The sequence below is a fragment of the Clostridium sp. UBA7339 genome (genome assembly GCF_002470865.1).
Taxonomy (GTDB): domain Bacteria; phylum Bacillota; class Clostridia; order Clostridiales; family Clostridiaceae; genus Clostridium_J; species Clostridium_J sulfidigenes.
The window spans coordinates 263,979-321,649 of sequence record NZ_DKPI01000006.1; the positions used below are offsets into that span (position 1 = coordinate 263,979).

Sequence of the window (57,671 nt, forward strand, 5' to 3'; positions counted from 1 at the left end):
AGAGGGGGTCTGACCCCGTTACAAAAAAAGGAATGGAGTTTTACTCCCTTTTAAGTATTTATTTTAATTAATCTATTCCCATTTAATATTAAAATCACCTTCATGATTTTTTCCTTCTATGACAATAGTATATTTTTCATCTTTGTTAATCTCCACATCTTTTTTAAAATCATCTGGTTTTTCTACTGAAAAAACTTCATTTTTTTCTTTGTCTATCAATTTAATATTTATGTCACCATTTAAAGTTTCTGAATCAATATGAAATTTCACTTCTTCCGTTTCAAATTTTACACTATATTCATAATATCCGTTGTATTCTTTATAAGAACCTTTTATCCCATTATTATCTTTACTTATGTCTCCACTATTAATCTTATAACTTGAATTCTCTGTACTATAGTTATTACAAGCTACCAATGACATAAATGTTAATGCAATGATAAAAAAACATAATACTAACTTTTTCAAAATATACCTCCTAAAAATAAAACAAATATTCTTAAAATTTTAACTATACCTCCTGTCTGATAATTATATTGTAATACGTCACTCGTATTATAATATAATTATTATATCATTGTTTTTGTACACCTTCAATACCAACCTTACTTTTTCTGTATATTTTACTTGTTATTTCATTTAATTATTTATCTATTTATCTATTTATCTATTTACTGATTAGGTTTCTACTTTTGGACTTTTTTCTTATAATATAAACTTTTATATCCCCAAAAAACTGTGAATATAAATAAAACAATTGCAATAATTATCTTTAATTCTAAAGTATTATAGTTTCCTTTCCATAGAAGATCATATAAAACTAAAAGTAAAAATAATGATGGAATTAATGTAAAATATCTAAATAAGGAAACCATATTAGAGTAATATTGATTAATATCCTCTACATCTGTATATATTTCAAATTTATCTTCATCCTTTTCCTTTGGTTTTTCCAAAATTAATAATTCTCTATTTATATTTTTAGAAGTTGCAACTCTAGATTTACTTTCTTTAATAAATGGTCTAAGTTTAAACTTTCCAAAAGAATACTGTCCAAGGTTACTTCCCTTTATAAAACATTTAATTCCAAAATCATTTAGTTCTTTTATATAATTGTCAATATACTCATTACTGTGATTGGAAACTAATTCCACTGTGTAAATATAGTGGTTATCTTTTTCCTTTGAAAATGTATATAAACATCCCCTTTGAGATACACTTTTTAGTTTGTATCCTTGTTTTGCAATATTGTTTAACCACCTTTCCTGACCTTCAATTGGGTCTAAAAAAAGCCTAAATTTTTTAATCACTTTTTTACCTCCCTTTAAATTTATAACTTCTTATCAATAAATCTTTCTCCAAAGGTATAGATTTCTTTTATTCTTTCATATTCATTCTTAAGTACTTCTTTTCCCTCATCTGTTAACTCGTAAGAGTTTCTTTTGTCATTCTCATCATCTTCTATAGGCGTTAAATAATTCTTTTCATTCAGTTTATTTATAATTCCATATAGAGTACCAGGTCCTAAACTAATTCTACCATGAGTTTTATCTTCTAAAAACATTTTTATAGCATATCCATGTTTTTCATAAAGAAATGCTATCATTACATAATAGGTTGATTCTGTTAATGGTTTATACTTATCTTCCATCTTTAATTTTTATTATTAACCTCCAATTCCAAATATTAATTACTCCGTTATTGCCTTTAAACTTATTGTTATGTATTATTGTAGTAAAACTACAACCAGTATTACTGATCTATTGTTGTCTTTAGATCCTTTTATAGTAAACTTTTCTATAATAAAAAGATGTACTACACATTACTTAATATGTTCTACGTAGTACATCATTTTAATACTCTATTGAATTAAATGCAAGTGAAAAATTTATATTACCATAAACAGATTTCTTAGTATCCTATTGTGATACATGCTAATATACATCTTAGTATCAGTATTATTGATACCTACTAACAGAGTTCTTAATATCAGTATTTTTGATACTCACTAACAGAATTTTCAGTATCAATATTTCCATACTAATAGGTTGTTGTCCCTTAGTGAAATACTTAACCACGGACGTAGCAACTCTTTATTCTCATTTTAAAAAATATGGGAGTATTAGACTTGTAGTCATGGTTTAATATCTAAAAATCTCAAAAATATTACTTATTAACAGAAAAAACATAATCTGCGATTTCTCTTATCTTATCATCGTGTGTAACTATAATTACTATCTTATTATCTTTAACTTCATATAAAATCTTTTTTAACGCATTCATTCCATCTTCATCTAAATATGTTGATGGTTCATCTAATATGAGACAATGCGAATCTTTTAAAAGTGCTCTAATTAATGAAACTTTTTGTTTTTCTCCACCAGATATGGTGTCATTCTTTTTATTTACTTTTTTTTCGCTCAAATTTGATCTAGACTCTCCATTATATAATTTGAACGCTTCTACATAATAATTTAAAAGCTCAAGGTCACAATTATCTATTGAATATTTCAAGTTTGCCTCCAAATTACTTTCAAATAAAGCAGGATTTTGTTCTGCAACTGAAAATAAATCTCTTCTAGCACAAAGCATATCTATATTTTTTATACTTTTATTATTTATAAATACTTCGCCCTGATAATTATTATATATATTTAATATGACATTAATTAAAGTACTTTTTCCACTTCCATTTTCTCCAACAATACAGTATATACTTCCTTTTTCAAATAAATAACTGATGGGCTTAAAAATATTTCCATTACCATTATAGCTAAAAGAAACATTTTTTAGCTCTATTTCATCAATGTGTCCTATTAGTTCACTGCCATTGATTTCCTTTTCTAAAGTGCTAACTTCTCCTATTCTATTAAGACATATTAAAGCACTTTGATAGGTTTTTCCTAATTCTAAAAAGTAATTTACTGCTCCAATAAAAATAGCAAAATAACTGCTCATTATTGTAAATTCTCCAATAGTTAAATTACTACTTATAATTCTTACTCCACCTATAAATATAAGTGCTATTTTGGCTAAATTATTTATTGTAGAACCTAACGATGAAAAAATATAAGCTAGTTTAGTAAATTTCATAATGATATTATATAACTTTTCATATTTTTCACGTACTTCAGTTAATATATTTTGATATAAAGAATTTAACTTAATAAAATAAATATTACTTATTTTATAACTTACATCTGAAAAAAATATATTTTCTTCTTCTTTTACTGAATATCCTTTCTCATATAAAGGCTTTTTAAATGCTAAATAAGAAATAATATATATAGGAACAAATATCATTAATACTAAACTCATTAACCAATCTATTTTAAAAAGCATAAATCCTACAATTATAATACTTAATACCTGTATTACTATACCTATTGAATTAGTTATAAAAAAACTTGATATCTCTTCTGTATCTGAAAAGATTCTTTGACTTAAATAAGCTGCATCTTTTTTCTTTAATTCAATTTGACTTGTTTTCGTCAACTGTAATAATAACTTTTCTTTTAAATCATAAGATATATTAGTAACAATTTTTACTTTTTTCATGTTTGATAGATATGAGCTTATTATTGCAAAAATCGTAAGTACAATAGATATTAATGTAAAACGATATATATTTTCCATTGCTTTTACATTTATTAAATTATCAATATAATCTCCAATAATATAAGGCATTATTATATTAATACTCCATGATAAAATACTTAAAATCAAAAATGTAAAAAACTCAGATTTTCTTTTTGATAGACTAAATTGAATTAAACGAAATATTTTCATTAAACTCACTAACCCTTATTTATAATTTCTGAAAAGTAACTCTTAACTTGTTCTTCTACTATCCCCTTTATTTTAAAGCAACCTGAATCTTCATACTTCTCACTTTTTCCATAGCTAACTGATCCACATCCACCTCCACATGCTGGAAGATATACACAATCTCTACACTCCTCTACATTTAGTGGATTTCTAGTCATCCATTCAAAGTATTTATATGTTATATCTTTTATATTTCCATCTGCATCTAACTTACCAATTCTATGTTCTTCTTCACCAGTATGTTCCCAGCACTTATACATTTCTCCACTTGGCTCAATGGTAAAATTATTATCACAATTAAGTCCACAGTATGTCCATTTTCTCATTGGTCTTCTCTTAACATCAAAGCCTACTTTACCTGCCTTTGTCCACAAATTGCTTAATAAATCACCTAATTCTTCCTCTACATAACAGTTATCTTCATAGGATGAACATGCATCTGTTCCACCTCTTACTATTCCAAAATCTATACTTAATTCATCAAGCCCTTTGCTATGAAAGAAATCCATAAGTTCATTCATATCTTTTATATTAGTTTTATCTACATTTACTCTAATTACTGTATGCAGCTTGTCCTTGTATTTTTTTAGCAACTCTAAGCTTTCTATTATTTTATCAAAGGTTCCTTCTCCATTTTTTCCTATTCTTCTTGTATTATGAATTTCTCTCGTTCCATCTATTGTTATTTGTACATACTTACAATTATATTTAACTAATGATTCTACTATTCTTTCGTCTAACAATGTACCATTGGTTATAATTGATGTTACAAGTGTCATATTGTTTTCTTTACAAAATTGGCTAAGTTCTTCTAGTATGTGTTCTCCTGCTTTATAATTTACTAGAGGTTCTCCTCCAAAAAGTATAATGTTTACACTTTTTGTTCCTCTTTGAAGAGATTCACTTTTTATATGTTTTATTATAGAATTAGCTGTTTCTATTGTCATTGAATTACTCTTTGCCTCTCCTGCACCTTCATAACAATATACGCATCTCAAATTACATGCCCATGTCAATAAAATTGTATAAGATAAATTATTATTTCCATACTTAGCTTTATTATGATAAAAATCAAAATATCTATTTTCATCTATCTCATCTGGTACTATTAATTTTTTCTCAATCATTTCTTTTTTTAGCTCTTCGTCTATTTCACTCATATCATTTTCTTTCATTTTTCCCATAGTCTTATCATCAACTAAAAAACTATTTCCTGATAATGTATTAAATAAAATATTTTCTTCTTTGTTGTATGGTATTAAAAGATTAAATTTTGAATACTTCATTAATTAATATCCCTCCAATATGTAGAGCATTAGATTACAGTAAAATCTTGCTCTCTAATGCTCTTAATTTTTTTTACCAGAACTTAAGTCCGCAAACCTTAGCTCCACAACCGTCAATCCAACAAGCTGTTTCTATAGTTCCCTTGTAATGATCTCCCTCTGAATATAAATTTCCAATAAACATATAAACACCTCCTAATTTTCACCAGTAGTTGAAAAAATATCGATCCAACATCCGTCTACAGGACAAACATCTACTGCACATGCTTCAATTCCACATGCATTTCCACCACATGCGTTTCCGCCACATAATTTACCTGCACATCCATCAGCTCCACAAGCCTTAGCTGGACATCCATCTACTGCGCACATTGGGCTAATTCCACCTGAGCCATAGGCATTTCCAATATACTTCATAAAATCTCCTCCCCTCCAAATAAAATATAGGTATATGTAGTACGTGTTACGTATTACATATACCTATATTACCATTTGAATTATTTATTTTCAATATTTTTACTGTATTTTTTTAAAACATTTTACTTTTTATTACAACAAATTTCATCGATATTTTTCAATTTATCCGATGACTACCCGCTCTAATACTCCCATCTTTTTCAAAGTGGGAGTAAAGAGCGGCTACGACCCTGGATAACGATTTCCCCTAAAGGACAACGAATTCTAAGTATCGAAAATACTGATACTAAGAATTCTGTTAGTAACCTTCAGAGGGAGTAAAAACTCCCTCTGAAGCAAAGAACTCTGTTTATTCTCGCAGCCTACAAACATATTTCTAGTTTTTCAGGCATAAAATAAGGACCCAAAAGTTATTTACCGTTGGTATTACTAACTTTTAAGTCCTTATATTACTTTGGCGGGAATATGTGAGAATCGAACTCACCCGTCGTGGTCTTAGCACGGCAACTCGGTTTTGAAGACCGGCAGGCACACCAGCACCTATCTACTCCCATATTACTTCCTACACTTGGTATTATAAGATGTAATAGATAAAAAATCAAGTATTAAAATCATCAATACTTGATTTTTTTCACTATTAATACATTACTCTATCATTTTCTACACGTTTAGTGAATTTTATACTATCTAGATGTTCCATGATAGCAATGGTATATTTTCTGTTACTTTCAAAAATTTCTTTAGCTGTAGCTGCTGATATAGAGCCATTTTCAAGGATATAATTTCTTACCTTATTCTTAGCTTCTTCATAATCTTCCTTAAGAAGAGTGCAGTCTTCATTTAATTTAATTAAAATTTCCTTATCTATTAGGAGTTCATATACCATCTTAAATCCAGCTCTATCTTTTTCCCCTTGGCCTAAGTCTACATATTTAGGAGGGGTAAACTTTAACCTTTTATATTCATTTATTATAAAGTTTTTCATTCTTTCTTGTTCTTTATTCAAGGTTACATTAAAATCATATAAAGCTATAAACTTTTCACTTACTTTTAATGTTTTCTTTTCTACTAACATGTTTAATATCTCATCATAATTCTTTTGTTTTAATTTTTTAGTAAATATTTTATTTTTAGCTTCTTCCTTAGACATTCCAAATTTTAATGGATTCTTTTTATGGAAATCTTCTATGAGTGCCTTTAATTCTTTTGTTTTATCCTTTAAGAAATCTTTATGGATGAATATGCTATTATCCTGTCCTCCTAGTCTTATTATGGTTTCTTGATCTTCTAAAGCTTTTAATTCCTCTTCTATGTTATCCATGTTTTTACCAAGACTCTTTAATATAGCTAAAGAATCTGGATAGGTATCGCTTAAATTTTTCACTGTATTTTCTAAAATATTAGTAGATTTACCACTTTCTTTTAATTTTAATTCTTCTAAATACTCAGCAGTAACCTTCTTAGATTTTTTAGCATTAGGCTCTATTATTATACCTCCTGCTATGGTATTCATAGGAGAATAGCTTCTTATGATGTAGCGGTCATTTCTTTGAACTGTAATAGGCTTTTCTAATCTCAGTTGAACGTAAGCCCACTGTCCAGGTTTAATTTCTTCTTTATCTAAAGGTATAATTCTACAGATTATTTCTTCTGTACCATGATATAGCCTTACCCTTTGTCTATTTACTATAGACTTTTCAGCGGTTTTTATATGGTACAACTTACAATCTATGATTAAAGAGGGCTCCATAATATCTTCCTTAGCTACCACATTACCTCTTTGTACCTCTGACACCTTAATATTGGCAAGATTTATGGCACAACGCTGTCCTGCTTCTCCAAGTTCTGAAGGCACATCATGGACTCTTATTCCTCTAACCTTGGCCTTAACCTTACCTGGATATATCTCCACGGTATCACCTAGGGATACCTTTCCACTTATTATAGTTCCAGTTACCACTGTACCAAAACCACTTATACTAAAGGATCTATCTACTGGTAATCTAAAATGACCTTCTGTATCCTTTGCTTCTACTTCTTCTGTTAATTTATCTATATCTACAATTAATTCTTCAAAACCCATTTTAGTCTTAGAGGATACTGCGTGAATAGGTGCATCCTCTAAAAAAGTATCCTTAAATTCTTCCTTTATGTCTTCCTTTATCATATCTAACCAATCAGCTTCCACTAAATCTGACTTGGTTAATACTACTATGCCTTTTTTTATATTTAAAAGTTTTAATATTTCAAAGTGTTCCCTGGTTTGCGGCATTATTCCTTCATCGGCAGCTATTACAAGTAACACCACATCTATACTACTTATTCCTGCCAACATATTTTTAATGAATTTTTCATGACCTGGTACGTCAATTATTCCTGCTCTTCTTCCTGAAGGTAAGTCAAAATAGGTAAATCCTAAATTTATAGATATTCCTCTATTTTTTTCTTCTTGTAGAGTATCTGTTTCCCTTCCTGTAAGAGCTTTAATTAAGGTAGTTTTACCATGGTCAATATGTCCAGCAGTACCTATAATTATATGCTTCATCTATTTTACTTCATCCTTTCAAAGCATCTGTTTTATAATAGAGCAGGTAGGTAGTAACCCACCTGATTGATCTAATCTACTCTATAACCTTAAAACATTGTACTATTTCATCAAAATCTTCTTTAAATAAGGTTCTTCCATCTAAAACTAGCTCATCATTGTAAACCCTAGCTATTAGTGGAGTTTCCCCTAATCTAAGTTTTCTCTCCATATCCTCTGGAGAAAATTTTTCACTAGTTACTTTAACTACATAGGTTTCAATTTTTTCTGTAGGCATAGACCCTCCACCTACCATGGATTCACCTTTGTCTATATAAAATTTAAAGTCCTTAGTCTTACTTTGTAGCTTTCTCTTTAGAAGTATACATTTTTTCTTAACTTCTTCCTTAGGCATCAAAATCATATTTAAAGATGGAATGTTATCTATAGCTTCTTTTTCATCTATATAATATTTTAAGGTACCTTCTAAGGCTGCTAAAGTCATTTTGTCAACTCTTAGGGCCCTAGTTAATTGATTCTTTTTCATTCTATCGATATATTTCTTTTTCCCAACAATGATTCCCGCCTGTGGACCACCTAGCATTTTATCTCCACTAAAAGTTACTACATCAATACCTTTTTTTATGCTATCTTGCACGGTAGGTTCATAGGTAAAACCATATTTACCAAAGTCTATAAGAACTCCACTACCTATATCTTCTACCACCGGAATTTCATGCTTTTCTCCCAGTTCTACAAGCTGCTCTAAGGACACTCCTTCTGTAAAGCCTAAAACTTTAAAGTTAGAGGTATGAACCTTTAAAAGTACTCCTGTATTTTCTCTTATATTATTTTCATAATCATATAGATGAGTTCTATTTGTAGTTCCTATTTCCACTAGCTTAGCTCCACTAAACTTCATAACTTCTGGTATTCTAAAGGAGCCACCTATTTCTACTAGTTCTCCTCTAGAAACTATGACTTCCTTTTCCTTTGCTAAGGTATCTAGGACTAACATTATAGCTGCTGCATTATTATTTACTACCATGGCAGCTTCTGCTCCAGTAACCTTTTTAATAATTTCTTCTATGTGAGAATATCTAGAACCTCTTTTCCCGCTTTCTATGTCATATTCTAAATTATTATAGCTACCTGCCACTGTTATCACATTTTCTATAGCTTTTTTTCCTAAAAGTGAACGACCTAAATTAGTATGTATAACAGTTCCTGTGGCATTTATCACCCTTTCTAGGTGCATTTTGTTTTTGCTTTCTAGAGTATGAACTGCAAAATCTAGTACTTGCTCTGTATTTAAACTATCTATATTGCCTTTTAATATACCATTTCTATAAAATTCTATGGCTTCCCTTAAGGATTCTAAAACTATGGTTCTAGAATTTTCTTCTATTAACTTATTTACTGATTGAAGTTTTAAAAGTTCATCTATCTTAGGTAATTTTCTTAATAATTCCTTATTCATTTTACTTCTCCCATGCATTTTAATAAGATACAACTTATGTATGGCTATCTATTCAACCACTAGGGGTACTTCACCCTTTTCAATTACTTCACCAATAATAGCAGGTTTTATATCTAACTTCATTAATCTTTCCATCATAGACTGAACTTGATCTTGAGGAGTAGATATTAATAAACCTCCTGAGGTTTGTGGATCAAATAAAGCATCCTCTAACCATTCTGGAATATCCTCTAATTTATACTTGCCATCTAAATATCCTTTATTGTTATAGGTTCCTGCAGGCACTAAACCCATCTCTGCATATTCTCTAGCACCTTTAATCACTGGAATTTTATCTTTAAATAACTTTATAGTGATATCAGAAGCTGATGCCATCTCATATCCGTGACCCATTATTCCAAAGCCAGTAACATCTGTGCATGCATTTATGTTGTAATCTACTATAATTTCACCTGCATATTTATTTAAGGTACTCATAACCTTTACAGCTTCATCATATACTTCCTTGGATGCTATTTCTGCCTTTATAGCTGTATTAACAATTCCTGTACCTATAGGCTTTGTTAATATAAGTACGTCTCCCACCTTACAACCATGGTTTTTAAGGACCTTTTCAGGATGTACTATTCCCATAACAGATAACCCATACTTAGGTTCGTCATCTTCAACAGTATGTCCACCAATCACTACGGCACCTGCTTCTATGACTTTATCAGCGCCACCTTTTAAAATTTCTCCTAATATATCTATATTAAGGCAATTAGGAAAGCAAACTATATTCATGGCTACTGTAGGCTTTCCTCCCATGGCATAAACATCACTTAGGGAATTTGCAGCTGCTATGGCTCCAAAGGTATAAGGATCATCTACCACTGGTGTAAAGAAATCTAAGGTTTGAATAGCTGCTATATCCTCTGTTAGCTTGTAAACTGCTGCATCATCAGAAGTTTCTATTCCTACTAATAGGTTTTCATTTGACATTTTAGGTAATTTGTCTAGTATTTTTGAAAGGGTCTCCGGCCCTATTTTCGCTGCTCATCCAGAGGTCTTTGAAAGTTCTGTTAATCTTTTTGACATGGTTTTACCTCCTTATTTTATAATAAAAACAAACACTATTTTTTATTAAATTTAACTTTATTTAGTATTAAAAATTATACTAATTCTTTAATAATTCTATACTAATACTCATTTTATGTCTACCTTATCTCTCAATTTCTCTAAGGTTTTTACTCCTATACCCGTTATATTTGTCAGTTCATCTACGGAGTTAAATTTTCCATTTTCATTTCTGTAATCTACTATACTTTGAGCTTTTACTTGACCAATACCTGGAATGGTCATTAGTTCATCCACCGTTGCTTTATTTATATTTATTTTTCCTTTTGAATCTACAGCTCCTGTATCCTTTTCCTGCTGTTCTTCAACTTCAATTTCTGAATCTAATACTTCTTCGCCTATTTTATATATTTTAATACATTGTTCATCTTCTAGTATTTTAGAAAAATATATCTTTTCCTCATCTGCTTCTGGTGTCAGTCCCCCTGCTATTTCAATTAAGTCTCTTACTCTAGAACCTGCTTTTAATTCATATTCTTTAGGAGCTTTCACTGCACCTTTTATATCTACAACTATTTTATTATCATTTATATTTTCTTGATTTTCACTATCTTTTTTATTACTATCTTTATTACTATCTTTATTCTCAGTATTTTCATTTTCTCCATTACCTTTTGAATTTTGGCTTTGAAAATACTGTTGTTCATCAAGGAATACCTCTTTATATTCTTCTTCTTTATTGTGATTAATTATGTATCTTGCTACCAAAAATATAATACTAAGTATTAATATGGATAATGCTCCAATTATTTTTTCTTTTAATTTCACTTTAATACACCTCTCAATTAACATCTTATCCATATTTTTTATAAATTATTATCGTACTTCCAACTTTTTTTTGATATAATTATGTATTATGTGTTAAAAAAGTTACTAGATAAAAATTAAATATGTATAGTAAGGAGATTTCTATGAAAAAACTATTATTTATCATATTATCATTTTTTGCTATAACCCTATTAAGTTATGGTAATGCATATGCATACTCAGACCCACCTTCAATAACTGGTAAAAGCGTGGTAGTTATGGATGCTAATACTGGGGCAGTGGTCTATGGTAAAGATGAAAATAAACCTTATCCACCAGCATCTACAACAAAACTAATGACAGTACTTCTAACTCTAGAAAATTGTGATCTAGATGAAGTTGTAACTGTAGGTGAATTTCCTCCTACCATTGAGGGTTCAAAAATCTATGTAGATGTGGGAGAAAAGATGACTGTAGAAGAAATGTTATATTCAGTAATAATGGTTTCTGCAAATGATTGTGCTGCTGCTCTAGCAGAGCATATCTCTGGCTCCATTGAAGAGTTTGCCGTATTAATGAATCAACGTGCAAAGGAACTGGGCTGTAAAAATACCAACTTTGTAAATCCTCATGGACTTTATGATGATAAACATAGAACTACAGCTTATGATTTAGCTCTTATGGAAAAAGAATTATTAAATCACGAAAAATATATTGAAATATCTAAAACTAAATCTACCTTCTTACAGCCTACAAATATTTTTAAAGAAAAAAGACCTCTTTGGAACGATAATAGACTACTTCACGATGCTTATGAATGCTATTATCCAGATGCCATTGCTGGTAAAACAGGCTATACTGATGAATCTCGTCATTCTTTTGTAGCTTCTGCTTGTAAAGGGGATAACAAGTTTATAATAGCAATATTATTTGATGAAAATAAAGCCTATTATGATGAAACTCCTAAACTTTTTGATTGGGCCTTTAAAAACTTTTCCACTGAAAAAGCTTTTTCAAAAGGTGAAGAAATAGGTACTTACGAAACTACTAATGGTTCGATTATCCCTTTATTGGCTGATAAAAACATACTATATACAAAGGATAATAGTTCTAAAGAAAAGCCATCAATAGTAATTAATAAGGATACTCTTAGTAATAAATTTTTTAATAAGGGTGAGCCTATTACTACTGTTGCAGTCAATTATAATGATCAAAGCTATACCAGTGAGGTTTTAAGTGGTAGTGATTACGAAGAAGAAGTGCTTCCTGTAGTTGGAAATTTAGTTACTACAAAAGATAACACTATAAGCTATAAAAATCTATTTATGATTATAGGTGGAATAGTTTTAGGAATTATTCTTCTAATATTGGCTATTATATATATTATTAAGAAAAGAAGATTAGCCAAAAAACGAAAAAAACTTTTCTCTTCTTATAATTCATACAAAAATAAATATTAATTTACCAAAATATAAATGGTGCTGCATTATTAACTAATGAAGCACCATTTCTTTATCCCATGACTTCCAACTCTAATACTCCTATCTTTTTCAACATGGGAGTAAAGAGCTGCTAGGTCTCCGGCTATGAATTTTCTATTTGGATTGAAGGTTATGTATAAGCTTTGTCATATCCTCTGGCAGAGTACTTTCAAAGTTTAAAATCTCACCACTTCGAGGATGTGGCAATGTTAGAGCATAAGCATGTAGAGCTTGACGACTTATTAATTCTTCATCATTAAAATCACTATAGAGTTGTTCTCCATATATAGGACATCCTACATAGCTTAAGTGTACCCTTATTTGATGGGTTCTTCCAGTCTCCAAGACCAATTCTACTAAAGTTCCCTCTTTATAGCTCTCTTTTATCTTGTAATGAGTAATACTTCTTTGACCATCTTCTAAAACTGCTCTTTTTATTGTTTCATCTGTAGATCTTCCTATAGGTAAGTCTATAGTACCTTCTTGATTTTCAAGGTTTCCATGAATTATAGCTAAATAAGACTTTTTAATTAAATTCTTCTCCATGGATTTTGCTAAATTCATGTGAGAAAATTGATTTTTAGCTATCATAATAAGTCCAGAAGTATCTCTATCTAATCTACTAACTAATCTTACTATTGAATTATCATTATTACTTCTAAAATGATGAATAACTCCATTGGCTAAGGTTCCCATAGGATGACTTTTAGTTGGGTGAACTACCATAAAAGAAGGCTTATCAACTATTAATAGATCATCATCTTCATAAATAACCTTTATGTTTAAATCTTCACCTTCTATATTTTGGCTTTCCTCTGCATTAACAGTAACTTCAATAACATCATCTTCTTGAAGTTTATAGTTAAGCTTTACTTCCTTACCATTTACTCTTAATCTTCTATCCATAGCGGAACCACGAATGAATCTACCGGAAAGATTTAAATTCTCCTTCATGTAGTCTCTTATCTTCACATCCTGGCCTTCTTTTCCTACCTTATATGTAATAAAACTCATCTTCTAGTCACCTCTATTTATAAATATTTAAGCCTCCTTGTGTAGGAGGCTTAATCATATACTTAATTATTCTACTATTGCTATTACTTCTATTTCTATTAAAGCATCTTTTGGTAATTTACCTGGTTGAACACAAGATCTTGCAGGTGGATTTGCATTGAAATACTTTCCATATACTTCATTCATGGCTGCAAAGTCATTCATATCCTTTATAAATACCATAGTTTTTACAACTTTATCTAAGGACGTACCAGCCTCTTCAAGAATAGCTTTAACATTTTCTAAGCACACAGCTGTAGCCTTTTGTATATCATCATTTACTAATTCTCCAGCTTGATTTATTGGTAATTGACCTGAAGTGTATAGTAAATTTCCTACCTTTACTGCCTGTGAGTATGGTCCTAAAGCTGCAGGTGCTTTTTCAGTGTTGATTATGATTTTATCCATTTTTTTGCCTCCCCAAATTAAATTATTATATATTATTAGATAATTTTTACCTAGTAATATCAGTTTCTTTTAGTAACTAACAAATAATTTCTAGCTTTAATGGTATCTATATGCATTATTGAGTTTCTAGATAAAATATACATTATAGTATCGTCAAAGGATTTTAAAAGAGCTTTATCTAAATCCTCATAGGCTAAAGTTCTTAATTCTTCCACACCTTTAAAATTTCTTGAAGGCTCTATACAATCAGCAATATAAACTATTTTTTCTAATGTTGACATATTTTCTCGTCCTGTAGTATGATATTTTATTGCATTTAAAATATCTTCATCTTCCACATGGAACATTTCCTTTGATATGTATGCTCCAATTAAACCATGTAAAAGCTGAGGAGATTTGTAATATATATCTGAAATAATTATTCCATTACTCCTTGCTTTATTAATTAAATCATTGGCAGAAAAATTTTTAGCACAATCATGACAAAGCCCAGCTATTCTACCTTTATTAGGATTTATACCATAATGTTTTGCAAGGTCTTCACTAGTTTTCATTACACCTAAACTATGGTTATATCTCTCCTTGGTAAGATGAATTTTTATATAATCTTTTATTCTATTTTCCTGCCACATACCTTACACCTTATTTCTATATAAATTATATTGATTAATTACCTCCTCTACCCCTTGGGGAAGAAGGTAATTAACCATTTTATCTTCTGAAATTTTCTTTTTAATTTCTGTAGATGATATATCTAAAAGAGACATTTCTAACAAGATTATCTCTTTGCCATACTCTTTCTCTAAATCCTTTTTCATTTTTAATACATCATCCATAGCATATCCAGTTCTAGAAAACACAACTAAAGTGCAGTTATCTAATATTATGTGAATATTTTTCCACTGCCTTAAAGTCATTAAACTATCTACTCCAACTAAGAAATACCATTGAGTATAAGGTTCTCTATGGTTAAACTGCATTAGAGTATTATAAGTATAACTTAAACTGTCACTTTTCATCTCAAAATCACTTATGGAGAACTTTTTCTCACCTTTTATGGCCTGATAAACCATTTTATACCTAATTTTCTCTTCTGTCACAGCCCTAGCCCTTTTATGTGGCGGTCGACCATTTGGCATAAATATGACTTCATCTAGGCTTAAATTATATAGTGCTTCATAAGCTATATGAATATGTCCTATATGTATAGGATCAAAAGTTCCTCCAAAAATCGCCTTTTTCATGCTATTACCTCTTTAAATTATAATACCATATATGAAGTATTTTACCAACTGCAATTGGAATACTTGTTTAAAAGTTACATATATTTAAAGGTTTCTAAAACTCTATTAAATGTATATTATTTAGGAAGTTCTATTTTAGGATTTTTCTTAGATTTTCGATAGATAACTAATTTACTTCCTATAGCTTGAATTCCTTCACAACCTAATTCTTCACATAAAATTTCTGAAGCTTCTCTTGCTGTAATCCCACTATTATTTAAAGTTTTTATCTTGATTAGCTCTCTTGATTCTAGAGCCCCATCTATCTGCTTAAGAAAGTTTTCTTCTATGCCACCTTTTCCTACTTGGAATATAGGTGCTAATTGACTTCCAAGAGATCTAAGATAGCTTCTTTGTTTTGTTGTTATCATGTTATTTATTTCCCCCTAATTTTATAATAAGAACTCAAATTCAAAATCATTTAATCTTACTAGGTCACCATCTTGTATTCCCATATCCTTTAACTCATCGATAATTCCTTTGTTTCTTAAAACTTTATGGAAGTATCTTAATGAATCTGGCTCATTTACATTTACACTAGTTAATAATCTATCTACAAAGGATCCTGTAATCTCAAATATACCTTCTTCGACTTCATTTATTTCATATGTAAATCTCTTTTCTTCAGGAATAAATTTATCCTCTTCTGAAATCTCTAATTCCTTAACAGGAATTGTGCTAAGCATTTCAGCTGCAGCCTTCATAAGATCATCTACACCTTCATTGGTAGCTGCAGATATCTTATATATCTTATCATAGCCCATAGCTTGTAATTCTTTTTTAAAGTTTTCATAAACTTCTTCATCATAGAGCATATCAGATTTATTTGCTGCAATTATCTGTGGTCTATCCCATAGCTTTATGCTATATTTTTTAAGTTCTTCATTAATTCTTTTAAAGTCTTCTATAGGATTTCTTCCTTCAACTCCAGAAATATCAACTACATGAATAAGCATTCTAGTTCTCTCTATATGTCTTAAGAACTCTAATCCTAATCCTACTCCCTCTGCTGCTCCTTCTATGATACCTGGTATATCAGCAATAACAAAAGGTTCTATACCCTTCACAGCTACTACTCCAAGGTTTGGTTTTATAGTAGTAAAGTGGTAGTTAGCTATCTTTGGTCTAGCCTTAGATACCATGGATAAAAGTGTTGATTTTCCTACATTAGGGAATCCTAGAAGTCCTACATCTGCTAAAAGTTTAAGTTCTAACTTAATCCATCTTTCTTCTCCTGGCATACCTGGCTCTGCAAAGTTTGGCGCCTGTCTTGTAGGAGTACAAAATTTTGCATTTCCTTTTCCGCCTTTTCCACCTTTACATACTACAAATTTATCGCCATCATGAGCTAAGTCACACATAACTTTATCTGTTTCAAAGTCTTTAACTATAGTTCCCATTGGAACTCTGATAATAATATCTTCTCCACCCCTTCCGTAGCATTTAGAGCCTTCACCCTTTCCTCCATTCGGAGCTACGAATTTACGGTGATAAGAAAAATCTAATAGGGTAGTCATATTACTATCTACTACTAATATGACACTTCCACCGTCTCCACCATCTCCACCATCTGGTCCACCTAGTGGAGCAAATTTTTCTCTTCTAAAATGAATGGAACCATTACCACCATCTCCGGACTGTACAAAAATCTTGGCTGTATCTATAAACATTATTATTTCACCTTCCTAACAAAATATCCTTTGATATTTTTACGAATTAAGTATGAGTATATTATTATTATTTACAAAAATAATAATTTTACCTATGTTTTATTTTAAAACTAATTAACACCTAGGGATGTTTTTTTATAACATAGAATAAATAATTGCCCTATGAGTAAATAATTGTCCTATGTCATAAAAAAGCACCCTTACGGGTGCTTAATTAACTATTCAGCTATTGCAATTTCTACATCGATTGGATAAACACTAGCTTTTTTCTTGCTTTTACCCATTCTTTCAAATCTTACAACTCCATCAACCTTAGCGAAAAGAGTGTCATCTCCACCGATACCAACGTTTGTACCTGGGTGAATTTTTGTTCCTCTTTGTCTTACAAGGATGTTTCCTGCAAGTACAAATTGTCCGTCTGCACGTTTAACCCCTAATCTCTTAGATTCACTATCTCTACCGTTCTTAGAGCTACCTACTCCTTTTTTATGAGCACATAACTGAAGGTTTATTAGTAACATATCACTGCACCTCCTCTACTACAACTTTGATATATTTTCCATAACTAATTTCTAAATTCTTTAATCCCAATAACATCGTTTCTAGTAGGACTTGTGTACTTTCTATTTCCACATGAGATAACTTAGATACATCTAAAGCTATATTTCCCTCTTCCGCGATATATGTAGGTTTTAACTTTAGCACCTCTAACACTCCTAAGATTGTTACCTGGGCTAAATTACTTACAGAACCACAAACAACATCATCATAAACAGTTGTATTTTGCTTAACATCAAAATACTCAGCATGCCCATATACATGAAATGATACTAACATGCTCTTTATTCTCTTGAAAGTTACCTTAATCATAATTAAGCTTCAATCTTCTCAATTACAACTTTAGTAAATGGTTGTCTATGACCTTGTTTCTTTCTGTAGTCTTTCTTTGGCTTATATTTGAAAACTATAACTTTCTTAGCTTTTCCTTGTGCTACTACTTTAGCAACAACTTTAGCTCCTTCAACTACAGGCTTTCCAACTACTAAACCGTCTTCTTTTCCAACTGCTAAAACTTTATCGAATTCTACAGTTGAATCAACTTCAGCTTCAAGTTTTTCAACGAATAAAACGTCTCCCTCTTGAACTCTGTATTGCTTTCCTCCAGTAAGTAAAACTGCGTACATTAAATACACCTCCTCAATCCAGTCTCGCCATCTCAGGTATAACTTACAAATTCTTTACAAAATTTTATAAGTTAGTTTAAAAACCTTATGTGTGCGGTCTACAAATGACATTTTAACACATACGCTGATGATTGTAAAGCAACTTATGGTATTTTTTTATTGATGACTATCACCTCTAATACTACCATGTTTTTCAAAATTATTACTTATATCTAGTTTTTGCAGAAAATACTTTTAATTCTTGCATAGCTTCAATTTGGCTATGAAAAATTAAAGATTCAACTTTAAAATTATCTAGATTTTCCTGAAATCTAATAAAAATATCACAGTCTAGCCCATCTAATTTCTCCACAAAAGTTACAATATCATTGTTTATTTCATTCTCATAGTTTCTATCTAGTTCTATATAGATATTTCTAATTCCCTGCTCTGATTTTATTTTTTTCACTTTACCTTTTAAAATGCTTAATATATATTCTAAAGATACTTTTTCTCCTGTACCTTTACAATAAACACAGGAATTAAAAACATAATCACATATGGATTTGCCATATTTTTTTCTAGTTATCTGAACTAAATTTAATTCTGTGAAAGGATATATTTTAGTATTATGCTTATCATCCTTAAACTCTTCTTGTAAAACTTTTAAAACTTCAGCTTTATCTTCATGAGATTTCATATCTACAAAATCTACTACTATTATCCCACCTAGATTTCTCAGTCTTATCTGTTTTACTACTTCCTTAGCAGCCTCCATATTAGTTACTAAAATATTTTTTTCCTTTAAGGATGGCTTTATGTTTTTAGCCGTATTTACATCCACCACATTCATGGCTTCAGTACGTTCTAACACAATGTTACCACCACTGGATAAGTTAATTTTATTATGTCTTAACGCTAAAATTTCTTTTTCTATGCCATAATTATCAAATATGGATAAAGCTCCTTCATAAAAACTTAGATGAAGATTTTCTAAGCGCTTTTCTTTAATTAACTTTTCATAGTAAAGGTAATCTTCATAATTATCAACTACTATCTCAGCTCCACCTTCAGTATAATTTCTTAAGACCCTACTTAGAATCCCATTATCTTTATAAAGAGGTCCTACTTTAGATGAGTAAGCAAACTTATTACATATTTCTTCATATCTATGTATTAACTCACTTATTTCTTCCTTTAAAATGTTTATATCAATATTTTCTGCTTTTGTTCTAATTATTATTCCAACATCCTCAGGTTTTGATATATCTTCTTCTATTAATTCTTTAAAATTTGGTGTTTTAATCTTTTTTGAAATTTCTATATGGCTATGTTCTTTAGTAAGTACTGCATAGGCTCCTGGTAAGGAGATGTTTCTAGTTACCTTTGGACCTTTTTTATCTATCTCTTCCTTTACTACCTCTACCATAACTTCATCACCTTTTTTTAAGGTGTTTATATGCTGATTTTTTTCTAGGGAAAGATATCCATTTTTTTCATAACCTATGTCTACGAAAGCACCATGAATAGAAGGTACTATATTTTTAATTACACCTCTATATATGTCTCCTACCTTAGGACTTTCTGTATCTTCTTCTATAAAGCACTCTTTAAGAATATCACCATATTTCACTGCAATCTTTAATAATGTATTTTGTCTTTCAATGAATATTTTTTTCATTAAATCAACTCCTAGTACTGTGCAAAATACTCTTGAAGTGTAAGTAGTTCTTTTCCTTTAAAAGCATACATTTCTACTCTTTTTATATCAACAAAGGCATCTTCCTTAATTCCCTTTACATGAGTTTTTATAAATTCACTAAGTAAACTTGCTGATAGGTTTTCTCTGCTTCCACAACTAAGAAGTCCTTCTATGATTAATATTTCATTATCTATGGAGTACTTTATTTCTTTAACTAAAGGCTTAATATCTGTTTCCTTTTCTCCTGATTTAGATTTCTTTAAAATTGTCCATTGACTTAAATCCAATAAAGAATCTATATCTAGTGCAGACTCATCCTGAAGTTTAAACTTTATTATATATTTAGCTGCATCTATGGTAGCCATTGCTTGTTGATTTTTCTGTCCTTCTTTTCTGGCTACCTTGGTAACGGATAAAAATTTAACTCCACCTACTGTATTTTCATTTAAAGTCTTTAGAATTTCATTTTCATCAAATGCTTCAATAAACACTGCATCTAAATATTCTCCTGTAGAATATACCCCTACTGATAGGGGTTGTGCTATAGATATGCTCATATGAGGATTAAACCCCTTAGAATACTCTATTGGTAGTTTTGCTCTTCTTATAACTCTTTGTATAGTTCTCATTAAATCTAAATGAGATAAAAACTTTATTTCACTTTCTTTAGTGTATTTTATTAAATAACGCACCATGAAAGCACTCCCTTTCCTTAAAGCTAGTATTGATTCCACATCCTGTACATCTCTCTCTACAGTCTGGTGTTAAAACCATTTCTTTAGCTTTTTCATTTTCACTTATTAGATAGCTTTTACTTACTCCTATATCAATGAAGTCCCATGGTAAGATTTCATCATAACTTCTTTCTCTATAAGCATAGAAATCTCCATCTACCCCACATTCTTCAAAAGCTTCTTGCCACAATTCAAAGTTGAAGTACTCGTTCCAGCCATCAAACCTAGCGCCCTTTTCAAAGGCCTTCACTAGAACATCACAAAGTTTTCTATCCCCTCTTGCAAATACTGCTTCTAGGTAGCTAAGTGCCGATTCATGCCAATTGTAGTTAATAGCCTTACTTTTTATAGCATCTCTAAGACTTGAAATTTTTTCTCTCACTTCAGCCACTTGATTCATTGGAGCCCATTGGAAAGGTGTAAATGGCTTTGGTACTAATATAGAAGTACTTACTGTAACTCTTAAGCCCCTCTTTCTTACATCCCTAGGTACATGGAAGTATTCCTCTACTACCTTTTCTGCTAAATGTGCAATTCCTTCTACGTCTTCTACGGTTTCGTAAGGAAGTCCTATAACAAAGTATAGCTTTATAGTTGACCAACCTGATTCAAAGGCATTTCTAGCAGATCTTAATAAGTCTTCTTCTGTTACTCCTTTGTTTATTACATCTCTCATCCTTTGAGTTCCAGCTTCTGGAGCAAATGTTAATCCTGTCTTTCTTACCTTTTGTATCTCCTTTATTAAATCTACAGAGAAGGCATCTATTCTAATTGATGGTATAGATACTCCTATTTTTTCTTCTCCATACTTTTCAATTAAAGAAAATATTAAGTTTTGGATATTAGAGTAATCACAAATACTTAAGGAACTTAGAGAAATCTCCTGATAACCTGTGTTTTTTACTAGAATATCGATTTCTTCCATAAGCTTTTCTGTGGTTTTTTCTCTAACTGGTCTGTATATCATTCCTGCTTGGCAGAATCTACATCCCCTTGTACAGCCTCTAAAGGTCTCTATAACTATTCTATCATGAATAATTTCTGTATAAGGAACTATGAATTTTTCTGGAGAATTGTTAGCATTAAAATCTGAAACTATTCTCTTTTTAACAGTTTTAGGTACATCCTCATACTTTGGAGTCATGTCCTTAATAGTGCCATCTTCATTGTAATTTACGTCATAAATGGATGGTACATAAACTCCTTGAATCTTTGAAATAGCTCTTAGGTATTCGGCCTTTGATTTACCCTTCATTTCCTTATAAACATCTAAAACATCATGGGTAACTTCTTCTCCTTCACCTAATATGAAGACATCAGCTATATCATATAAAGGCTCAGGGTTATAAGCACAAGGACCTCCCATCATGATGATAGGATATTCTTCTCCCCTTTTTGAAGCTCTAACTGGTATATTACACATATCTAACATATTTAAAATATTAGTATAGCTCATTTCATATTGAAGAGTGAATCCTAAAATATCAAATTCACTAAGGGAATCCTTAGTTTCAAGAGTTCCTAGTGGAATGTTATTTTCTCTTAGTAGTTTTTCCATATCTGGCCAAGGTGCAAAGCATCTTTCACAGAAGGTATCCTCTCTCTCATTCATAAGATGATATAGAATTTTTGTTCCCAAGTGGGACATTGCCACTTCATAAACATCTGGGAAACAAAAAGCATATCTAATATCTACACTGTTTTTATCTTTATTATATGAGTTTAATTCTCCACCTATATATCTAGCTGGTTTCTCAACTCTGTACAAAATATCGTCGGAAATTTTATTCATTGAGTATCCTCCTTAAGTTAATTCAACTTAGCTTAAGAGGATTTTACATCCGCTAAAGCTAAGTTTCATTTTAGCACAACTATATAATATTTCAAGTAACTATACTATTTTTCATAGCTTTCTAGAAGTTCTTCAAGAGTTATATTTCCCAATTCCTTAATTCCATTTAATATGTCCTCTTCATATAAAACTCCTATCATGTTCATTTCATCATCAAGTACAGTAAATACATTATACTTGTTTTTATCTATTAATTCTATTAATTGTAATATATTTATTTTGTAATAAACAGAAATACTTTTATTTTCTAGGTATCCTCTACCTATTAGCTTTTCCTTTTTTTTGATGATATATCCCATTATTATATAAGCTATCCTCCCTTTTTCCTTATAGGAAATCATTAATATAAATATAGAAAAAAAGGCAAAATCTAAAACCAGTCGCTCCATGCATAATCCCATTAAAAAGATTGCTCCAAATATATATCCTATTACTATACTTATATTTAGCGCAATCTTATTAGCTTTTTTATATATGAGCTTAATATTAAGAATATCTCTTAATATACGACCTCCATCTAAAGGAAATGCTGGTATAAGATTAAATATGCCTATAACTAAATTATAATTGCAAAATTCAATAAAATTAGAATTAGAAAAATATCTGCCTAAAAAATAACTAGTTAAAGCAATTAAAAAATTCCCTATTGGACCACTTAAGGATATAATAATATCTTCCTTAGGAGTTGCCTCTTCTAGCTCCTTTAATTTTAGTGTAGTACCTATTGGTAATATATCTATAGAAAATCCTGAATAACCTAATATTCTTGCTGTTATTAAATGAATAATTTCATGGATGATTATGATTATAAAACCTATAATTAACTCACTTTTAAATCCTATAATCAATATTAAAATTATATAGGGTATTAAGTATTTGCTTATTCGTATCAATGATTTCCCCCTAATAATCTTGCTATATCATAGTTTCAAAATTAAAGCATTTCTCTGGGTTTAAAATATTTCCCATATAAAATACTTCTATACTTAATATATTGCCTTCATCTCCCTTAACTGTACCGATAACTTCTCCTGTATCAACAGCATCTCCAATTTTAACTTTGCTACCGCTTAGACCATAATATTTCATCTCAATACCATCACCATAGTCTAGGATTAAAGTAATTTCTTTTCCTTCAGTGACACTCTTTACCTTTCCTGGAAAGGATGCCTTTATATCACTTTCATTAGTTAGGCTTAAAGAAAGTCTATTATCTTTTATAGTGATTTGATTTTTATCCTTTATGGTTATGGGGTTTACATAGTTTTCTTTTATATAATTTTCTTTCTTTTCTTCAAAACTAACCATAGACTTTACTTCATTAAAAACTTCAGTTATTTTTTCTTCCTTAAATACATCCAATATATTTTTCTCTTTAAATGCTTGGACTATATTTTCCACAGTAATATTTTTTTCCTTCAATAAACCATTATTTATAATTGCTATACTCTTATCATATACCTTATTAACGTAACTGTTAGGATATGTTCTAGCGAGAAATAGTCCAGCTAGAAGAACTAGAACTATTACGCATTGAATAATCAATATATTAGCAAATCCTTTCCCAAAAATGTTTAAATAAATGGGGAAGGTATTTCTTCTACTATTTAATTTATTGTTACTACCTTTAGTACTATTTCCACTATATTTTGTAGGTTTATACTCACTGGTTCCTGTTTGTTTTTTCATATTAGAATAATATTTTTGATAATATTCATTATAAATTCCCATAAAATATCCCCCCATAATTTATTATTACTAATTTATATATATTAAAAAAAACTAACTTTATGATGGGTATGAAAATTTATTTTCATAAGAGCATAATAAAAAAAGGCTGTCTCAGTATATGCCAATCCTAAAATAATGTTAATCATGGACTTATATTAAAGTACAAATTCAACATTTTAAAAAGATTGACAAATTGTCTTGAGACAGCTTATTTTATTAATATTATTATTAATTTTATTATCTGTTTTTTAAAGCCTTCATGAATACTTCTGCTGTACCTATATTAGTTGCAAGAGGTATACAGTGAACATCTGAGAGTCTTATAAGGGCTGTTACATCAGGTTCATGGGGTTGAGCTGTAAGAGGATCTCTTAAAAAAATTATCATATCCATATTTCCTTCTGCAAGTCTTGCTCCTATTTGTTGGTCGCCGCCTAAGGGGCCTGATAAAAATCTATATATAGGAAGACCAACTATTTCATTTATAAGTTTCCCTGTAGTGCCTGTAGCATAAAGTTCATGATCCTTTAGCACATCCTTATATCTTTTAGCAAAATCAATGATGTCATCCTTCTTTTTATCGTGTGCAACCAATGCAACTCTCATTTAAATCACTCCTAAAAATTAATTTTATTCTTTCTCATACCTATATTTAAAGCTAATCCTAAAGATATAAAATAAGTTAACATAGAACTTCCACCATAACTAACAAAAGGTAATGTTATACCTGATATAGGAAGTAATCCAATGGTCATCCCGATATTTTGAATTATTGAAAATAGTATAGATGCTATTACACCTACCACTATAATACCTCCAGCTATATCTTTTGAGTTCTTTGCTATATTTATAAGTTTGCATAAAAGTATTCCATATAACATCATAAGTACTAGAGCGCCAACTAATCCCCATTCTTCACCTAATACAGCAAAGATAAAGTCTGTATGGTTTTCTGGTACAAACTTATATTGTTTTCCATTCATAAATCCCATACCAAATATTCCACCAGAACCTATGGCTATTTTAGATTGAATTAACTGCATCCCTTCTGTTTGTGCATAGTCTTCCGGGTTAATAACTGCTAAAAACCTTAATTTCCAATATGGTTTCATAAAAGGTGAATAAAAGAATCCTACAACAGCAGCTGTTAATGCAGTAAGTCCTCCAACTATGACCTTCCAATTTAAGTTTGCTACAATCACTATACCTAACATTATAAAAAACGAAACCATGGTAAGTCCCATATCTGGTTGTATTACAATTAGTATCACTGGAATTACTGCATAAAATAAAACCTTAAAAAATGTTTTTAAATTATTTATATCCCCTTCAGCATCTTCTATAACCTTTGCAACCATAAGAATCATACCTATTTTGGCAAACTCTCCAGGTTGAATGGCTCTATTTCCTATTTGAATCCATGCATTAGCTCCATTTACCGCTTTACCGGTTATATCATTGAAAAGCAAAAGTATAACTGCTGCCCAATATATAACAGGGGCATAATTTAAAAGTTGAACATAGTCTAAAGTTAATATGAAGTATATAGTTATCATACCTACAATCATCCAAGCAAATTGAAGCATGGCATACTTAGCTCCAATGGCAGAATAAATATTAACTATACCAAAGGCTACAATTAAAAATACTACAATTAAAATACTAAAATCTATATTTTTAATTAACTTATCATTAATTTTAAATTTTTCTAATAATTTATTCATTTGCATCTCCCTCCATACCTGTTCCTATTATATCATAACAAGGAAAAAAAGCTATGAAAACATAGCTTTTTTGATTACCTTCTCTTAACTTTTTTAATAGGTATACTAGCCACTAAAGCTGGGGAGTTCCCATCATATTCATCACTAGTAGTTATTCTTATTTCAATCTCTTCTCCACTTTCAATTTCTGCATAATTAGATATAGTCTTAAGCAACTCCATTTTAATATTCTCTAAAAAATCTGGCGAAACGGTAGCTCTATCATGGACTAGAATAAGTTTTAATCTATCTGCAGCAATATCCTTTGAAGATACTTTGCTTGAAAAAATTTTAAACAAGTCCATATCTAATTTCTACCTCCTCCAAATAATTTTTTTATTGCACCCATAAATCCTTTTTGACCGTATAATTCATTAAAATCTAGGAATGGTACTTCTTCTCCTAAAATTCTACTTCCAATATTCTTAAAGGCTTGACCAGCATAAGCAGAACTGTCTAACACTATAGGCTCACCTTTATTAGTAGATATGGTTACTTTTCTATCATCTGGAACTACCCCTATAACTTTAATAGCTAAACACTCCTTTATATCTTCTATAGTCAACATTTCCCCATTCTTAGCCATATCAAAGTTCATTCTGTTAACTATAAGTTCCTGTCTTTCTATCCCTTTCGCATCTAATTTTCCAATAACCCTATCTGCATCTCTGACAGATGTGATTTCTGGATTTACAACAACAATAGCCCAGTCTGCCCCTACAATGGCATTCTCAAAACCTTGTTCAATACCCGCAGGACAGTCTAAAATTACATAATCAAACTCTTGTTTTAACTGGGTTACTACTCTTAACATTTCATTTATATCTACATCATTTTTATCTCTTGTTTGTGCTGTTGGAAGAAGAAATAAATTGTTAAACCTCTTATCTTTTATAAGTGCTTGTTTCAATCTACACTTTTCTTCAATAACATCAACTAATGTAAATACCACTCTATTTTCAAGTCCCATGAGAACATCTAAGTTTCTTAATCCTGTATCTCCATCGATAACAACTACTTTTTTATCCATTGATGCTAAAGCTGTACCTATGTTTGCTGTAGTAGTAGTTTTTCCTACTCCACCTTTCCCAGATGTTATAACTATAGCCTCTCCCATTTACTAATACCTCCGATTAAATATATTTATTTATTGAATATGGTTCTAAAACAATATTTCCATTTTTAATTCTTGCCAATTCTGGATACCTAGGTTTGTCCATATCTTCTGGAGATCTAGTGATAAGATCAGCAATTTGCATTATTTGTGGTGTTAATGCAAAGGCTGCTATTATAGCACCATTATTACCATTAATCCCAGCATACACACTACCTTTAACAGAGCCTAATACCACTATATTTCCTGCGGCATATACCTCTGCTCCAGAATTAACATCTCCTACAATAACTATGTTTCCTGAATATTCAAATCTTTGACCACTTCTTATAGTTTTTCTGACAAATTTAGTTTTTCCTTCATGTATACCATTAAAAACCTTTTTATTACTATCTTCTAAATTTATAAAGGAGCAATCCTTTATCATAAATTCCGTTGATAAAAAGTCTCTTATTGCTCTTAAATCTCTAGATTCCAACTGCCTCATATCTACAGTTATTTTAATGGAGGCACCCTTATAGAACCTTCTACCCTTTCGAAGCTTTACTCTCAATGCTTCAATTAAGCTTTCTATAGAGCTAAAGAGTTTAATATTTACAACTAAATTAAGTCCATCTTTTTCGCCTTTAAATTTTATACCATCATCTTGCATATGCAACCTCCACATATCGAGATATTCTTACTATTTCAACGTATAGAGCCTAAATTCCTTCTTTATATTGAGAAAAAATAATTTTTTTGTTGAAATACTTATTATATAACAATATTCCTTTAAAAAAATAACAAATGGTAATCCATTTGTTATTTTCTTTATTTATATTTAAATTCATAATTAGGATTAGTTTTTAATATTTCTTCCTTAAAATAAGCTTCGAACATTGCCTTGGCAATAGTTCCATCACCATGGGCAGCATCAAATACTATAGAACATACTACAATCTCTGGATTATCAAAGGGTGCAAAGCCTACATATACAGAAGCTGCATCCCTTCCAGTAGCTTTTTGCATCTCTTCAGTTGATATTATATTAGATGTACCTGTTTTACCTCCAGTACGTATAGGAAACCCATTGAATACTGTAGATGATGTACCATCTTCTCCTTGAGTAACCTTTCCCATTCCCTCTTTAATAATATCGATATTTGCCTTATTGAAACTAGCTTTACTTATAAGTTTTGGTTCTATATCTTCTATTACTTCTTTAGTCTTACTATCAATGATTTTATCAACTAGCTTTACTTCATATCTTTCTCCACCATTTAAAAGGGTAGCAAGGTAACTAGCTAGTTGTAGTGGTGTAAATTGATTCATACCTTGACCTATGGATGCATCATAGGCATTAGCTGCGGATTTAATATATACATTAGTATCATTTATAGCATTATACATTGCACGAACAATATTATCTATATCTGCTTCAGAATATCCTAATGCCTTTATATCTTCGTTAGTGTTAATAATATCTTCAACTAAAGGCTTCAATATTTTCATAATACTATCATAGTCAGATCTTTCATCTTTTTTCATTTCACCCCTAATAGTATCCACTAAAGTCTTTTTCTTAGAGTTAGTAAGTTTTATTTGTTCTAATTCTTTTCTGCTACCACTCTCATCTTGTTGAGTAATATCAAAAGGCTTGTAGTGAGATGATGCATTCACTGAGCTAATTCCTTTTTGTAAGTCTTCAGCCATTCGATTTATAAATGTATTGGCTTGAACATTTTTACTTGATTCATAATTATATATTTGACCAAAATTTTCTTCAATTTCTATACCTGTAGAAGCTTTTAAATCGCTACCTTGCGGTAATCCTAGCCCTAGTTGCCAACCATATTTTGCTATTAAATCTAAAGCATTTTTAGGATTATTCTCTGCTCCGCCTTTCACAAAAAGACGATCAGCTACGTCATAGAAAAAATAGTTGCACGAAACTTCTAAAGCTTTTTTCACATTTGTACGTCCATGAGAGCCACCATGCATATTATATATCCAACATGCTCCTTTATAACTTGAATATCTCTTAGTATAATATCCATCATCTATAACTGTAGTGTCTTCAGTAATAACACCTTCCTCTAACCCCGCAAGCGCAGTAGCCGGTTTAAAGGTAGATCCTGGTGGAACTAACGATAAGGTTCCGTAATTATAAAAAGGTTTAGGGAATATATCATATCTATCTTCTCTTCTTGTAGTATTTCCTGGTATACTTTTATCTATTGGGAACATTCTATCAAGCAATAGTTGTTCTCTTTCTGCTAAACTTAAAGTTAATTCCTTATCTGTTAAAATGCCCTTTATATTTGCAAGACCTCTTTTTTTTATATACTCTTTTCCCATAGCTTCTAAATCTGGGTTAAAATATTGTTGTGACAATTCAGTAGTTAATTTTCCAGGGTCTGTGAATATATTAGGATCAAAGCCTGGTTTACTAACAAGGGCTAACACTTCCCCCTTAGTACTTATGGCTACAGCTGCTCCTCTAGTGGCGTTAGTACTATCTCCATAATAATTTTTTCCACTCTTTTGAAGATTAGTCATCACTTCATCTAGTGCCTTTTCTGCAGCTCTTTGTACATCCATATCAATATTTAATTGCACAGTTTTTCCTTGATAAGCTTCTACCTGTCCTAGAGTTCTAACTCTACGTCCCTGCTTATTAATTTCTATACTCTCTTGTCCCTTAGTTCCCTTTAAATAGGATTCATAAGCTGCTTCAATACCTGCTTTTCCTATGTCATCAGTACTTACATCATAACCCTTTTCTTCATATTTTTCTTGTTCCCAAGGGTTAATTTGAGACATGTATCCTAGAAATGCAGAACCCAACTCTCCATTAGGATAAGCTCTCATAGGCTGAGTATCAACTATTATACCTGGCATATCTGGTTGTAGTTGCTCAAATACAAAGGCTGTTTCTTGATCTAAAGTGTTTGCAATTACTACTGGGCTATACCCTGAAAAACTTTGCATCTTCATAGCATCTTTTAATAGTAAAAATCTTCTTCTTTCATGAAGGGTTAACTCATAGTATCTATCTACACCATAATCTTTCTCTAAAGTTTTATAGGCCTCTTCTGCAGTTATCTGTAATAACAAAGCATCCATATATTTTTTTTGTTCATCTGTAAGCTCTGAAACCTTCTTACCCTCACCATATTCTTTCTTTACTACCTGCTCTAAAAAACCTCTATCCTTTTTAAATCTAAGTTCTAGCCATTTTCTGCTTGATTCATCGGTAGCTTTAAAGTTATATTCTAGCTTTCCTTCATTATTTATAATTATAGGAAATTCATCTACAATTGGTATTTGCTTTTTATCTAATATTTCAAAAACTCTAGACATAGTTTTAAAGAAATGTTTTTTACTTTCTTCAGTTTCACTAAATTGTAATACATAATTTTGTACACTTTCGGCAAAAACTTTACCATTTCTATCTACTATATCTCCTCTAGCTGCTGCAACGGATACTGTTTTATATTTATTGCTATTTGCTCTTTCTCTATAATCCTCTACCATTACTATTTGTAAAAAAAGTAATCTTGAAGTAATTCCAATGAAGATAACTACCATAGCTATATAAAATAAATTATATCTTGAAAAACTTTTTTTATTTTTTTTATTTTTTTTATTTCTAATTATTTTTTTATTTTTTTTCATACTTTTTTTAGAATCTCCATTCCTTTTTTATAGTTTTGGTTTCACTAAACTTAAGTATAATCCTATATATCAGTAAAGCTATTATCATCTCATAAATAGCTTTATATATGATTAAGTGTAAAAAATTATTACTAGCTCCTATTAATATAAATATAGCAAAAATAGCAATACTCTTTAGTAAACTTAGTAGGAATGTTGAAAAAATAGGTATTATAACCTTATCCTTAAAAATTCCTTTTCCAATTTTAGCTGCCATTAAACAAATTAACATGTTTATTAACATGTTAATTCCCATGACTCCCGGAAAATAAATATCTTGAAGAATCCCTGTTATAACACCAATAATTGTTGCTTCATCATATCCATTTATCATGGAATAACAAACTATAAATACAAAAAGAACGCTTGGATATATATTTTTAATAGCAAAAAAAGTTATAATGGTATTATCAAAAATAAAAAGAATGGTGATTATTAAAAATAAATATAATATTTTTTTAAATTTATTATTAGTTTTTAACATCTCTTTTTTCCTTTGGCACTATAATTACAAGTTGCTCTACCTTATTAAAATCTACTGCAGGCTTCACAATTGCACTCTTTACAACCTTTGCTCTATCCTCATAAATTTCTAGAACTTCTCCTATTTTAATTCCTTTTGGATATATGCCACCTAGTCCAGAGGTTAGTATAGTGTCCCCTTCTTTAATTTTTGAATCTAAGGAAAGTCCTGTAATTTCCGTAAGAAATTTATCTTCATTTCCCTTATAACCCTTTACAATACCATTACTTTCTTCAGTGCTCAATACATATCCTGCTACAGCCATATTCTCATTACAAATAGATTGAACTATACTCCAATTACTACCAACGCTAGTAACTTGACCAACTAGTCCTTCTCCTTCCAATGCAATCATACCTTTTTCTATTCCATCTTTTTCGCCTTTATTGATTACATATCCATCCAAAAAATTATTTCCAACTAAACCCAAAATATCTACACCTATATAATTATACTGACCATTTGCATCAGCAAAGTTTAACATGCCTCTAAGTCTGTCATTTTCTTTTCTTAAAATATCATTTTGAATAGCATTAAATTTCAACTTCTCATTTTGTTTTTTTAACTCATCATTTTCACTTTTTATATTTCCTATATTAAGTACTAAACTAAAAGAACTTTTTATTTTACTACCTATTTTATAAACAACACCTTGAACAGAGTTTATAGCACTTCCTACACCATTTTCCACCATGGACATCTTGTCTTTTTGAACTGAATAACCAATTAACCCCAAAAAGGACACTGACAGTAGTATAACTATTACTGCCAGCTTATTCTTGAATATCTTCATTTTTTATCTTCTACTCATAATATCTACATTATCTAATGCTTTTCCAGTTCCTACAGCTACACAATCTAATGGTATTTCTGCTATATTTACTGGCATATGGGTTTCATGGGCTATTAGTGCATCTAATCCTTTTAATAAGGCTCCTCCACCTGTAAGCATTATACCTTTATCCATAATATCTGCTGCAAGTTCTGGTGGTGTTTTTTCTAGTGTTGTTTTTATAGCCTCTATAATAGAGTATACAGGTTCTCTTAAAGCTTCTCTTACTTCATCTTCACCTATTTCTACTACTTTAGGAAGACCACTTATTAAATCTCTTCCTCTAATTTGCATATTCTCTGCCTTTTCTTCTACCTCATAAGCTGAACCTAATTGTATTTTTATATTTTCTGAAGTTCTCTCACCAATCATTAAGTTATATTGTTTTTTTATGTATGCTATAATCGCTTGATCTAATTCATCACCTGCAACTCTTAATGACATACTTGTAACAACTCCACCTAAAGATATTATTGCTACTTCTGTAGTACCTCCACCGATATCTACAACCATGCTTCCTGTAGGTTCTCCAACTGGAAGTCCAGCACCTATAGCTGCTGCCATTGGTTCTTCTAATAATCCAACTTCTCTAGCTCCAGCACTCTTAGTTGCTTCTTCAATCGCTCTCTTCTCTACTTCAGTTACCCCAGATGGGAAACAAACTACGATTCTTGGACTTTTAAAGGAATTTTTACCTCCAACTTTTTCAATAAAATGTCTAAGCATTTTTTCAGTTACATCAAAATCTGCTATAACTCCATCTTTCATTGGTCTTATAGCTACAATATTTCCTGGTGTTCTACCTATCATATTTTTAGCTTCATTACCTACAGCTAAAACTTTTCCTGTATTTTTATTTATTGCTACAACGGAAGGTTCTCTAAGTACGATACCTTTTCCTTTAATATATACTAATGTGTTTGCAGTTCCTAAATCTATTCCAATGTCTCTAGTACTTCCAAAAAAACCCATAAAAACTCTCCTCTCAATCTATATAATACCTTTTTCTTTTAAGCTTATATAAGCTTCGTTACCAATAATAATATGATCTAAAACTTCTATTCCTAGTAATGTTCCACACTCCTTTAGTCTTTTAGTTATTAGTATATCCTCTTTGCTAGGTGTTGGATCACCTGATGGATGATTGTGACACAATATCACTGATGCACTACTAAGCTTTATAGCTTCTATAAAGACTTCTCTCGGATGAACAATGGAACTATTTAAATTTCCTATAGAAATATCTTTAACTGATATAATTATGTTTTTAGTATTTAACATAATTAGCTTAAAATATTCTTTTTTTAAACCTTTCATTTGTCTCATCATATAATTAGACACATCTTTAGGACTACTTACAATATGCTCTTCACCGGATTTAAAAGAATTAAATCTGGTAGCTAGCTCTGCAAGGGCTAAAACTTGAGTAGCTTTAACCTCCCCTATTCCTTTTACCTGCTTTAAATCATTAATACTGGGGCTGGAAATTCCATTTATGCCTCCACAATGAGATAATAACCTATCACATAGATTTAAAACACTATCTTCCTTTGTTCCAGTCCTCAATATAAGGGCTAAAAGTTCAGAATTAGACAGGTATTCTGCCCCATACCTTAACATTTTTTCTCTAGGTCTTTCATTTTTAGGTAAATCTTTAATCTTTAATTTATAGTTCATAAACTAACTCCTTTATTGATTTACCCCCATCTCCCTTAGTGATAAATATAAAGTATTTAAAGGCAATCCTACTACATTGTAATAACAGCCATTAATATTCTCCACAAAAATAGCAGCATTATCTTGTATCCCATAGGCACCAGCTTTACCATTACATTGACCTGATTCAATATACCTAAGTATCATATCCTCAGATAGGTTCATAAATTTAACTTCAGTACAAACGCTTTTTCTTATTAATTCCTTGGTTTTACTGTTTATTAAAACTAGCCCGGAATAAACTTTATGTACATTTCCACTGAGTGACCTTAGCATTTCAAATGCATCTTTATCATTTATTGGTTTCCCAAGAATTTTCCCATTTAAATATACTACAGTATCACAGCCTATGACAATACTATCTTTCTGCACTTTATTCAAAATATTTCTAGCTTTTCCTTCAGCTAAATCACACACATGTTTATCTATATCACCTTGAAATTCAACAGAATACTCATCAAAGTTACTAATCTCTATTTTAAAATTATCTACTAACCTTTTTAATAATTCCTGTCTTCTTGGTGATGCAGAAGCTAATACTATATCCATAACTTCCTCCTAGAATCTCTTAAATAATACTATTGCTGAAACCATACCTACTATAGCCATTAAATTCAAACCAAATCCTAGTCCAAAAGTTAATTCTAAGACCTTTAAATCAATGACTAAAGGATTTTTTAATCCTATAAAGTAGTTTTTTCCTAAAAAATCTAAGGCTTTAAAAGTATTTCCTAAAAATTCTCCAATAAAGCTTCCAGAAATAGCCCCCAGAAGAGTTATAAATACATACTCTTTAGCGGTTTTATATGATTTTCCCATAAAAAACATCCCCCAGTATATTTAAAATGTGCAATATACTATTTGTATTAACCAATATAACATTTTATATCTAATATAGTGTAACATTTAATATTTTTTTACACAAGACTATAACAAATTTTTTAAACTTTTTTTATAAATTAAGGCTATCTGTGAACTTTTGTTCACAGATAGCCTTATATCAACTTATTAAAAATAATATATACCTTATTTTTTAAACTTTATTAGCTGGTCATAAACATATTTTAATACTTCTCCATCCTTATTTTTATCTACTTCATCTGGAAGAGCCTTTATATATTCCTTCAAAGAATTAACTTCATTGTATTGTTTCATGTTCTCATCTATTTTCTCCAATCCATCTATCCACTTTTTAAGTTCACTGGTATTAATAGATTTTACACCACTTTCTGAAGTCTTATTTACAACTTGCAACAAACTATCTACAATTTCACAAAATTGTTTTGTAGAATTATCTTCCATAGGTATATTTATAGTTACTTTAGTATTATCTATTCCCTTTTCTTTTAATATTGAAGCTCCATTTTCTATGTTTTTATCAGAATACATTCCAAAATACACCTTAGATAGCTCTCCCTCTTGCCCTATAAAAGGATTACCAAAGGCTGATAATTTATTTAATGTTTCATTAGCGTTACTTTTAACTTTAAATACACCACACTGTAGTATATAAAAATTATATTCTGACACAGCTTTTTCTTCCTTTATTCCAGTTGAATTTCCTTCTTCCTTTACTTCACTTTTACCAGGTACTTTACCACTATTTTGTTGTTGTTCAGAATTATTTATATCTATACCCTTAATAAAGCCTATTTTACCTGAGTCTTTAAGTACAAATTTAAATATAAAAGTTCCTAATAGTAATGCCAAAAGTAAGGTTATAGCTAAATAAAATAAAAAACTGTTACTACTCTTTGGTTTAGATTTAATATTGTATCTTGTGTACTTCATTTTATACCCCCATTTCTAATTAATAAACATTAATTTATAATTTAAAATTTAAACCTTAAAATAATGTGTCCTATTAATTTATATATATAATTAAAGGTAAATATTACTATATAATTTATTATAAAAATTAAAAAAATCGACATAGTCGATTTTTTTATTCATGTTATTCATTATAACGAATTGATAGCCTTACTACTCTTCTAATAAATTTTTTTGCCTTGTCATAAGGCATTCCATTAACTTCTAAAAATTTGAATACTCCTAGATTATTTCTTTCTATGGATTTAATAACTTTTTCTATCCTCATAAGTTCATCATTATTATCTTCTTTTGATGAAACCGGTGTAGAATTAAAGTCTTTTTCATCATCAAAGTCTTTCAATAATCTATTTCCATTCTCCTCTACATATCTCTCTACATCATCTTCAAAGTCTTCATCTAAATAAGTCTCCGCAGGAATATCTATGTCCTCATTAGTTTCTTTTAAATCTATAACTTGAGCCAGCTCTTTTTGCATTGGATGTATAAAATTATTTCTTGGCATTATTCCCATCATACCACATACAGATATGAAATCTTTCATTTCATCGGGCAAAGAATTATGTGTCATAGGCGCCAAGGGTACAAATTCATATTCATTATCAAAAGCCATGAACATACCTCCATTTTTTATATTACATTAAAAATGTATGCCTTTAGCCTCTAATAAATTCCTATAACTTTATATTATATCCATATTATCTCCTGGATTATCTTTAAGCTTGTCTATAGAGTGAACATATCTATTGGTAGTAGCAATACTACTATGAGCTGCAAATTCTCTAACTTTTTCTATGGTAGCTCCTTGAGTAATGGCCATAGTTATAGCTGTATGTCTAGTGGAGTGAACTTTTAATTTTTTATTTATATTGCACTTACTACATATATTTTTAAGCATATAGTTTAAAGTACTAGGATTTAACTTCTCTCCATTTCTATTATTAGAGGAGTGTCCTATAAATAAATAACTATTGTTATACTCTTCTTTATCTCTTCCTGTAACTAAAATGTATTTTTCAATTAAACTTTTCACCTTAGGTTGAAGCTTTACTAAATCTTTTTTATTTCCTTTTCTAGTGACTTCTATAACATCATACTCTCCATACTTTTTTATATGACCTATTTTTATATTTATCATTTCTGATTTTCTTAGTGCAGTGGTGAGTGCTAATGCTAATATAGCTTTATTCCTAAGTCCTAGTACAGTTGTAGTATCAATACTTCCCAGTAAAATCTTACTTTCTTCCTCAGTCAAAAATTCTGTAACTTTATTAGTTACAATAGGTTTTTCTTCCTTCACATTAGCAAAAGGATTATACTTAATAATTCTTATATCACTGTAATTATCTTCATACTTCATAAGCCACTTATAAAGAGCAGAAAGCGATGATATCTTTCTATTAATAGTTGCAGAAGATAATCCTTGATTTTGCAAATCAAGGATAAATTTTTGAACATGAAATATATTTATTTCTCTTATATTTTCTATGGTTATTTCAGTTACATCAGACTTATTATAAAAATCCTTTATGTCTTTCTCATAGCTAATAGCTGTATATTTACTTCTTCCACCCTTAATATCTAGGAAGCATTGAATAAAATGTTTATTTTTTTCTAAATAAAGTTCCTTTTTACTATGTAATATTATTTCATTCATAAAATCCTCCTCCTTTACAAAGGCTACTATAGAACAAAAGAACTGCCTAAGCAGTTCTTTTATTTGAATTATAATCCTTCTACAGTAGAAATGATTTCTGTAAGTGCAAGTTCCTCATCAGTTCCGTTAGTTATAATTTTTACTGTATATCCCTTATTAACTCCTAAGGATAATACTCCAATGAGACTTTTTGCATTAGCTCCTTTACCATTACATTCTATAGTAACTTCACACTTAAAAGTAGTAGCCTTTTGAACTAATAAAGTTGCTGGTCTTGCATGCAATCCCTGTGGATTATTAATGATTATTTCCTTTGTTAGCATATTATCACCTCATTTACGAGAAATTATTTTATGCCATTAACAAAGTCTTCTATTCTATTCAATCCTTTTTCTATGTTTTCCATAGATGTAGCATAAGATAATCTTATAAAATCATCTACTCCAAAAGCAATACCAGGTATTACTGCAACCTTCTCCTTCTCAAGAAGTAAGTCACTGAATGTAAGAGAGTCTTTTATAATCTTTCCGTCCACTTCCTTATTTAACACCTTTGATATGTTTACCATAACGTAGAATGCACCTTCTGGTTTAACACAGGATAAGTTATTTATAGAATTAATTTTATCTACCATAAAATCTCTTCTCTTTTTAAATTCCTGTTTCATTTTTTCAACTTCGCTTTGATCTCCATTTAAAGCTTCTACAGATGCATATTGAGATATTGAACATGGATTTGAAGTAGTGTGACTTTGTATGTTTGACATTAATGAAGTTATCTTTTCACTAGCTGCTGCATAACCAATTCTCCATCCAGTCATAGCATAAGCTTTTGAAACCCCATTTATTACTATTGTTCTATTATAAGCATCTTCAGATAAACTTGCTATAGAAATATGACCACTTTCTCCATATAAAAGTTTTTCATATATTTCATCTGATATAATTATTATATCATGTTTTTGTGCAAAAGTTGCAATTTTCTCTAACTCTTCTTTCGTATAAGCTGTTCCTGTTGGATTATTAGGGCTATTTAGTATCATAGCTTTAGTTTTTTCAGTTACTGCTTTTTCTAAAGATTCAATTGTTAGTTTAAAAGAATTACTTTCTTCTGTGTCAACAAAAGTTGGAACTCCATCAGCCAATTGTACAAGTTCTGGATAACTAACCCAATATGGAGCACCTATTAAAACTTCATCTCCCGGATTTAATATAGCTTGAAAAATATTTGCTAAACATTGTTTAGCTCCTGTTGAAATAATAATTTGAGAAGTTTTATAAGTTAAGTTATTATCTTTTTTAAACTTATTTACAACTGCTTCCTTTAATTCAATTATACCTGAAGCCGCTGTATATCTTGTTTGACCTGCTTCAATTGCCTTTATAGCAGCTTGCTGTATATTTTTTGGAGTATTAAAATCTGGCTCTCCTGCACCGAAGCCTATAACGTCAATCCCCTCTGCTTTCATCTTTTTAGCCTTTGCTGTAATTGCTAATGTAAGTGATGGTGAAATTTCCATTGCTTTTTTTGATAGCATCATTATAACTACCCCCATTAATATTTATTCTTTACAATATAAAATAATTAAAACTATCCAAATAAAAGAAATATTATTTAAACCTTTTCATTCAATTATATTCTCAAAAATATAATAAACGAGTTGGATATTCTACATCTAATGAATTTTAAAATGCATTAGAACTTCATATGAAAGATATACTTCATATCTGTATAATAACACTTATTCTATATAGTGTAAAGATTATATGGTAATTTTAACTTACTATTATTATTCTCATTTTTTATATTTACATACTAACTTTTTATAACATTTGTCCAAAGTTCTGAAGCTTATTTACCTACATATAAAGACTAAAGACATGAAATTAAATTTTTAATTTCATGTCTTTATAACCTAAAAATTATTTTTAGATTGTACTATCAATTTAATTGCAGTTCTTTCTTCACCATCAATTTCTACATCTGTAAATGCTGGTACACACACCAGGTCCATTCCACTGGGCGCTACAAATCCTCTAGCTATAGCTACAGCCTTTACTGCTTGATTGATTGCGCCTGCTCCTATAGCTTGAATTTCTGCCCCACTACTTTGTCTTAGTACTCCTGCCAGAGCTCCTGCTACTGAATTAGGATTAGATCTTGCTGAAACTTTTAATACTTCCATATTAAACCTCCTACTACTATTACTACTTATTAAACTAATATTATTAGAATCCTATATATTATTTCTACATTTAATTGAAAATTCCTTTTATTGAAAATACAATTTTAGATTATTGCAAATTATAGTTTCACTTAATATAATAGACAAAAATAAAAGCCTCCTATTAAATAGGAGACTCACCTTTTTCATTACCTAATTTTACTTTGCATATTCTACTGCTCTTGTTTCTCTGATAACATTAACCTTTATTTGGCCTGGATATTCTAGTTCTGATTCTATTTTCTTCACAATATCTCTAGCCACTTCAATAGCACCTGCATCATCAACATCATCTGGTTTAATCATAATTCTGATTTCTCTTCCGGCTTGAATTGCATATGACTTTTCTACACATTCATATGAGTTTGCGATTTCTTCTAATTTTTCTAATCTTTTTATATAGGCTTCTAGAGTTTCTCTTCTAGCACCTGGTCTAGCTGCTGATATAGCATCTGCTGCTTGAACTAGTACTGCTTCTAGAGATTGATACTCTACATCTCCATGATGAGCTGCAATAGCGTTTACAACTATTGGAGATTCATGACATTTTTTAGCTAACTCAGCACCTATTAGTGCATGTGGTCCTTCTACTTCATGATCTACAGCTTTGCCGATATCGTGTAATAATCCACACCTTTTTGCCATGGTAGGATCCATTCCAAGCTCTGACGCCATAAGACCTGCTAAGTATGAAACTTCTATAGAATGTTTTAATACATTTTGACCATAACTAGTTCTATATTTCAATCTTCCTAAAAGTCTGATTATTTCCACATGTAATCCATGGATACCAGTTTCGAAGGTGGCTTGCTCGCCCTCTTCTCTTATGTCATTCTCAACATCTTTTTTCGCTTTTTCAACCATTTCCTCAATTCTTGCTGGGTGTATTCTTCCATCAACTATTAGTTTTTCTAAGGCAATTTTAGCTACCTCTCTTCTAATAGGATCAAAAGCTGAAAGAATAACAGCTTCCGGAGTATCATCTATTATTAAATCAACTCCAGTTAAAGTTTCAAGGGCTCTTATATTTCTACCTTCACGCCCAATAATCCTTCCCTTCATTTCATCGTTAGGAAGTGATACAACATGTACTGTAGATTCAGCTACATGGTCTGCTGCACATCTCTGTATAGCATATGTTATAACTTCTCTTGCCTTTTTATCGGCTTCTTCTTTAGCTTTAGCTTCAATTTCTTTAATCATTATTGCTGTTTCATGTTTAATTTCTTTTTTTACTTCGTCTAATAGTATTTGCTTTGCTTCTTCTGAGGTTAATCCTGCTACTCTTTGTAATTCTTCTCTTACACTATTATATAATTCTTGTATTCCTGATTCTAATGTCTCAACCTCTTGTTGTTTTTTAGATAATACTTCTTCTTTTCTTTCTATTGATAGGGTTTTCTTATCTAAAGTTTCCTCTTTTTGAAGAACCCTTCTTTCTAATCGCTGAATTTCATTTCTTCTTTCTCTGGACTCTTTATCAAAATCAGCTCTTAATCTATGAACTTCTTCTTTAGCTTCAAGGATTGCTTCTTTCTTTTTAGATTCTGCTTCTTTTTGTGCCTCACCTAAAATCTTTTTAGCATCTTCCTCTGATTTAGATACATTAGCTAAAGATATATTCTTTCTTGTATAAATAAAAACAAAAATAGCGACTAAACAAACAACTAGCGCAATAGCTATTATTAAAATAATTTGACTTGGTTCAGTCAATTTCCAACACCTCCTTTGCTTTTTTTATGACATATATTAGCAGTAAAATGAAAGCTCGAAAAGGTGCATATTCTATTCAATTCCTCTTATATTAAACCAGTATTTGTATTCATTTTATATTACTTTAACATCATTGTCAAGGTTATTACTAAATACTACAAATTCTCTCAACTTAGCTCTTAGGCTCGACTTGAACCTTTAAAAAAAATTTTTTAATTAGAATATCACCTTTAATTTTTACATTAAAATATCACATACTTTAATTATACATTTATTTGTATATTTCATACACAATATTTAAAATTTTAATTAAAAAAGATATGTAAAGCTTAAGTTATATATTTTTACTTAAAGCTTCACATATCTTTTATCTGATTTAATAAAGTAATTTACTTTTCTTCTACTTTATTCTCAACTTTTACTGGATTGTTATTTAATGGCAAAGAGTATTTTTCCCTTATTTTATTTTCTATTTCATTGGCAATTTCTGGGTTTTCCTTAAAAAAGTTTTTAGCATTTTCTCTTCCTTGGCCTAGTCTTACGTCTCCGTAGGCAAACCAAGCGCCACTTTTTTGGACAATTTCTTCTTTAACACCAATGTCTAATATATCTCCAACCCTAGATATTCCTTCACCATACATAATATCAAATTCTGATTGTTTAAATGGTGGTGCAACTTTATTCTTAGTTATCTTAGCTCTAGTTCTATTTCCTAAGAAGGTTTCTCCTTGTTTAATAGTATCTATCTTTCTTACATCAATTCTTACAGAGGCATAGAATTTAAGAGCTCTTCCTCCTGGAGTTGTTTCTGGATTTCCAAACATAACTCCAACTTTTTCTCTCAATTGGTTTATAAATATAGTAGAGCATTTTGATTTGTTTATAGAACCTGTAAGTTTTCTTAAAGCTTGAGACATAAGTCTAGCTTGAAGACCTACATGGGCATCTCCCATTTCACCTTCAATTTCAGCCTTTGGAACTAAGGCTGCAACAGAGTCTATAACTACTATATCTATTGCACCAGATCTAACTAAGGCTTCTGTAATTTCAAGAGCCTGCTCACCTGTATCTGGTTGAGATACTATTAAGTTATCTATGTCTACGCCTAATGCCTTTGCATAAACCGGATCAAGGGCATGTTCTGCATCTATATATGCTGCACAACCACCGTTCTTTTGAGCTTCTGCAACTACATGTAAAGCTACAGTAGTTTTACCAGAGGATTCTGGCCCAAAAATCTCAATTATTCTTCCTCTTGGAACTCCGCCAATTCCCAGTGCAATATCTAGCCCTAAACATCCTGTAGATATGCAGTCTATATTTAAAGTGCTCTCTTCCCCTAATTTCATTATTGAGCCTTTACCAAATTGCTTTTCTATCTGTCCCATAGCTGCTTCTAATGCTTTTAATTTATCGTTATTCATAAATTCCCCTTTAGGGTTCACATCCTTCCATCACGAACAATAGTTCTTATATGTTTATTATATAGTATTTAATTTATCAGGTCAAGTGTTATAGTAAAGAGTTCCTTTAAATTTCTTTCAAGGAACTCTTTACCATTTTTGACATAGTTATAGAATTATAAACATTATTCATTAATATTTATAATATCTTTTCCTTTAATAAAATAATCCACTCCAGATCCAATAGTTATAACAGCTGCTAGGTATATGGTAACCTGGGTTGTAATATTAAGCCACCCTGGATTATATACTAGAGATAATAGTCCCATTATGATAGCTATCATCTGAATTACAGTCTTCAGCTTTCCCCAATTACTTGCAGCTATTACCACGCCTTGTGAAGCAGCTAATGTTCTTAATCCTGATACTATAAATTCCCTAGCAATTATTACAACTACTACCCAGGCAGCAACAATTCCTTTTTCAACTAAAAGTATTAGAGCACAGGTAACTAAAAGCTTGTCTGCTAGAGGATCCATGAATTTTCCAAAGTTAGTTATCTGATTTCTGCTTCTAGCTATATAGCCATCTAATTTATCTGTTGCTGAAGCTATAATAAATATTGATAAAGCAATAATATTAGTTGCGGTGGTATCAATCATTGCACATATTAAGAATATCGGAACTAACATTATTCTTAGCACTGTAAGCTTATTTGCAAGATTCATCATTAACATCTCCTACTCCTGAAATTTAACAATCCTATAATCTGTTTACCTAATTAAAATTTACTTCTTATTGTAAATAGCAAAAACAAATTTTCTATAATAGTAATTATTTTATCTTATACAAACATTATACAATAAAATCTAAAAATTATTTAGTTTATTAATACTAATTTTACTTTATATCCTTATCTATATTATTAATTAATATTTTTTTATTATAAATATATAAATCTAAAAATTATTTAAGGATTTCTCCTATTAAATCATACTCTAGTGCATCTTTTATTCTTACCTTAACAAAATCACCTATACTTAATTTATTAGATTTTACATAAACCTCTCCGTCAATTTCTGGAGCCATTTCATAACTTCTTCCACAATATGTTCCTTTTTCTTTACTTTCAATCAATACATCATAGGTTCTACCTATTTTATTTTCATTTATTTCTGTTGATATAGTTTGTTGAGCCATCATTATAGAGTGAAGTCTTTCTTCTTTAATATTTTCTTCTATTTGACCTTCCATTTCTGCAGCCACAGTACCTTCCTCTTGAGAGTAAGTAAATACTCCTAGCTTATCAAATTTAGTTTCTTTGACAAAATTTAACAATTCTAAGAAATTCTCTTCTGTTTCTCCTGGAAATCCTACTATAAGAGTAGTTCTTATAGTTATATTAGGAACTGCATCTCTAAGCTTTTTAATATTTTCAGTGATTATTTTCCTTCTTCCTTTTCTTCTCATAGCCTTTAAAACGTCATCGCTGATATGTTGTATAGGAATATCTATATACTTACACACCTTATCATTGATAGCTATTTCATTTATAACTTCATCAGTTAGCTCTTCTGCATAACAATAAAGAAGTCTTATCCATTTTATACTTTTAATTTTACCTAGCTCTTTTAAAAGAATATGTAAAGTTTTTTTTCCATATATATCTACCCCATAATTAGTAGTATCTTGCGCTACTATAATTAACTCCTTATATCCATTTAAAGCTAACTCTTTAGCTTCTTTAAGGATATCTTCCATATCCCTACTTCTGTATCTTCCTCTTATTTTAGGAATTGCACAGTAGGCACAAATATTGTTACACCCTTCAGATATTCTTATATAAGCAGTACTTCCTCCTGTTGTAACCTGTCTATTACCAATGTTTATATTGGTATCACTATAAGTTGTAATACAGCTCTTTTCTCCGGTTTTCATAGATTTTTCAATACATTCATGCAATTTATCATAATCATTTACACCTAAAATTATATCTAGTTCCGGCATAAGTTCTAAAAGCTCACTACCATATCTCTGAGTTAAGCACCCAGTAGCTATGAGCACCTTGCATTTATCTTTCTTATATTTTGCCATTTCTAATATGGTATCAATAGATTCTTGCTTTGAAGTTTCTATAAATCCACAGGTGTTAACTAGCAATATGTCTGCCTGCCTTTCATCTGTCACCGCTTCATATCTACTCTTCAAACTACTTATTATAATTTCTGCATCTATTCTATTCTTGTCACAACCTAAATTTATTACTCCAAATTTTAATTTTTCCACCTTTATCCTCCTAAGTGATCTATATATTATTTAAAACCTCTTCTTTTGTGTTGTAATGAAAGTTTCATTAAGAAGTTATTGTCTCATGGTATCATCTCTTCCAAAAACCTGTCTTGGCTTGCTTCCATTACGACCAGAGATAATCCCTTCAGCTTCCATTTCATCTATAATTCTAGCCGCTCTATTATACCCTATTTTTAGCCTTCTCTGCAACAAGGATGTTGAAGCTTGCCCTTCTTCTAATACAATTTTAATAGCTTCATCTATTAACTCATCACAATCTTCTCCACCTTTAGATTTGGAAACACTATTTTCTATTTCATCCATGATTTCTTTTTTATACTCTAATTCCTTTAATCCATTACGAATAAATTCTACTACAGTCTCTACTTCTTCCTCAGACACAAAGGCTCCTTGAATTCTAAGTGGCTTCGATTCACCTACAGGATAATATAGCATATCCCCTTTACCTAAAAGTTTCTCTGCTCCTGAAGAGTCTAGTATAGTTCTTGAGTCTATTTGACTTGAAACAGCAAAGGATATCCTAGATGGTATATTAGCTTTAATTACCCCTGTAATTACATCTACAGATGGTCTTTGTGTTGCTATTACTAAATGCATTCCTGCAGCCCTAGCCATTTGAGCAAGTCTACCTATATATTCCTCAACATCATTTGGACATACCATCATTAAGTCTGCTAACTCATCGATTATTATTACAATCCATGGAAGCTTTTCTTCTATTATCCCCTTTTCTACAAAGTCGTTATATCCTTCAATATTTCTTACGTTATTATCTGCAAAGAGTTTATATCTTCTAGTCATTTCATTAACTGCCCAATTTAATGCTCCTGCAGCTTTTTTAGGTTCTGTAACTACTGGAATTAATAGGTGTGGTATTCCATTGTATATATTAAGTTCTACCACTTTAGGGTCTATTAACAGCAATTTAACCTCTTGAGGTGTATATTTATATAATAAACTTATTAAAAGAGTATTAATACATACACTTTTTCCTGACCCTGTAGCTCCTGCAATCAAAAGGTGAGGCATCTTAGATAAATCTCCCACTACACAATTACCTGCAATATCCTTTCCAAGGGCAAAGGCTAAATTTTTCTTAGCAAGTGTAAATTCTTCACTTTCTATTACCTCTCTTAAAAATACTGCTGATAAATCTTTATTAGGTACTTCTATACCTACTGCCGCCTTTCCTGGGATTGGAGCCTCTATCCTAACTCCTGAGGCTGCTAAGTTTAGAGCTATATCATCTGCTAGATTAACTATCTTGCTAACCTTAACTCCTACATGGGGTTGTAATTCAAATCTGGTTACAGATGGACCTTTTGTAACCTGTATCACCTTAGCTTCAACTCCAAAACTTTCTAAAGTTTCTTGAAGTTTATTAGCACTATTAAGGAGGTCTTTTTTATCGCTATTTTTACCTATACTACTTAAATTTTTATGAAGGAGTTCTGGTGCAGGATGTTCATAAGCATATATTTTGTTTCCATCACCAAAGGAAATGTCAATATCTATATCCTCTATATTATTTCTATTTTCTTTTGACTTATTAGGTTGTTCTATACTTGTTTCTATTTTTCCTTCAAATCTATTCTCTTCTTCATCCATCTTCATAAAATCTATAATTTTAATCTTCGACTCTTCGCTGCTTCCATTGTCTCTAGTATTCCCATCTGCTGATACATATTCCATAGCCTCATCAATTGCAATATTTGTTTGCTTCAAATCCCTTGACTTTTTTTTACTTTCTACCTTTTCAAAGGTAAATAACTCTTTTATAGTAATATTATTAATTAACACTAAAGATATTATATATAAAGCAAATAAAACTATATAGCTACCTACCTTTCCTAAAAGTGAACTTATAGGAACAGTAATTACTAAAGATATAATACCTCCATGAAGTACAGACTTAGATTTAAATTGATTTATAATAGCACTTGCCATATTACCTTTTACGTAGTAAGAAGGTAATACTATAAGCTCAACAAAAATCATGGTAGTAACTATAAACATTAAAATTCCAAGGGATTTTTTTGTTACCTTTAAATATTTATCTATTTTTATGTAACTTACTCCCATGTATATAAGCACAAAGGGTAAAGCATAGGCACCAATTCCAAGAAGTCCTATAAAAATTCTATTAATAAATACTCCCATAGAACCTGCCAAAGATGTTGGGTCTGAAAACATAACTGATAGTAAAGCTAAAAATATTAAAACTCCTATGGTTATCAGTATAATTCCATTAAAATCAAAAAGTTTATCCTTTTTCTCTCTCTTAGCTTTTGAACTATTATTTTTAACAGTGCTCTTCTTACTACTGTTTTTCTTTTTTAAAGGCTCTTTTCCTTTAGTCATAGTATCTCCTCCAAAACTCTTCCTAAGATTCATGAAAATAATTTCCATTTATCCATCTCAATATATTGTACATTGAAATCCACCTATATTTCAAATTTTTTTACAAATAAAAAGTTGCCAACATGATTTTGCTGACAACTCAATGGTGAATTGTTAAATTTTATCTATTTCTTCACTAATATTTTCTTCTGAACTTACTTCTAGTTGATTTTTTTCACCTTCACTTATTAACTCTTCTAATTTATCTAAGGCTTCTCTAATTCCACCTACTTCATCAATAAGACCACATTCTACGGCTTGATCCCCTATCAATATAGTTCCTATATCATTTAGTAATTCATCTGTTTGACTCATAAGCCTTCTAAAATCGTCTGAATCAATTTTTGAAGTTCTAACTACAAACTCAACTATTCGCTCCTGCATCTTTCTAAAATATTCAAAGGTTTGAGGTACACCTATAACAAATCCATTCATTCTTACAGGGTGCACTATCATTGTAGCTGAAGGAGTTATAAAGGAATAATCTGATGCTGTAGCTAATGGAACTCCTATAGAATGTCCTCCACCTATGACTATGGATACTGTAGGCTTACTAAGACTAGTTATCATTTCTGCAATGGCTAAGCCTGCTTCTACATCCCCTCCTGCAGTATTCAATACTATGAGTATACCTTTTACATTACTATCTCTCTCAATAGCTATTAACTGTGGAATAATTAACTCATATTTAGTAGACTTAGTTTGATTACCAGAAATATTATGACCTTCAACTTGACCTATTATAGGTATAACTTGAATCCTGTCATCAGCCTTTGCTACAGACATGACCCCTACTTCTTTTAAGTTTGCAACTTCCTTACTTACCCCTTTAGAGTTATCATCTTCATTTTGTTCATCATCATTTTCTTCATTTATTATAACTTTACTTTTATTATTTTTTTTGTATTTAGTATCTTTATCTTCCTTATGTTTTTTATTTTCCGCTTCATTAATCATGGAAAAACACCTCCTAATGTTTCTTATTCTGTGCATTAAGAGGTGTTTATATACTATCCTAATTTAAATTCATTATGAAGTAAATTTATAGCATCTTTGACTTTATTACTTTCTACAAGACACCAAATAGTTGTATGTGAATCAGCAGTTTGAAGAATATCTATATTGCCTTCTTCTAAAGCCTTTAGAATTCTAGACATAACTCCAGGTATTCCTCTCATCTTTGAACCTATTATAGATATTTTGCTACAACTTTCTGTATACTGATAATCAATTTCATAATTAGCTGCTATATTTTTAAACTTATCTAAATCTACTTCACTTATAGTAAATATTTTATCATTTATAAATACACTTATCAAATCAATACTTATTTCATTTTCAGCTAAAATATGAAATATATTATTGCAGTGCTCCTTTGAGCCTCCATTAATTCTTATTTGAACTCTATTACTCATATGAGTAATTCCAGTGATAATTCTTTCATTGTCCTCACCATAAGAAGAAATAATAGTCCCTTCACAATCACTAAGAGTATTTTTAATTACTAATGGAATATTATATTTTCTAGATATTTCAACAGCTCTAGGATGTATTACTTTAGCTCCTTGATCAGCAAATTGGAATACTTCATTATAGCTTATACTCTCAATTAATGAAGCCTTAGAAACTATTCTTGGATCTGCTGTCATTATACCATCAACATCTGTATATATTTGAACTTCCTTTGCCTTTAGTGCTGCTCCTAAAATTGCCCCTGTAACGTCACTTCCACCTCTTCCTATGGTAGTGATGCTCCCCTCTTCACTTATACCTTGAAAACCTGCTACTACAGGTACTTTTCCCTGCTCTAATACCTTTAGTACATTTTTCGGATTAACATCTAAAATAGATGCATTATTAAAATTATTATCAGTCCTTATACCAGCTTCTCCACCCATAAGTGGAACTGCCTCTACACCTTCTCTTAATAAATCATTACACATTACCACTGTACTTAAAGTTTCACCACAGGACAAAAGTAAATCTAAGGCCCTTGGATTATTTATCTTAAATTCTTCACTAACTAAAGATAATAATGTATCTGTTGCATAAGGAGATCCTTTTCTCCCCATAGCTGATACTACTACTACAGGTTTATATCCATCCTTTATAGCTTTTTTTATCTTTTTTGTAACTAATATTCTATTATTTTCACTAGATACTGATGTACCACCAAATTTCTGAACAACTATATCCATACTTACCTCCATATTATATATGGGATTTTCTTAGTGTTTCCCCATCAACATCGATGATTATAGTTTTAGAGCCTATCTTCTTTACATAATCCCATGAAACTTCCAGCATCTCATTATTTCTAAAAAACATCTTACTAGACTTTCCATCTCCAAGTAATAGTAGCTTTAGCTCACCATTTTCATTTATAACTATATCATTATTGCCCAGGACACTATACTTATCTCCATCATTAATGTTTATTATTTCATATCGTTCCATTTCACTTAAATATCTATATTTTTCTTCCATCACATATCACCTCATACATAATTATATAAATTACTATGATTAATATGTTTTCTATTATATATTTATGAGTAAATTAACGAAACTTAATACAATTATAATATAATTTATGAAATTATACACTAGTATGTTCTTATGTTTTATAATAAAAAAAATAAAAAGGTATTTTACCTTTTTATTTTAACTTCTATTTACTCTTCTGTTTTAGACTCTTCACTATCTTTTAATGCATCTTTTCTTGAAAGATTTACTCTTCCTTGAGAATCGATTTCTGTTACTTTTACAAGTATTTCATCACCTATAGCTACTACATCTTCCACTTTATTTACTCTTTCGTTAGCTAATTTAGATATGTGTACTAAACCTTCTTTACCTGGAAGTATCTCTACAAAAGCACCAAAAGCCATAATCTTAGTAACTTTACCTAAGTATATTTCTCCAACTTCTACTTCTTTAGTGATTTCCTTTATAATTCTTAATGCTTCATTAGCACTTTCACTATCAGTAGACATTATAACTATCTTACCATCATCATTAGTATCAATTTTAACACCTGTATCTGCTATTATTTTCTTAATAGTTTTTCCACCAGGTCCTATTATATCTCTAATTTTGTCTGGTTTTATATTTATAGTGTACATTCTTGGAGCATATTGAGATAGCTCTGCTCTTGGCTCAGCTATACATTCATTTATCTTATCTAAGATATATAATCTAGCTGTTCTAGCATCTTCTATAGCTGTTCTTATACAATACTTAGATAATCCTTTTATTTTTGTATCAACTTGAATTGAAGTTATTCCTTTTTCTGTACCAGCAACTTTAAAGTCCATGTCTCCAAAGAAGTCTTCGATTCCTTGAATATCTGTAATTACAGCCTCTTCACTTAAATCTTCACTAGTTATAAGTCCCATGGCAATTCCTGCTGCTGGCCTCTTTATTGGAACTCCAGCATCAAGTAATGCTAATGTACTTCCACATACACTGGCTTGAGATGTAGATCCGTTAGAGCTTAAAACTTCTGAAACAAGTCTTATAGCATATGGGAATTCCTCTATAGAAGGAATTAGTGGTTCTAAGGCTCTTTCAGCTAAAGCACCGTGTCCTATTTCTCTTCTTCCTGGTCCTCTAAGTGGTCTTACTTCTCCAACACTGTATGCTGGGAAATTGTAGTGATGCATATATCTCTTGAAGTCTTCTTCTCCAATACCATCTATGATTTGAACATCACCTAAAGCTCCCAATGTGGCTACAGTCATTACTTGAGTTAATCCTCTTGTAAATAATCCTGTTCCATGAGTTCTTGGAAGGAGTCCAGTTTCACAAGATATAGATCTAATTTGATTAAATTCTCTTCCATCTGGTCTTCTCTTATCTCTAAGTAACATGTTTCTTACAATTTCCTTTTGAATATTGTAAACAACTTCTCCTATGTCACTTCCGCCCTCTGGATACTTCTCAGAAAACTCTTCATTTATTCTAGCTTTAATTTCACTTACTTTAAGATTTCTTTCATCTTTATCAGTGATATACATAGCTTCTTTTAACATATCAAAAGCAAAGTTTCTTACTTCACTTTGGATTTCTTCATTCACTTTGTATAGTACTGGCTCAGGTTTAACCTTTCCAAATTTAGCTCTAGCCTCTTCCTGGAACGCTATAATAGATTGACACTGATTAAATCCAAAGTCTATAGCTTCAATCATAGTTTCTTCTGGAATTTCATCTCCACCAGCTTCTATCATCATAACTCTGTCTTTAGTAGCACATACAGTTAATTGCATTGAGCTTAATTCTCTTTCTTTAGATGTAGGGTTAACTACAAACTTTCCATCGATTAATCCAATTGATACTGTAGCTACTGCATCAGTAAATGGTATACTTGATAAAAGTAATGCTATTGAAGCTGCATTCATAGCTAATATTTCTGGAGAATTATCTTGGTCTACAGATAATACCGTACAAACCACTTGAACATCATTTCTATATCCTTTTGGGAATAGAGGTCTTATAGGTCTATCTATAGCTCTACAATTTAGTATAGCTTTTTCTGATGGTCTTCCCTCTCTCTTTAAAAATCCCCCTGGAATTTTACCTACTGCATATAGTCTTTCTTCATATTCTACACTTAGTGGGAAAAAATCTATTCCTTGTCTTGGTTCTTCAGACGCATTTACATTTACAAGGATTACAGTCTCTCCATAACTAATAAACATAGCACAATCAGATAACTTTCCAATTTTACCAATTTCTATCTTCATTTCTCTTCCTGCTACAGAAGTACTTAACGTATTTGTCATTTAATCTCCTCCTTTCGGTTATTAAAAAAATATATATATAGATATATACTTATTATTATCTTTTTTTTGCTATTTAATTAAAATAATAGAGCGGCTTTGCCGCTCTTAATTATTTTCTAATTCCTAATTTAGCAATTATAGCACGGTATCTTTCGATATCTTGCTTCTTTAAGTAGCTTAAAAGTCCTTTTCTTTGTCCAACCATCATTAAAAGACCTCTTCTTGAGTGGTGGTCTTTTTTGTGAACTTTTAAATGCTCAGTTAATTCTTTAATTCTTTCTGTTAATAATGCTATTTGTACTTCTGGAGAACCTGTATCTCCTTCTGTTCTTGCAAATTGTTGCATTATTTCTTGTTTTCTTGCCTTTTCCATATTGTATGCACCTCCAATAGTTAAATCGCCATATGCCATGTACCCCGTTGGCATTCAGAATACATAGCATAAGGTTCATATGAAATTATATCAAACTAAATTTATTTTGTAAATAGAAAAACTAATTAAAAATTTGTAAAAATTAGTTATTTAGGAATTTTATCTATATATATAGAATAATCCTTGCCATTTACATAATTTTTATCCTTTGATAGTTGATTCTTCAGTTCATCAATGGATCCGAATCTTTTTTCTTCTCTTATTTTCTCTATAAAATATAGTTTAATTTCTTCTCCATATATATTTTTATCAAAATTTAAAATATTAGTTTCAATACTTAATTTACTACCTTCTAGGGTAGGATTGTATCCAATATTAGTTATGGCTTTATAAAAGCAATTTTTATACTCTACAATAGTTCCATAAACTCCACCCTTAGGTACTACGAATTTTTTATCATAATTTAAGTTTACAGTAGGGAATCCCATGGTTCTACCTATCTGCTTACCCTTAATTATATTTCCACTTAACATAAATGGTCTACCAAGAAACTTATTGGCTCTTTCTATATTTCCTTCTTGAAGATTATGTCTAATGGCAGAGCTACTTACCACTTCTCCATCTGAAGTTATGGGCTCTACTACAAAAAGTTCATAGTCTAATATTTCACTATATTTTTTAAGAATCCCTACATCACCTAAATTTTTATATCCAAAACGATAATTAAAGCCAACTACTATACCTTTAGCATTATAATGCTTCTTTAAACTATTAATAAATTGTTCTGGTGAAATTGACATGAATTCCTTATTAAATTCCATAAAATTTAATATATTCACTTGAAGTTTTTCAAATAAAATAGCTTTCTCTTCATTGCTCATTATTAGTTTTGGACAAATCTCTTTATTAACAACAGACAAAGGATGATTTTTAAAGGTACATACCATGACCTCTACATCTTCTATATTTTTAGTTAATTTAATCTTCTCTGCTAATTCCTTAGCACTATTAATTAATTCTCTATGACCACTATGTATACCATCAAAACTTCCCAGAACAATTATACTAGGAGTTTCAATGACTTCATTAAAATTATCTTGTATAATTTTCATAAATATATCCCCTAAAGAAAAAGTTTTATTAATTTAAATCCTGAATCGCTTTCTGCTCCAATTCCTATAAGCTTATTTGAATTGTTGTATACTGCATATTTGCAAAACTTTTCAATTCTATTTAAAAGAGTTCTATCATTTATGGTTACACCATTTAATATTAACCTTTCAAACTTTTCATTAACTACAAGTTTAGGAAACTTACTAAATACTTCATCTAAGGAAATAATATAATTATTTATATTATCCTCTGTTAAATCTTTTAGTTCCACACTCCTATCTATAGTAAAAGGACCAGTAGCTGTTCTCTCTAGCTCCCACATCATAGCTCCACAACCAAGTTCTTCTCCTATATCATAGCATAAACTTCTTATGTAAGTTCCTTTAGAACATCTAACTTTTATGTGGATTATAGGGCTATCTATGGATAATATATCAATACTATGGATAGTAACTGTCCTTGGCTCTCTATAGACTTCTTTTCCTTCTCTAGCTAACTCATAAAGTTTTTTCCCATTTTGTTTAAGAGCAGAATACATAGGTGGAACTTGAGCAATAGTTCCTACAAATTTATTTATAACCTTAGTAATTTCTTCTTCTGTAGAATCTACCTTACTCTCACGAAGTACTTTTCCTTCTCTATCGTAAGTATCTGTTACAACTCCTAACTTAACCTTTGCTATATATTCTTTCTCGCCTTCCATGATAAAGTCTATGGCCTTTGTTGCTCTTCCTATACATACTGGAAGCACACCACAAGCTTCGGGATCTAAGGTACCCCCATGTCCGACCTTTTTCTCTTTAGCTAGCTTTTTTATTTTTCTCACTACGTCAAAGGAACTAATGCCAAGAGGTTTATTTATATTTAAAACTCCAAAGGGTTTATTATTTTCTATCATAATATATCAACTCTTCTTCTAATATTTTGTATATTTTATCCTTTACTTCAATGATGGAACCCTCACAAAAAAGACCAGAAGCTCTTTTATGGCCTCCACCATTAAAATTTTCTGCTATTTTACTAACGTCAACTATTTCTTTAGACCTTAAGCTTACTTTTATTCCACCCTTACTTTCTTTAAATAAAGCTACTACTTCTACTCCACTTATCATAGTTCCAAAGTGAATAACCTCGGAAGAATCCATGGATTCTAAGCCTACTTCATTAAGCATAGCATCATTAATCTCCATAAATACAACTTTATTATTAAGGTGTAATGTCAAAGTATCGATGACTTTCCCAAAGAACTTAACTTTATTAAATTCTTTATTTTCAAAGACTTGTCTTTGAATTTTATTAAAGTTAACTCCAGTTTTAATAATTTCCCCAGCTATCTCATGAGTTCTACTTGTAGTATTAGAATGCTTAAAGGAACTTGTATCTGTTAAAATAGAAGTATAAATTGATTTACCTATATTCTTTGTAATATCTACTTTTAACTGATTTAATAGGTCATAAATTATTTCTCCAACTGCTGAAGAATTTATATCCACATAATTAAAATCACCATACTTTTCATTACTTAGATGGTGATCTATATTTACAAGCTTATATTGCCTATTCTCTGCATCTAAATTAGCATTTATTCTCTTGAAATCTCCACAATCTAATACAATTATTAAATCTGTACCATCATTTACCTGTTGAAGTAATCCTGTGATTTCCTCACTACAAGGCAAATACTCAAAAGTATCTGGAATTTTCTCCTTTGAAAGTATATATGCTTCTTTATTAAGTGCCCTTAGCCCTTGAAGTAGGGCTGTGGCACTTCCTAGAGAATCACCATCTGGTGATTGATGAAAAGTAATTCCTATGGAATTACTTTTCTCTATGATATCTACTATATTGCTAGTTATCATTAGAATCATTCTCCTTTATCTTTCTAAATAAAGACTCTAAATGATTAGCTTTATCTAAAGTTGTATCTAACTCTATGATAACTTCTGGAACATGTCTTAACTTAACATTTTTTCCTATCTCTTTTCTTATAAAACCTGTTGAGCTTTTAAGAATTTTAAGAGCATCTGTCTTTTGATCCTCTGTACCAAATATACTAACAAATACTTTAGCATAGCTTAAGTCTCTTGTTACTTCTACATCTGTTACACTTATCATTGCTGTAAGTCTAGGATCCTTTATTTTGTTTTGAATAGTGTTGCTAACATCTTTTTTTATCTCTTCATTGATTCTGCCGCCTCTATAGTTAGCCATGGAGATCACTCCTTCCTATTACAATTGTTTTGGTTTAATTTCTTCCATGATATAGCCTTCTATAATGTCTCCTTCTTTTATATCATTGAATTTCTCAATGCTAAGTCCACATTCGTATCCAGCTGCTGCCTCTTTAACGTCATCTTTAAATCTCTTTAAAGATGCAAGAGTAGATTCTGTAATTACTATACCATCTCTTAGTACTCTGACTTTACAGTTTCTTGTTATCTTTCCATTAAGAACATAACATCCTGCTATAGTCCCAACGTTAGAAATTTTATATACCTGTCTTGCTTCACAACGTCCAGTAATAACTTCTTTGTATTCAGGTTCAAGCATACCAATCATTGCTGATTTAATATCATCCAAAGCATCATAGATAATTCTATAAGTTTTAATTTCTACATTATCTCTTTCTGCAACTGTAATAGCATTATTGTCTGGTCTTACGTTGAAACCAATAATAATAGCATTAGAAGCATAAGCTAGAGATACGTCTGTTTCAGTTATAGCTCCAACTGCTCCGTGGATAACTCTAACTTTTACGTTATCTGTAGAAAGCTTTTCTATGGATTGTTTAACCGCTTCTGCTGAACCTTGAACATCAGCCTTAACTATTACGCTTAATTCTTTAACCTTACCTTCTTGGATTTGGTTATATAGATTTTCCATAGACACTCTATTAGAGGTTTGGAAATGATCTTGTCTAATCTTTTCTTTTCTTGACTCTGCCATTATTCTAGCTGTCTTTTCATCTCTAACAACAGTAAATCTATCTCCTGCTGCTGGAACTTCTGAAAGTCCTAATATTTCTACTGGCATAGAAGGGCCAGCTGCTTTTGTAGTTTTACCTTTATCATCAATCATTGCTCTGATTCTACCATAAGTAGTTCCAACTATTATAGAATCTCCTGATTTTAAAGTTCCATTTTGAACTAGTATACTAGCTACAGGTCCTCTACCTTTATCTAATTTAGCTTCTATAACTGTTCCTTTAGCTCTTCTGTTAGCATCAGCTTTTAATTCTAACATTTCAGCATTTATTGTAATCATTTCAAGAAGATTATCTAAGCCTTCCTTAGTGTGAGCAGATACTGGTACACATATAGTATCTCCACCCCAATCTTCAGATACTAATCCATATTCTGTTAACTCTTGCTTAACCCTATCTGGATTTGCACTTTCTTTATCCATTTTATTTATAGCTATAATCATAGGTACTTCTGCAGCTTTACAGTGATTTATAGCTTCAACAGTTTGTGGCATAATTCCATCATCTGCTGCTACTACTAATATAACTATATCTGTAACTTGTGCTCCTCTAGCTCTCATAGAAGTGAAAGCTTCGTGACCTGGAGTATCAAGGAAGGTAATTCTCTCACCATTTACATCTACAGTATAAGCACCTATGTGTTGAGTAATTCCACCAGCTTCTGTTGCTGTAACTTTAGATTTCTTTATTGCATCTAGTAATGATGTCTTACCGTGGTCAACGTGACCCATTACTGTAACTATTGGTGGTCTTTTAGTTTCT

The 57,671-nt window shown here is 30.5% G+C and carries 58 protein-coding genes and 1 tRNA gene (1 of these 59 only partly in view); 1 reads left to right on the forward strand and 58 read right to left on the reverse strand.

Annotation, left to right across the window (positions count from 1 at the left end; translation table 11 throughout):
- Positions 1-72: 72 nt before the first annotated feature.
- From B2S02_RS04635 to B2S02_RS04685, 11 genes are all read right to left on the reverse strand, one after another.
- Positions 73-468, reverse strand: coding sequence for a hypothetical protein (locus B2S02_RS04635; protein ID WP_346848409.1), 396 nt, complete (start codon positions 466-468; stop codon positions 73-75).
- Positions 469-686: 218 nt separating this feature from the next.
- On the reverse strand, positions 687-1,310 hold the full coding sequence (locus B2S02_RS04640) for a DUF2812 domain-containing protein (protein WP_346848408.1): 624 nt from the start codon (positions 1,308-1,310) through the stop codon (positions 687-689).
- A gap of 20 nt (positions 1,311-1,330) precedes the next feature.
- Positions 1,331-1,651, reverse strand: a complete 321-nt coding sequence (locus tag B2S02_RS04645; protein ID WP_346848407.1) for a PadR family transcriptional regulator — start codon at positions 1,649-1,651, stop codon at positions 1,331-1,333.
- A gap of 515 nt (positions 1,652-2,166) precedes the next feature.
- Positions 2,167-3,789 carry an ABC transporter ATP-binding protein gene (locus B2S02_RS04650; protein ID WP_346848406.1) on the reverse strand — a complete coding sequence of 541 codons (1,623 nt, stop codon included), beginning with the start codon at positions 3,787-3,789 and terminating at the stop codon, positions 2,167-2,169.
- 8 nt (positions 3,790-3,797) lie between these two features.
- Complete coding sequence (locus tag B2S02_RS04655) at positions 3,798-5,114, reverse strand: Cys-every-fifth radical SAM/SPASM peptide maturase CefB (protein ID WP_346920369.1); 1,317 nt, start codon at positions 5,112-5,114, stop codon at positions 3,798-3,800.
- Positions 5,115-5,309: 195 nt separating this feature from the next.
- A complete protein-coding gene (locus B2S02_RS04660; protein WP_346848404.1) occupies positions 5,310-5,531 on the reverse strand; it encodes a Cys-every-fifth RiPP peptide CefA in 222 nt (73 codons plus the stop codon).
- Between the two features lie 455 nt (positions 5,532-5,986).
- Positions 5,987-6,083, reverse strand: a tRNA-Sec gene (locus tag B2S02_RS04665).
- 85 nt (positions 6,084-6,168) lie between these two features.
- Positions 6,169-8,076: a selenocysteine-specific translation elongation factor gene (selB, locus tag B2S02_RS04670; protein WP_346880175.1), complete on the reverse strand. Its 1,908-nt coding sequence runs from the start codon at positions 8,074-8,076 to the stop codon at positions 6,169-6,171.
- Between the two features lie 76 nt (positions 8,077-8,152).
- Positions 8,153-9,535 carry an L-seryl-tRNA(Sec) selenium transferase gene (gene selA / locus B2S02_RS04675; RefSeq protein ID WP_346920370.1) on the reverse strand — a complete coding sequence of 461 codons (1,383 nt, stop codon included), beginning with the start codon at positions 9,533-9,535 and terminating at the stop codon, positions 8,153-8,155.
- Positions 9,536-9,583: 48 nt separating this feature from the next.
- Positions 9,584-10,612, reverse strand: a complete 1,029-nt coding sequence (selD, locus tag B2S02_RS04680) for a selenide, water dikinase SelD (protein ID WP_084178008.1) — start codon at positions 10,610-10,612, stop codon at positions 9,584-9,586.
- Between the two features lie 108 nt (positions 10,613-10,720).
- The gene (locus B2S02_RS04685; RefSeq protein ID WP_346920371.1) at positions 10,721-11,452 is read right to left on the reverse strand and encodes a helix-hairpin-helix domain-containing protein; all 732 of its coding nucleotides are present in this window, start codon (positions 11,450-11,452) and stop codon (positions 10,721-10,723) included.
- Positions 11,453-11,562: 110 nt separating this feature from the next.
- On the opposite strand from B2S02_RS04685, the gene B2S02_RS04690 reads away from it, so the two are divergent.
- Positions 11,563-12,858: a D-alanyl-D-alanine carboxypeptidase family protein gene (locus B2S02_RS04690; RefSeq protein ID WP_346920372.1), complete on the forward strand. Its 1,296-nt coding sequence runs from the start codon at positions 11,563-11,565 to the stop codon at positions 12,856-12,858.
- Between the two features lie 135 nt (positions 12,859-12,993).
- Here the strand turns inward: B2S02_RS04690 and B2S02_RS04695 are convergent, their stop codons facing one another.
- From B2S02_RS04695 to infB, 47 genes are all read right to left on the reverse strand, one after another.
- Positions 12,994-13,893 (reverse strand): RluA family pseudouridine synthase, encoded by a 900-nt coding sequence (locus B2S02_RS04695; protein WP_346878639.1) that lies wholly within the window; start codon positions 13,891-13,893, stop codon positions 12,994-12,996.
- 66 nt (positions 13,894-13,959) lie between these two features.
- Positions 13,960-14,340 carry a RidA family protein gene (locus tag B2S02_RS04700; protein ID WP_035128819.1) on the reverse strand — a complete coding sequence of 127 codons (381 nt, stop codon included), beginning with the start codon at positions 14,338-14,340 and terminating at the stop codon, positions 13,960-13,962.
- Between the two features lie 59 nt (positions 14,341-14,399).
- Positions 14,400-14,972 (reverse strand): bis(5'-nucleosyl)-tetraphosphatase (symmetrical) YqeK, encoded by a 573-nt coding sequence (yqeK, locus tag B2S02_RS04705; protein ID WP_346876486.1) that lies wholly within the window; start codon positions 14,970-14,972, stop codon positions 14,400-14,402.
- 3 nt (positions 14,973-14,975) lie between these two features.
- The gene (gene nadD / locus B2S02_RS04710; RefSeq protein ID WP_346920373.1) at positions 14,976-15,584 is read right to left on the reverse strand and encodes a nicotinate-nucleotide adenylyltransferase; all 609 of its coding nucleotides are present in this window, start codon (positions 15,582-15,584) and stop codon (positions 14,976-14,978) included.
- A 116-nt stretch (positions 15,585-15,700) separates the two neighbouring features.
- Positions 15,701-15,994: a ribosome assembly RNA-binding protein YhbY gene (gene yhbY, locus B2S02_RS04715; protein WP_035128811.1), complete on the reverse strand. Its 294-nt coding sequence runs from the start codon at positions 15,992-15,994 to the stop codon at positions 15,701-15,703.
- 21 nt (positions 15,995-16,015) lie between these two features.
- Positions 16,016-17,293, reverse strand: coding sequence for a GTPase ObgE (gene obgE, locus B2S02_RS04720; protein ID WP_346848396.1), 1,278 nt, complete (start codon positions 17,291-17,293; stop codon positions 16,016-16,018).
- 218 nt (positions 17,294-17,511) lie between these two features.
- Positions 17,512-17,814: a 50S ribosomal protein L27 gene (rpmA, locus tag B2S02_RS04725; RefSeq protein WP_346848395.1), complete on the reverse strand. Its 303-nt coding sequence runs from the start codon at positions 17,812-17,814 to the stop codon at positions 17,512-17,514.
- A 1-nt stretch (position 17,815) separates the two neighbouring features.
- Positions 17,816-18,163 carry a ribosomal-processing cysteine protease Prp gene (locus B2S02_RS04730; RefSeq protein ID WP_346876485.1) on the reverse strand — a complete coding sequence of 116 codons (348 nt, stop codon included), beginning with the start codon at positions 18,161-18,163 and terminating at the stop codon, positions 17,816-17,818.
- A gap of 2 nt (positions 18,164-18,165) precedes the next feature.
- Positions 18,166-18,477 carry a 50S ribosomal protein L21 gene (gene rplU, locus B2S02_RS04735; RefSeq protein WP_035128800.1) on the reverse strand — a complete coding sequence of 104 codons (312 nt, stop codon included), beginning with the start codon at positions 18,475-18,477 and terminating at the stop codon, positions 18,166-18,168.
- 202 nt (positions 18,478-18,679) lie between these two features.
- A complete protein-coding gene (locus B2S02_RS04740; RefSeq protein WP_346920374.1) occupies positions 18,680-20,137 on the reverse strand; it encodes an Rne/Rng family ribonuclease in 1,458 nt (485 codons plus the stop codon).
- 11 nt (positions 20,138-20,148) lie between these two features.
- Positions 20,149-20,850 carry a TIGR03936 family radical SAM-associated protein gene (locus B2S02_RS04745; RefSeq protein WP_346880224.1) on the reverse strand — a complete coding sequence of 234 codons (702 nt, stop codon included), beginning with the start codon at positions 20,848-20,850 and terminating at the stop codon, positions 20,149-20,151.
- Positions 20,825-22,684: a TIGR03960 family B12-binding radical SAM protein gene (locus B2S02_RS04750; protein WP_346920375.1), complete on the reverse strand. Its 1,860-nt coding sequence runs from the start codon at positions 22,682-22,684 to the stop codon at positions 20,825-20,827. The genes B2S02_RS04745 and B2S02_RS04750 overlap by 26 nt, the downstream gene beginning before the upstream one ends.
- A 104-nt stretch (positions 22,685-22,788) precedes the next feature.
- A complete protein-coding gene (locus B2S02_RS04755; protein WP_346848391.1) occupies positions 22,789-23,637 on the reverse strand; it encodes a site-2 protease family protein in 849 nt (282 codons plus the stop codon).
- A gap of 22 nt (positions 23,638-23,659) precedes the next feature.
- Positions 23,660-24,475 carry a M23 family metallopeptidase gene (locus B2S02_RS04760; protein WP_346848390.1) on the reverse strand — a complete coding sequence of 272 codons (816 nt, stop codon included), beginning with the start codon at positions 24,473-24,475 and terminating at the stop codon, positions 23,660-23,662.
- A gap of 237 nt (positions 24,476-24,712) precedes the next feature.
- Entirely contained in the window at positions 24,713-25,081 is a 369-nt protein-coding gene (mgsA, locus tag B2S02_RS04765; protein ID WP_035128787.1) for a methylglyoxal synthase, read from the reverse strand.
- An 11-nt stretch (positions 25,082-25,092) separates the two neighbouring features.
- Positions 25,093-26,199, reverse strand: a complete 1,107-nt coding sequence (gene rodA / locus B2S02_RS04770) for a rod shape-determining protein RodA (RefSeq protein WP_346878634.1) — start codon at positions 26,197-26,199, stop codon at positions 25,093-25,095.
- Between the two features lie 74 nt (positions 26,200-26,273).
- The gene (gene minE / locus B2S02_RS04775) at positions 26,274-26,543 is read right to left on the reverse strand and encodes a cell division topological specificity factor MinE (RefSeq protein ID WP_150843815.1); all 270 of its coding nucleotides are present in this window, start codon (positions 26,541-26,543) and stop codon (positions 26,274-26,276) included.
- Between the two features lie 2 nt (positions 26,544-26,545).
- A complete protein-coding gene (gene minD, locus B2S02_RS04780) occupies positions 26,546-27,355 on the reverse strand; it encodes a septum site-determining protein MinD (protein WP_346848388.1) in 810 nt (269 codons plus the stop codon).
- Between the two features lie 16 nt (positions 27,356-27,371).
- A complete protein-coding gene (gene minC / locus B2S02_RS04785; protein ID WP_346848387.1) occupies positions 27,372-28,004 on the reverse strand; it encodes a septum site-determining protein MinC in 633 nt (210 codons plus the stop codon).
- 158 nt (positions 28,005-28,162) lie between these two features.
- Complete coding sequence (locus B2S02_RS04790; RefSeq protein WP_346920376.1) at positions 28,163-31,009, reverse strand: penicillin-binding transpeptidase domain-containing protein; 2,847 nt, start codon at positions 31,007-31,009, stop codon at positions 28,163-28,165.
- Between the two features lie 7 nt (positions 31,010-31,016).
- Positions 31,017-31,532, reverse strand: coding sequence for a rod shape-determining protein MreD (mreD, locus tag B2S02_RS04795; RefSeq protein ID WP_346878632.1), 516 nt, complete (start codon positions 31,530-31,532; stop codon positions 31,017-31,019).
- Entirely contained in the window at positions 31,519-32,364 is an 846-nt protein-coding gene (gene mreC / locus B2S02_RS04800; RefSeq protein WP_346848384.1) for a rod shape-determining protein MreC, read from the reverse strand. The genes mreD and mreC overlap by 14 nt, the downstream gene beginning before the upstream one ends.
- A 3-nt stretch (positions 32,365-32,367) precedes the next feature.
- Positions 32,368-33,375, reverse strand: coding sequence for a rod shape-determining protein (locus B2S02_RS04805; protein ID WP_346848383.1), 1,008 nt, complete (start codon positions 33,373-33,375; stop codon positions 32,368-32,370).
- 18 nt (positions 33,376-33,393) lie between these two features.
- Positions 33,394-34,080 (reverse strand): RadC family protein, encoded by a 687-nt coding sequence (gene radC / locus B2S02_RS04810; RefSeq protein WP_035128763.1) that lies wholly within the window; start codon positions 34,078-34,080, stop codon positions 33,394-33,396.
- A 12-nt stretch (positions 34,081-34,092) separates the two neighbouring features.
- Positions 34,093-34,668 (reverse strand): Maf-like protein, encoded by a 576-nt coding sequence (locus B2S02_RS04815; RefSeq protein ID WP_346878631.1) that lies wholly within the window; start codon positions 34,666-34,668, stop codon positions 34,093-34,095.
- 9 nt (positions 34,669-34,677) lie between these two features.
- Positions 34,678-34,938, reverse strand: a complete 261-nt coding sequence (locus tag B2S02_RS04820) for a DUF4321 domain-containing protein (RefSeq protein ID WP_346920377.1) — start codon at positions 34,936-34,938, stop codon at positions 34,678-34,680.
- Between the two features lie 207 nt (positions 34,939-35,145).
- The gene (locus B2S02_RS04825) at positions 35,146-35,910 is read right to left on the reverse strand and encodes an SPOR domain-containing protein (protein ID WP_346848381.1); all 765 of its coding nucleotides are present in this window, start codon (positions 35,908-35,910) and stop codon (positions 35,146-35,148) included.
- Between the two features lie 163 nt (positions 35,911-36,073).
- Complete coding sequence (locus tag B2S02_RS04830; protein WP_346848380.1) at positions 36,074-36,562, reverse strand: hypothetical protein; 489 nt, start codon at positions 36,560-36,562, stop codon at positions 36,074-36,076.
- Positions 36,563-36,631: 69 nt separating this feature from the next.
- A complete protein-coding gene (locus B2S02_RS04835) occupies positions 36,632-37,606 on the reverse strand; it encodes a tyrosine-type recombinase/integrase (RefSeq protein ID WP_346920378.1) in 975 nt (324 codons plus the stop codon).
- A 68-nt stretch (positions 37,607-37,674) separates the two neighbouring features.
- Positions 37,675-37,929: an HPr family phosphocarrier protein gene (locus tag B2S02_RS04840; RefSeq protein WP_035128745.1), complete on the reverse strand. Its 255-nt coding sequence runs from the start codon at positions 37,927-37,929 to the stop codon at positions 37,675-37,677.
- A 23-nt stretch (positions 37,930-37,952) separates the two neighbouring features.
- Positions 37,953-39,146, reverse strand: a complete 1,194-nt coding sequence (locus B2S02_RS04845; RefSeq protein ID WP_346868576.1) for a pyridoxal phosphate-dependent aminotransferase — start codon at positions 39,144-39,146, stop codon at positions 37,953-37,955.
- Positions 39,147-39,521: 375 nt separating this feature from the next.
- On the reverse strand, positions 39,522-39,791 hold the full coding sequence (locus tag B2S02_RS04850) for a stage V sporulation protein S (protein WP_035128739.1): 270 nt from the start codon (positions 39,789-39,791) through the stop codon (positions 39,522-39,524).
- A gap of 198 nt (positions 39,792-39,989) precedes the next feature.
- A complete protein-coding gene (gene rny / locus B2S02_RS04855; RefSeq protein ID WP_051823775.1) occupies positions 39,990-41,543 on the reverse strand; it encodes a ribonuclease Y in 1,554 nt (517 codons plus the stop codon).
- A gap of 389 nt (positions 41,544-41,932) precedes the next feature.
- A complete protein-coding gene (gene recA / locus B2S02_RS04860) occupies positions 41,933-42,967 on the reverse strand; it encodes a recombinase RecA (RefSeq protein WP_035128736.1) in 1,035 nt (344 codons plus the stop codon).
- A gap of 164 nt (positions 42,968-43,131) precedes the next feature.
- Positions 43,132-43,674, reverse strand: coding sequence for a CDP-diacylglycerol--glycerol-3-phosphate 3-phosphatidyltransferase (gene pgsA / locus B2S02_RS04865; RefSeq protein WP_346848509.1), 543 nt, complete (start codon positions 43,672-43,674; stop codon positions 43,132-43,134).
- A gap of 238 nt (positions 43,675-43,912) precedes the next feature.
- Positions 43,913-45,232 (reverse strand): 30S ribosomal protein S12 methylthiotransferase RimO, encoded by a 1,320-nt coding sequence (rimO, locus tag B2S02_RS04870; RefSeq protein ID WP_346878630.1) that lies wholly within the window; start codon positions 45,230-45,232, stop codon positions 43,913-43,915.
- A 75-nt stretch (positions 45,233-45,307) separates the two neighbouring features.
- Positions 45,308-47,617 carry an FtsK/SpoIIIE family DNA translocase gene (locus tag B2S02_RS04875; protein WP_346920379.1) on the reverse strand — a complete coding sequence of 770 codons (2,310 nt, stop codon included), beginning with the start codon at positions 47,615-47,617 and terminating at the stop codon, positions 45,308-45,310.
- A gap of 153 nt (positions 47,618-47,770) precedes the next feature.
- Positions 47,771-48,613: a ClpP family protease gene (locus tag B2S02_RS04880; protein WP_346878628.1), complete on the reverse strand. Its 843-nt coding sequence runs from the start codon at positions 48,611-48,613 to the stop codon at positions 47,771-47,773.
- 53 nt (positions 48,614-48,666) lie between these two features.
- The gene (gene dapG, locus B2S02_RS04885) at positions 48,667-49,854 is read right to left on the reverse strand and encodes an aspartate kinase (protein WP_346920380.1); all 1,188 of its coding nucleotides are present in this window, start codon (positions 49,852-49,854) and stop codon (positions 48,667-48,669) included.
- Between the two features lie 13 nt (positions 49,855-49,867).
- A complete protein-coding gene (locus B2S02_RS04890) occupies positions 49,868-50,143 on the reverse strand; it encodes a YlmC/YmxH family sporulation protein (protein WP_035132817.1) in 276 nt (91 codons plus the stop codon).
- 188 nt (positions 50,144-50,331) lie between these two features.
- Positions 50,332-52,440 (reverse strand): polyribonucleotide nucleotidyltransferase, encoded by a 2,109-nt coding sequence (locus tag B2S02_RS04895; RefSeq protein ID WP_346878627.1) that lies wholly within the window; start codon positions 52,438-52,440, stop codon positions 50,332-50,334.
- 109 nt (positions 52,441-52,549) lie between these two features.
- Positions 52,550-52,813 (reverse strand): 30S ribosomal protein S15, encoded by a 264-nt coding sequence (gene rpsO / locus B2S02_RS04900; protein ID WP_035132815.1) that lies wholly within the window; start codon positions 52,811-52,813, stop codon positions 52,550-52,552.
- Positions 52,814-52,959: 146 nt separating this feature from the next.
- Positions 52,960-53,925, reverse strand: coding sequence for a bifunctional riboflavin kinase/FAD synthetase (locus tag B2S02_RS04905; protein WP_346848371.1), 966 nt, complete (start codon positions 53,923-53,925; stop codon positions 52,960-52,962).
- An 11-nt stretch (positions 53,926-53,936) separates the two neighbouring features.
- Positions 53,937-54,824 (reverse strand): tRNA pseudouridine(55) synthase TruB, encoded by an 888-nt coding sequence (gene truB, locus B2S02_RS04910; RefSeq protein WP_035132813.1) that lies wholly within the window; start codon positions 54,822-54,824, stop codon positions 53,937-53,939.
- Positions 54,811-55,785: a bifunctional oligoribonuclease/PAP phosphatase NrnA gene (locus B2S02_RS04915; RefSeq protein WP_346848370.1), complete on the reverse strand. Its 975-nt coding sequence runs from the start codon at positions 55,783-55,785 to the stop codon at positions 54,811-54,813. Before B2S02_RS04915 ends, truB begins: the two co-directional genes overlap by 14 nt.
- On the reverse strand, positions 55,775-56,137 hold the full coding sequence (gene rbfA, locus B2S02_RS04920; RefSeq protein WP_346920381.1) for a 30S ribosome-binding factor RbfA: 363 nt from the start codon (positions 56,135-56,137) through the stop codon (positions 55,775-55,777). The genes B2S02_RS04915 and rbfA overlap by 11 nt, the downstream gene beginning before the upstream one ends.
- 18 nt (positions 56,138-56,155) lie before the next feature.
- A protein-coding gene (infB, locus tag B2S02_RS04925) for a translation initiation factor IF-2 (protein ID WP_346848369.1) crosses the window boundary here: on the reverse strand, positions 56,156-57,671 show its 3' portion. It continues 569 nt past the right edge of the window; the window shows 1,516 of its 2,085 coding nt (coding positions 570-2,085); its start codon lies off the right edge, out of view; its stop codon occupies positions 56,156-56,158.

What these genes read in the sequence shown, in the direction of transcription:
- recA (WP_035128736.1), bottom strand. Translation starts at nt 42,967, where the DNA reads ATGAATAACGATAAATTAAAAGCATTAGAAGCAGCTATGGGACAGATA.
- B2S02_RS04915 (WP_346848370.1), bottom strand. Translation starts at nt 55,785, where the DNA reads ATGATAACTAGCAATATAGTAGATATCATAGAGAAAAGTAATTCCATA.
- B2S02_RS04825 (WP_346848381.1), bottom strand. Translation starts at nt 35,910, where the DNA reads ATGAAGTACACAAGATACAATATTAAATCTAAACCAAAGAGTAGTAAC.
- rpmA (WP_346848395.1), bottom strand. Translation starts at nt 17,814, where the DNA reads ATGTTACTAATAAACCTTCAGTTATGTGCTCATAAAAAAGGAGTAGGT.
- rpsO (WP_035132815.1), bottom strand. Translation starts at nt 52,813, where the DNA reads ATGGAAAAGGCAAGAAAACAAGAAATAATGCAACAATTTGCAAGAACA.
- yhbY (WP_035128811.1), bottom strand. Translation starts at nt 15,994, where the DNA reads ATGATAACAACAAAACAAAGAAGCTATCTTAGATCTCTTGGAAGTCAA.
- B2S02_RS04820 (WP_346920377.1), bottom strand. Translation starts at nt 34,938, where the DNA reads ATGGGAAAATCATATAAAACCGCTAAAGAGTATGTATTTATAACTCTT.
- B2S02_RS04750 (WP_346920375.1), bottom strand. Translation starts at nt 22,684, where the DNA reads ATGAATAAAATTTCCGACGATATTTTGTACAGAGTTGAGAAACCAGCT.
- B2S02_RS04850 (WP_035128739.1), bottom strand. Translation starts at nt 39,791, where the DNA reads ATGGAAGTATTAAAAGTTTCAGCAAGATCTAATCCTAATTCAGTAGCA.
- B2S02_RS04650 (WP_346848406.1), bottom strand. Translation starts at nt 3,789, where the DNA reads ATGAAAATATTTCGTTTAATTCAATTTAGTCTATCAAAAAGAAAATCT.
- B2S02_RS04830 (WP_346848380.1), bottom strand. Translation starts at nt 36,562, where the DNA reads ATGGCTTTTGATAATGAATATGAATTTGTACCCTTGGCGCCTATGACA.
- rodA (WP_346878634.1), bottom strand. Translation starts at nt 26,199, where the DNA reads ATGAATAAATTATTAGAAAAATTTAAAATTAATGATAAGTTAATTAAA.
- B2S02_RS04815 (WP_346878631.1), bottom strand. Translation starts at nt 34,668, where the DNA reads ATGGATATAGTATTAGCTTCTGCATCACCAAGAAGACAGGAATTATTA.
- mreC (WP_346848384.1), bottom strand. Translation starts at nt 32,364, where the DNA reads ATGAAGATATTCAAGAATAAGCTGGCAGTAATAGTTATACTACTGTCA.
- nadD (WP_346920373.1), bottom strand. Translation starts at nt 15,584, where the DNA reads ATGAAAAAGGCGATTTTTGGAGGAACTTTTGATCCTATACATATAGGA.
- dapG (WP_346920380.1), bottom strand. Translation starts at nt 49,854, where the DNA reads ATGGATATAGTTGTTCAGAAATTTGGTGGTACATCAGTATCTAGTGAA.
- radC (WP_035128763.1), bottom strand. Translation starts at nt 34,080, where the DNA reads ATGAACTATAAATTAAAGATTAAAGATTTACCTAAAAATGAAAGACCT.
- B2S02_RS04905 (WP_346848371.1), bottom strand. Translation starts at nt 53,925, where the DNA reads ATGAAAATTATACAAGATAATTTTAATGAAGTCATTGAAACTCCTAGT.
- B2S02_RS04790 (WP_346920376.1), bottom strand. Translation starts at nt 31,009, where the DNA reads ATGAAAAAAAATAAAAAAATAATTAGAAATAAAAAAAATAAAAAAAAT.
- pgsA (WP_346848509.1), bottom strand. Translation starts at nt 43,674, where the DNA reads ATGAATCTTGCAAATAAGCTTACAGTGCTAAGAATAATGTTAGTTCCG.
- B2S02_RS04875 (WP_346920379.1), bottom strand. Translation starts at nt 47,617, where the DNA reads ATGACTAAAGGAAAAGAGCCTTTAAAAAAGAAAAACAGTAGTAAGAAG.
- B2S02_RS04890 (WP_035132817.1), bottom strand. Translation starts at nt 50,143, where the DNA reads ATGGAAGAAAAATATAGATATTTAAGTGAAATGGAACGATATGAAATA.
- B2S02_RS04805 (WP_346848383.1), bottom strand. Translation starts at nt 33,375, where the DNA reads ATGGGTTTTTTTGGAAGTACTAGAGACATTGGAATAGATTTAGGAACT.
- B2S02_RS04685 (WP_346920371.1), bottom strand. Translation starts at nt 11,452, where the DNA reads ATGGATAAGATGTTAATTGAGAGGTGTATTAAAGTGAAATTAAAAGAA.
- B2S02_RS04840 (WP_035128745.1), bottom strand. Translation starts at nt 37,929, where the DNA reads ATGCTAACAAAGGAAATAATCATTAATAATCCACAGGGATTGCATGCA.
- rbfA (WP_346920381.1), bottom strand. Translation starts at nt 56,137, where the DNA reads ATGGCTAACTATAGAGGCGGCAGAATCAATGAAGAGATAAAAAAAGAT.
- B2S02_RS04695 (WP_346878639.1), bottom strand. Translation starts at nt 13,893, where the DNA reads ATGAGTTTTATTACATATAAGGTAGGAAAAGAAGGCCAGGATGTGAAG.
- B2S02_RS04645 (WP_346848407.1), bottom strand. Translation starts at nt 1,651, where the DNA reads ATGGAAGATAAGTATAAACCATTAACAGAATCAACCTATTATGTAATG.
- B2S02_RS04835 (WP_346920378.1), bottom strand. Translation starts at nt 37,606, where the DNA reads ATGAATGAAATAATATTACATAGTAAAAAGGAACTTTATTTAGAAAAA.
- minC (WP_346848387.1), bottom strand. Translation starts at nt 28,004, where the DNA reads ATGCAAGATGATGGTATAAAATTTAAAGGCGAAAAAGATGGACTTAAT.
- B2S02_RS04845 (WP_346868576.1), bottom strand. Translation starts at nt 39,146, where the DNA reads ATGATGCTATCAAAAAAAGCAATGGAAATTTCACCATCACTTACATTA.
- truB (WP_035132813.1), bottom strand. Translation starts at nt 54,824, where the DNA reads ATGATAGAAAATAATAAACCCTTTGGAGTTTTAAATATAAATAAACCT.
- rplU (WP_035128800.1), bottom strand. Translation starts at nt 18,477, where the DNA reads ATGTACGCAGTTTTACTTACTGGAGGAAAGCAATACAGAGTTCAAGAG.
- B2S02_RS04895 (WP_346878627.1), bottom strand. Translation starts at nt 52,440, where the DNA reads ATGACAAATACGTTAAGTACTTCTGTAGCAGGAAGAGAAATGAAGATA.
- B2S02_RS04660 (WP_346848404.1), bottom strand. Translation starts at nt 5,531, where the DNA reads ATGAAGTATATTGGAAATGCCTATGGCTCAGGTGGAATTAGCCCAATG.
- selB (WP_346880175.1), bottom strand. Translation starts at nt 8,076, where the DNA reads ATGAAGCATATAATTATAGGTACTGCTGGACATATTGACCATGGTAAA.
- B2S02_RS04690 (WP_346920372.1), top strand. Translation starts at nt 11,563, where the DNA reads ATGAAAAAACTATTATTTATCATATTATCATTTTTTGCTATAACCCTA.
- minE (WP_150843815.1), bottom strand. Translation starts at nt 26,543, where the DNA reads ATGGACTTGTTTAAAATTTTTTCAAGCAAAGTATCTTCAAAGGATATT.
- obgE (WP_346848396.1), bottom strand. Translation starts at nt 17,293, where the DNA reads ATGTTTATAGATACAGCCAAGATTTTTGTACAGTCCGGAGATGGTGGT.
- B2S02_RS04655 (WP_346920369.1), bottom strand. Translation starts at nt 5,114, where the DNA reads ATGAAGTATTCAAAATTTAATCTTTTAATACCATACAACAAAGAAGAA.
- selA (WP_346920370.1), bottom strand. Translation starts at nt 9,535, where the DNA reads ATGAATAAGGAATTATTAAGAAAATTACCTAAGATAGATGAACTTTTA.
- B2S02_RS04740 (WP_346920374.1), bottom strand. Translation starts at nt 20,137, where the DNA reads ATGAAAAAAATATTCATTGAAAGACAAAATACATTATTAAAGATTGCA.
- mreD (WP_346878632.1), bottom strand. Translation starts at nt 31,532, where the DNA reads ATGTTAAAAACTAATAATAAATTTAAAAAAATATTATATTTATTTTTA.
- minD (WP_346848388.1), bottom strand. Translation starts at nt 27,355, where the DNA reads ATGGGAGAGGCTATAGTTATAACATCTGGGAAAGGTGGAGTAGGAAAA.
- B2S02_RS04700 (WP_035128819.1), bottom strand. Translation starts at nt 14,340, where the DNA reads ATGGATAAAATCATAATCAACACTGAAAAAGCACCTGCAGCTTTAGGA.
- yqeK (WP_346876486.1), bottom strand. Translation starts at nt 14,972, where the DNA reads ATGTGGCAGGAAAATAGAATAAAAGATTATATAAAAATTCATCTTACC.
- B2S02_RS04880 (WP_346878628.1), bottom strand. Translation starts at nt 48,613, where the DNA reads ATGATTAATGAAGCGGAAAATAAAAAACATAAGGAAGATAAAGATACT.
- B2S02_RS04730 (WP_346876485.1), bottom strand. Translation starts at nt 18,163, where the DNA reads ATGATTAAGGTAACTTTCAAGAGAATAAAGAGCATGTTAGTATCATTT.
- mgsA (WP_035128787.1), bottom strand. Translation starts at nt 25,081, where the DNA reads ATGAGAGTTGCATTGGTTGCACACGATAAAAAGAAGGATGACATCATT.
- B2S02_RS04760 (WP_346848390.1), bottom strand. Translation starts at nt 24,475, where the DNA reads ATGGGAATTTATAATGAATATTATCAAAAATATTATTCTAATATGAAA.